Raw genomic sequence first — 56,785 nt, 5'->3', positions numbered from 1 at the left:
GAATGGGGATGGGGGTTCCGGCCGGGCGGGGCCAGTGCGCTCGCCGCCCTCCGGTTGACTGTTCAACGAGAACGCATGCACCACGCACTCGTGAAGCGCCGGCAGTCCGCCTGACGCGCGGTCACAATGATGGAACACGGCCGAACGTACTGCAAAATCGGTCGCCCGCAGACGGGTTCGGATGGCCGGAAACAGCGGCGATTCAGCGGTGTTGCAGCTCACACCCGGACACCGTTCGCCACCGCGAACAGCACCGCCCCGGACGCAGGGCCGGGAAACGGGCCGGACGGAGATTGGCCGGAGCACCCCGCATGGTGACCACGGGTAACAGCTGCCTACTGGCCAGCTCGCAGCCCCGTCCGGCGTCCGCGAAGCGCGTGCGCCCCTTACCAAGTTGACAACTTCCACGGCGTTGTGTGGACCAACCACGCATGGTGTGTGAACGTTGCACAAGGACAGCGGATCTCATCAGGAAGTCACCGGGAACTCGTCAACGAGCATTTCCCTGCGGAGTGTCGGCAGCTCCGCGAACGCCTGCACGCACCGTGCCCGGCCTTCTGCGAAAGCATCCACCCGCCGACTTCCACCGCTCCGTCATGCATCCGCACTCGCCCGGACGAACGGAATTGAGACGCATGCGTATTAACGAATCAGTAGCCCTCGTCGGCATCGGCTGCCGCTTCCCCGGCGGTATCGACTCCCCCGAATCCTTCTGGGACTTCCTGGCCGGCGGCAAGGTATCCGTGGAATCCACGCCGGAGGACCGGTGGCGCGCCTACACAAAGATTGGCCCGGAGTTCACCGAAGCGTTGCGCAGGGCCGAACGCCCGGGCAACTTCATCGGGGACGTCGACGGATTCGACGCCGAGTTCTTCGGCATCGCGCCGCGCGAGGTCGAGCTGATGGACCCCCAGCAGCGGCTGGTGCTGGAGGTCGCCTGGGAGGCGCTGGAGCACGCCGGCATGGCGCCCCGCTCGGTGGCCGGCTCCGACGCCGGTGTCTACATCGGCACCTGCTCGGACGACTACGGGCGCCGGCTGCTGGAGGACCTGCCGCGGATCGAGCCCTGGACCGGCATCGGCGCCCAGCTGACCGGCATCGCCAACCGCGTCTCGCACGTGCTGGACCTGCACGGGCCGAGCTTCGTCCTGGACTCGGCCTGCTCCGCCTCCCTGGTGGCCGTGCACCTGGCCTGCCAGTCCCTGCTGGCGGGCGAGACCTCGCTCGCGCTGGCGGGCGGCGTGAACATCATCCTCTCCCCCGCCTACACCCTCACCCTCGAAGCGGCCGGCGCGCTCTCCCCCGACGGGCGCAGCAAGCCGTTCGACGCGGAGGGCGACGGCTACGGCCGGGCCGAGGGCTGCGGGGTGCTGGTCCTCAAGCGGCTGTCGGACGCGCAGCGCGACGGCGACCGCGTGCTGGCCGTGATCAAGGGCTCGGCCGTCGCGCAGGACGGCCGTACCAGCGGCATCATGGCCCCGAACCCCGAGGCGCAGCGCGATCTGCTCCGGCTGGCCTGGGAGCGGGCCGCGGGCCTGGACCCGGCGACGGCCGGCTACATCGAGGCGCACGGCACCGGCACCCGGCTCGGCGACCCGGTCGAGGCCTCGGGGCTGCACGCGGTCTTCGGCGCGGGCCGCGCCGCCGACAAACCGTGCTGGATAGGTTCGGTGAAGTCCAACATCGGGCACGCCGAGCCCGCCTCGGGCGTCGCGGGCATCATCAAGGCGACGCTGATGCTGCAGCGCGCCGAGATGGCGGCCACGGTCCTCACCAGCGAACCCAGCCCGGACATCCCCTGGGACGAGTGGGGGCTGCGGCTGGTGACCGAGCACCAGGTCTGGCCCAAGGGCGACACCCCGCGGCGCGCGGGCGTCTCGGGGTACGGCTACGGCGGCACGATCGGCCACGTCGTCCTGGAGGAGGCGCCCGAGCCGGCCGAGGAGACCGGGGAGGAGCCCCTGCCCAGCGCGCCGCGGCTCTTCCCGCTGTCCTACCGCTCGCGGGCGGGCGTCGCCGAGTACGCGTGCCGGCTCGCCGACTGGCTGGAGCGGCACCCCGACACCCCCCTGTCCTCGGTCGGCCACACGCTGGCCACCCGCCGCTCCCACCTCGACCACCGGGTCACGGTCGTGGCGGACGGCCGGGCGGAGCTGGTGGCCGCCCTGCGGGCCGTCGCCGCCGAGGAGGCGGAGGAACAGGAACTGGACAACGTCGCCGAGGGCACCGTCCGCCCCGGCTCGGGCGACGGGACGGTGTGGGTCTTCTCCGGCCACGGCTCGCACTGGTCCGGAATGGCCCGCGAACTCCTCGCCAACAACGCGGTGTTCGCGGAGGTCATCGACCGCCTGGAGCCGGTGTTCCGCACCGAGCTGGGCTTCTCGCCGCGGCAGGCCGTCGTCTCCGGGGACTTCGAGGCCGTCGACCGGGCCCAGTCGATGATCTTCGCGGTGCAGGTCGCGCTCGCCGAGGTGTGGCGCTCCTACGGCCACCGGCCGGCCGCCGTCATCGGCCACTCCGTGGGCGAGATCGCCGCGGCCGTCGTCGCCGGGGCGCTGTCCCTGGAGGACGGCGCCCGGCTCAGCGGGCGCAGGTCCTCGCTGCTGCGCCGCGTCGCCGGCAAGGGCGCCATGGCCATGGCGGGCCTGCCGTTCGAGGAGGTGGCCGCCCGCCTCGAAGGGAACGCCGCGGTCTGCGCCGCGATCGCCTCCTCCCCGGCCTCGGCCGTGGTCTCGGGCGACGCGGAGGCCGTCGCCGCGCTCGTGCGGGACTGGGGGGCGGACGGCGTGCCCGTCCGCAGCGTCAACTCCGACGTCGCCTTCCACAGCGCCCACATGGACCCGCTGACGGAGGGCCTGCGCGAGGCCCTCGCGGAGCTGCGGCCGCGCACCCCGCAGGTGCCCCTCTACAGCACGGCGCTCGACGACCCGCGGGCGCAGGTGCGCCACGACGCCCGCTACTGGGTGGCCAACCTGCGCAACCCCGTCCGCCTCGCCCAGGCCGTCGCCGCCGCCGTCGAGGACGGCCACCGCCGCTTCCTGGAGGTCTCGCCCCACCCGGTCGTCTCCCACTCGATCGGCGAGACCCTGGCCCACCTGGACGTGACGGGCGGCCACGTCGCCCACACCCTGCGCCGCAACCAGCCCGAGCTGCGCACGCTGCTGCTGAACCTGGCCTCGCTGCACAGCCACGGCGCCGAGGTCGACTGGAGCGCGCAGTACCCGTCGGGCCGGATCGCGGAGCTGCCCCCGATCGCCTGGCAGCACCGCCGCTACTGGACCGACGCCGTGCTGCCCGCGGGCGCCGTCGTCGCCCACGGGCACGACGTCACCGGGCACACGCTGCTGGGCCCGCCGGTCGACGTCGCGGCCTCGACGCCGCTGCGCATCTGGAACACCTATCTGGACGACGCCGTCAGGCCGTTCCCCGGCGGGCACGCGCTGCACGGCACCTCGATCGTGCCGGCCTCCTCGATCATCCACACCTTCCTGGAGGCCGCGCCCGGGCAGGGCGGCAGCAAGGCGCTGTTCGACGTCTCGCTGAAGTTCCCGGTCGCGCTGGCGATCCCGCGCGAGGTACAGGTCGTGCAGGAGGGGCTGACGCTGCGGCTGAGCACGCGGCCGGCGGGCCCGTCCGGCACCTCCGGCCCCGGCAACTGGCTGACCCACACCACCTCGTCCACCATGGCCGCGGACGCCCCGCCGTTCCCGGCCGGCATGCTCTCCGTGACGCCACCCCGGGACCTGACGGCGGCGGACCCGTCGGTCGTGATCGGGCGCCTGGACGCGATCGGCGTGGAGGGCATCGCCTGGCCGTGGACGGTCGAGGAGCTGCTGACCGGCGACGGCGTCATCCGCGCCCGGGTGCACGCGCCCGCCGTGCCCGGCGACCAGGTCACGTGGGCGCCGCTGCTGGACGCGGCCCTCGGCATCGTCCCGGTCATCTACGGCGGCCCGCCCACCGTGCGGATGCCCGCCCACATCCGCGAGGTCCGCGTGGTGGGCGAGGCCCCCGAGACCGGCTGGGTCGACATCCGGCTCGTGGACCCGGCGACGGACACCGTCGACATCGTCATCAGCGACGAGCAGGGGCAGTTGCGCGCGTGGCTGCCGGGCACCCGCTTCGGGGCGCTGCACGAGAACGGGGCGGCGGCGGACGACGACGCGACGACGCCGGGCCGGGAGGCGCAGGCCGCGGACGGCGCGGCGGCGTCCGCCGAGGACGACCCGGCACGCTGGCGGGAGCTGCCGGCGGACGTGCTCGCCGCCCGCGTCGGCGAGGAGATCATCGGCCGGCTCGCGCGGGAGATGAAGATGCCGGCCGGCGAGCTGGACCCGGAGCGGCCGCTGACCGACCTCGGGCTCGACTCGGTGATGTCGATGCGGGTCTGCGCCCAGCTGGAGAAGCTGCTCGGCGTGCGGCTGCCGGTGACGGTGCTGTGGAACTACCCGACGGCGAAGGGACTGGCGGGCTACGTCACCTCCGTCCTCGCCCCGCGGGTCGAGCCGGCGGGCGCCCCCGTCGCGTAGCGGCCCGGCGCAGGACGGACCGCACAGGCGGCTCGTGCCCGGCCCGGCCGGGCCGGGCACGAGCCGCCGTGCGGATCGGCAGCCCTGGCGGCGGACGGCTAGACCAGCGGGGTAAGGAACCGTTCCGGCTGACAGGCCTCGCAGGGGTGGGCGTTGCGCGCGAGGAGCTCTTCGCGGGCCTGCGGGGTGGACATGGTCCTCTCGCCCCCCTTCGGTACCCAGCATCCGGCGTGATGCAGCTCGTGCATGTTCCTGCCGGACCCTCGGTGGGTGGTGACCGGCCACACGGCGTGCTCCATGTCGGCCCGGTACGGCGGCCGGCCGTCCCCCGCGCGGTGTCCGCCGGAGGCGGGTGGGTCCTCCTCCAAGTACTCGTCGTCGGTGAGGAGTTGCAGGACCACGGCGCGGACCCAGTCGCGCGGGTCCATCCCCGACTCCTGCGCGGCCGCCGTGATGAGGGCGAGTTCGTCGTCGCTGAAGAGCTGCTCCATGCCGCGCGACGGTAGCAGCGCGGGGGGCGCCGCGGGGGGTGGTTGCGCAGGTCGCGGTACCGGTGCGCGGAGTACCCCCGCGGTGCCCGGCAGCGGTTCCCGGTGACCGGCAGATTCGCCCGAAGGGGTGACGCCGGGGGGTGGCCCGGTCGGCCGGTGACCCACCGTGACGGGCGGGCGGCACCCTCCCCTAGGCTCCGGGAGGCGCCCCCATCGGGACAAAAGACAGAACCGGACGAGCTGTTTCCGGGTGGAAGGAGTCCGGCTGAAGATCCCGAAGCGTCCGGATCGCACGGCAGAACTGACGTGCCAAAAGCTTCGGGCTTCCAAACGAACAGACCGGATGGTTCGGTACCGCCGTCAAATGATCTCGGTACCCGTACCGGTACGGACCGTGCTGTCCGCGCTGCCCTCCGCACCCATGCTGTGACTGCGCCCTGGGGTTCGGGGCGTGCTCGTTCTACGGGAGGAAGCAGTGCCCAAAACACTCAATGGGGAGGACACCCCGTTGCACGGGGCGTCGGTGGAACCGCCGGAGGGGTCCGTGGGCATCAGAGCCCGCGTCGAGATCCCCGTGCAGCGGGCCGACGGGGCCTGGACGCCCGGCCAGATGGTGACGTTCACCGGGCTCGGCGACGGGCTCGAGCACGTCGCGGTGCAGTTCGGGCCGATCGCGGACGTCCCGCTGGTCCGGCTGCACTCCGAGTGCCTGACCGGCGACGTCTTCGGCTCCGCGCGGTGCGACTGCGGCCCTCAGCTGACCGAGTCGATGCAGCTGCTCGCCGCCTCCGGCGGCGTCCTGCTCTACCTTCGCCAGGAGGGCCGGGGCATCGGGCTGTACAACAAGCTCGACGCCTACCGCCTGCAGGACCAGGGCCTGGACACGTTCGCCGCCAACCGCGAGCTGAACTTCTCGGACGACCTGCGGGACTACCGCTCGGCCGCCCAGATGCTGCAGGCCCTCGGGGTGACGCGGATCAGGCTGCACACCAACAACCCCGACAAGGCCGCGCAGCTCGCCTCGTACGGGATCGAGGTCGTCGAACAGGTCCGTACCGGAATCTTCCGTAACGAGAACAACGACCACTACCTGCGCGCCAAGGCCGAGTACGGCGGCCACTCGATCGAACTCGTGGAAGGAACAGCGTGATCCAGCACCGGGGACCCATCAGCGGCATCGCGGCCTGGCAGGACGCCTACGTCGCCACCGCCGGCTACGACAACCAGGTCATCTGCTGGGACCAGCGGACCGGAACGGCCATCGCCCGCTCCTTCCACGACCACCTGGCCAACCAGTGCTCGTTCTCGCCGGACGGACGCCACCTGGTGACCTCCTCCAGCGACTACACCGCCCGCCTGTGGACGGTGCCGGACCTGCGCCTGGTCGCGGTCCTGGCCGACCAGGAGGACGACGTGGAGATGTCCGTCTTCCACCCGTCCAAGGAGCTCATAGCCACCGCCTCCCGCGACCACCGGGTGCGCGTCTACGACTTCACGGGCAAGCTCGTCGCCCGCTTCACCGGCCACACCGCCGACGTCATCTCGGTGGAGTGGGCCCGCGACAGCGACGAGCTCATCTCCTCCAGCGACGACGGCACCATCAAGCGCTGGTCCCTGGAGACCGGCGGGCTGATCGCCGACCTCGACATGGACGGCATCGAGACCGACACCATCGCCATCTCCTCCGGCGGCACCATCTTCGCGGGCAACGACGAGGGCCAGATCATCGTCGTCGGCCCCACCGAGCGCACCGTCCTGCCGGCCCACGAGGCGGGCATCAAGCGCCTGGTCCTGGACGACGCCCGCAACCTGCTGGTCAGCCTCAGCTACGACCGCACCATGCAGCTGTGGGACGTCGCCTCGGGCGTCCCCGAGCGGCGCGACACCACCGCCCTGCCCGACGACGTCTGGCCCCGCTCCTGCGCCTTCGCCGGCGGCTCCCGGCTGGTCTTCGCGACCTTCGGCGCCGGCTACCGCGGCTACGACTACGAGGGCAAGGCCTGGGACGCCGCCGAGGTGCCGCCCACCCAGGGCGTCAACGCCGTGCTGCCCACCGCCTCCGGCACGCTGACCATCGGCGACGCGGGCATCGTGCACCGCGGCGACACCGGCGTCGTGCACCACGAGGGCGAGGTCGTGGCCCGCACCGGCAGCCTGTGCAACTTCCTCACCCCGCTCGGCGGCCTGGTGCTCTCCGGCGGCCAGCTCGGCAAGGTCTTCGACGCCCTGACCGGCCGTGAGCTCCACCAGCACCGCTCGCCGCTCAACTGCGGCGCGGCCTTCGAGCGCGACGGCGCCTCCTACGCGGTCGTCGGCGCCTACACCGGCGAGGGCCTGCTGCTGCGCCTGACGGGCGCCGGCGAGGCCGAGCACGTCGAGGACCTGCCGCTGCACACCAACGCCGTCAAGGGCGTCGCGGTCTCCGGCGACTTCATCTTCTCCGTGGCCGCCGACGCCTCCGCGACCTGGTACCGCATCTCCGACCTCACCAAGGTCGCCACGATCGAGGACGCGCACGACCGGATCGCCAATGGCTGCGCGGGCCTGGGCGACGGCTGGTTCGCCAGCGTCAGCCGCGACCTGAAGCTGCGCATCTGGGACCCGCAGCAGCGCGCCGAGGTCCTCGACACCCCGCACACCCACTCGATCAAGTGCGTCGCCGCATCCGGCGACGGCCGCGTGGTCGCCGCCGGCGCCTACAACGGCCGCATCGCGCTCTACGACCGCACCGCCGGCGAGTGGACCACCGTCGTCCGCCCGACCACCGCGGGCATCTCGTCCCTCACCTGGGACGCCGAGCGCAAGGCCTTCGCCGCGTCCTCCTACGACGGCCAGGTGTACTACACGCCCGGCGTCTAGCACGGGCAACCCGCACCGGTCGCGGGGGAGGCGAGGACTGCTCGCCCGCCTCCCCCGCGACCGCCCCATGTCCGGACCCTCCTCAGCACAAGCACCACCCAGCACCAGAACACGACAGGACCGTGCACCGATGGGCGCAAGCCACTCCATAGCCGACCGGTATACGGTCGAACGCACCGAAGCCGCACCGCTCGACGAGGCCCTCTACGCCGCCGTCCTGCACAGCGACTTCCGCGACCACTACGCCGGCGGCCGCGACGTCTGGACCGGTGAGGAGGCCATGCGTCAGGCGCCGCGCCTGCTCATGCACGCCCTCCGCACCCGGGCCGGCACCGGCGCCTGCGCCCACGTGCTCGACATCGGCGCCGGCCGCGGCCGCGACGCCGGGCTCCTGCTCACCGCCGGACACCGGGTCACCGGCATCGACCTCGTCGCCTCCCCCGAGTGGGAGGCCCTCATCCGCCGCCACCCCGGCCGCGCCCGCTTCCTTGCCACCGCCGCCCTCGACCTGCCCGGCACCGCGCAGTACGACGCGGTGCTGGACAACGGATGCTTCCACCACCAGCACCCCGGCACGTACGGCACCTACCTGCGCCGCGTCCACGAACTGCTGCGCCCCGGCGGCCTCCTCACGCTCTCCGTCTTCCACGCGGCGGACGGCAGGGGCGGCCTCTACGCCAACGAGGGCAGCCGCCTCTACCGCGAGTTCACCGAGGCCGAGCTGACCGCGCTGGCCGCCTGCCACGGGTTCGTCCTCGTGGCGACGCGCCAGGTGCCCCGCGCCGTCCGGGGCCTCACCTATCTGGTGAGCACGTTCCGCCGCGCCGGGGACCGCACGCGCCCGAACGGAAGCCCCCTCCGACCGTCCACGGGAGACCAGTCATGACCAGCAGCACGCCGCCGGTCGTCCTCGCCAACCCCAACACCCTGACCGACCGGGCCGCGATGGGCCTGCCCGACGCCTTCGTGTCACGCGGCCCGCAGTACCTCCTGGCCGGCCACCGCGACCTGCTCGCCGCGGAGCCGGAGGTCCTCGTCGCGATCGCGCAGGACCCCGCCGAGCCGTTCGCCCGCCGCCGAGCCGCCGGCACCGTCCTCGGCCTCGTCGGCGATCCGCGGATCCGCCCCGAGGACCCGCCGATGGCCGCCGTGCCGGCCGCCCGGGTCCGCCTCGGCCTGGAGCCCGGCGAGGTCGGCACGGTCACCGCCCGCTGGCGCCACGCCGGGGTCGAGGAGGAGTGGATCGCCAAGGAGTCCCCCGTCCACGAGGCGGACCTCGCGGCCTTCCGCATCGCCCTGTACCCCGTCACCAACGCCGAGTACCGCCTGTTCCTGGAGGACACCGGCCGCACCGAGCTGCCGACGACCTGGCGCTTCGGCGTCTACCCGGAGCAGCTCGCCAACCACCCCGTGTGGACGGTGACCCCCGAGGCCGCCGACGCCTACGCGGCCTGGCTCGCGGCCCGCACCGGGCGCGCCTTCCGGCTGCCGACCGAGGCCGAGTGGGAGTACGCCGCCTCCGGCGGGGACGGCCGCGACTTCCCCTGGGGCGACGACTTCCGGCCCGGGGCCGCCAACACCGTCGAGGAGGGCCCCCTGGCGACCACGCCGATCGGCATCTTCCCCGCGGGCCGCTCGCCGTTCGGCGTGCACGACCTCGCGGGCAACGTCGAGGAGTACGTGGCCGACGACTACGCCGCCTACCCCGGCGGGCAGGAGATCGCCGACGACCTCGCCGTGACCCAGGGCGCCTACCGGATCGCCCGCGGCGGCAGCTTCACCCGCTTCGGCGACCTCGCCCGCGTCCGGCGACGGCACGGCTGGTACAAGCGCGAGATCTACGCCATGGGCTTCCGCCTCGCGGAGACGCCGTGACGGCCCCGGACGGCGCCACGCCCGCCGAACTGGCGGCGATGCGGCGGGCGCTCGCGCTCGCGGTGACCGCGCTGGGCCGCACCAGCCCCAACCCGGTCGTCGGCTGCGTCCTGCTGGACGCGGACGGCGCCACCGTGGCGGAGGGCTACCACCGCGGCGCCGGCCACATGCATGCCGAGGTCGAGGCGCTGGCCGCGGCCGGGCACCGGGCGCGGGACGCGACGGCCGTGGTCACCCTGGAGCCCTGCGCGCACCAGGGCCGTACGGGGCCCTGCGCGGACGCGCTGCTCGCGGCCGGGGTCACCCGCGTGGTGTACGCGGTGCCGGATCCCGTCCCCGGCCACGCGGGCGGCGCCGAGCGGCTGCGCGCCGCCGGGGCCGAGGTCGTCGGCGGCGTCCTGCGCGAGGAGGCGGAGCGGGCCAACGAGCTGTGGCTGACCGCCACCCGGCTCGGCCGGCCGTGCGTGACCTGGAAGTTCGGCGGGAGCCTCGACGGCCGTTCGGCGGCGCCCGACGGCACCTCGCGCTGGATCACCGGCCACGAGGCCCGCGCCGACGCGCACACGCTGCGGGCGACGCACGACGCGGTGCTCGTCGGCTCGGGGACGCTGCGGGCGGACGACCCGCACCTCGGGCTGCGGCACGGCGTGGAGGGCAAGCCGCCGCTGCGCGTGGTGCTGGACCGCACCGGCGGCATCCGCCCGGACGCCCGCGTCCTGGACGACGCCGCGCCCACCCTCGTGGTCGTCGGCGAGTCGGCGGCCCCGCCCGTACTCCCCCACGGCCACGCGGTGCTGACCCTCCCCGAGCCCGGCGGGCGTCTGGACCTCACGGCGCTGGTGAAGGCGCTGTACGAGCGGGGGCTGCGCTCCGTGCTGCTGGAGGGCGGCGCCCGGCTGGCCGCGGAGTTCGCGGCGCAGGGCCTGCTCGACCGCGTCGTGGCGTACGTCGCCCCGGTGCTGATCGGCGGTGAGGGGCGCACGGTGCTCGACGGGTTCGGCGCGGGCACCCTGAGCGAGGCGCTGCGCCTGCGGCTGGACGAGGTGACCCGGCTGGGCGACGACGTCCGGATGGTGCTGCGCGCCCGCCCCCTGTCCGGCGGCCCGGAGCCGGAGGAGGTGTCGTGACCCCGCGGGTCGCGGTCGTCTATCACAGCCGGCGCGGCACCATGCGGTCCCTGGCCGAGGCCGCGGCCGCCGGGGCGCAGGCGTACGGCGCCCAGGTGCGGCTGCTGCGCATCGCCGACGACGGGGCCGGCCCCGCGTGGCCGGAGGAGGAGGCCGGGCCGGAGGACGTGCTGTGGGCCGACGGCCTGGTGCTGGCCTCCCCCACGTACTTCGGCAACGTCTCCGCGCCGTTCAAGCGGTTCCTGGACGGCACGACGAAGCTGTGGTGGGACGGGCTGCTGAACGACCGGGTGGTGACGGGGATGACGGCCTCGACCTGCCTGCACGGCGGCCGCGAGGCCACCTTGCTGACGCTGTATCAGTCGGCGCACCACTGGGGGGCCTGGACCGTCGGCGCCGGGCCGGCCCGCCCCGGCGATCCCGCCGACCCGGCCGACCCTGCCTGTTACGGCGTGGGCGGCAATCCGTACGGGCTGGCGGTCACCGCCCTGCGCGACGGCGGCGTCGCGGAGCACGACCGGGCCGCGGCCTGGGAGCTGGGCCGCCGTCTGGCCGGCGTGGCCGCCCGGGCGCGGTCCGGCGGCCGTCCCGCCCCGGACGCCGCGGCCCCCAGCCGGGTGACGGTCGTCCACTGCGCCGAGGACGAGACGGTCCGGCTGCTGGCGCAGGAGTGCGCGGCCGGCGCCCGGGAGCTCGGTGCCGAGGTGCGGCTGCGCCGGCTGGCGGGGCCGGGCGTGCGGCGGGAGTCGGGGCTGCCCGGCCGCGCGGGCGGCGCCCCGGCGGCGGCCGCCGTCGACACGGCCGACGTGGCGTGGGCGGACTCGGTGGTCTTCGGCACCCCGGTGCGGGCGGGCGCCGTCGCCGCGCCGCTGCTGGGCTTCCTGCAGTCGCTGGAGCCCCCGGCCGGGCCGGGGCCGCTCGCGGGCAAGCCCGCCAGCGGGTTCGTCTCCACCGCCCGGCCGCACGCGGGCAGCGAGTCGGCTCTCCTCTCCCTCCACCACGTGCTGCACCACTGCGGTGCGGTCGTGGTGCCGCCGGGCTACACCGATCCCGTGGTGTTCGAGGCCGGCGGCAATCCGTACGGCACGTCGCACGCCCGGTCGGCGGGGGTCCTGCCGACCGTCCAGGCGCTGGCGGCCGCCCGGCACCAGGGCAGGCGCGCGGCCCTGGCCGGCGACCGGCTGCGCGGCCGGCCCGCCCCTGAGGCCGGTCTCCTCGATACCCCCCTGGAGAAGGAACTCACATGACGGTGCAGCAGTACGACGACATCGGCGAGGCCTACGAGGGCTTCAAGTCGCTGCCCATGGCCCGCTACCCGGAGTCGGACAGCTTCCTGCGGATGCTCGGGGACCTGAGCGGCAAGTCGGTCCTGGACCTGGCGTGCGGGACGGGCTTCTACAGCCGGCAGGCGATGCGGCTCGGGGCCGCGGAGGTCCTCGGCGTCGACGTCTCCGACACGATGGTGGCCGCCGCCTGGTCCATCGAGAAGCGCAACCCCCTGGGGGTGCGCTACCTGGTGGGCGACGGCGCCGACCTGCCCCTGTTCGACCGGCGCTTCGACGTGGCGACCGCCGTCTACCTCCTCAACTACGCCGACGACGCGGCCACGATGGAGTGGATGTGCCGGGGCGTGCACCGCAGCCTGCGGCCGGGCGGGGAGTTCTTCGTCCTCACCCAGGCGCCGGAGTTCCGCTTCGACGGGCCGCCCACGGAGAAGTACGGCTTCCGCTACGAGCCGGTGGGCGAGGGCGAGGTCGGACCGCGGGTGCGGATCACGGCGCTGCTGGACTCCCCCGTCGAGTTCGTGACCAACTACCCGCGGCGCGAGGTGTGCGAGGGCGCGCTGTGGGCGGCGGGCTTCCGGGACGTCACGTGGGTGCCGCTGGAGGTGCCCGAGGACGGCATCAGCGCGTACGGTGCCGAGTTCTGGGAGGACTTCCTCGCCAACCCGCCGCTGGCGATGCTGCGCTGCACGGCCGGCTGACGGCCGGGCCTGCGGCGCGCCGTCACCGGCTGCCCACTGCTCCGACGGCCCCTGACGGCCCCGGCGGCGATCGTCCGCCGCCGGGGCCGTCCTTCGTGCGCGGTCAGAGCAGCCAGGGCCGGAAGTCGTCCGCGGGCGGCAGGCCGGAGGTCTCCCGGGCGGCCGCGGCGGTGCGGTGGACGTGGAACAGCAGCCGGACGGCCGCGCCGGGGTCGCCGAAGGCGACCTGCCCGTCGGGCTCCTCGCGCAGGGCACGGTCGACGCGGGGGACGACGGTGCGCGGGCCGATGATGGTGGCGCCGGCGGAGAAGAGCATCCGCTCGACCTCGCAGTACGGCTCGGGTTCGGCCGCGGGGGCGGTGGAGGTGGTGATGACCGCGACGGGCTTGCCGATGAGCGGAGAGCCTTCGGTGGGCCACGTCAGCCAGTTGAGGAGCGTGCGCAGGGAGGTGGGCGGCGCGGCGGCCGTCTCGGGGGTCGTGATGACGATGCCGTCGGCGAGCGAGGCCATCTGGCGCAGGGCGTCGGCGACGGGGTGCGAGGGGGCGATGATCTCGCTGCCCGCCCGGGCCAGCACGGACGGCGCCGTGCTGACGACGAGCCGGGTGCCGGAGGCACCGGGGGCCGAGAGCGCGCGCAGCAGCGGGTCGCCGTAGGGGTCGTCGTCGGCCGGGGCGCTCAGCCCCAGCAGCAGTACGTTCTCCACGGTCGGACTCCTTCCTTGACGTATGACGTAGGGGGCCTTGGGGTGCGCAGGCCTTGGGGACGGGGGCCCCGGGGGAAGGGCCCCGGAGGTGCGGGGTGAGGTTTCGGGGCCCGGCCGGTCAGCCGGCCGGGGCGGGGCGCAGGCGTCTGGAGAGCGGCACGCCCGCCAGGGCGAGCGCCGCGGTGAGCGCGAAGGTGAACACGAGCCCGGCCCGGGTGGTCGCGCCGTGCTGGTGGGCCGTGGCGACCGCAGCGCCGCCGATGCCGGAGACCAGGCCCGTGGCGAGGGTCTGGGCGAGCTGCAGGGAGCCGCTGACGACGCCCTGCTGGGCGGCCGGGGCCTGTTCGAGGGTGTCGGTCGTGGCGGCGTTGAAGGCGACGCCCATGCCGAAGCCGCCCACGGCCCATCCGGCGACGGCGAGGAGCGGGGGCACGGCCTCGGCGAGGACGGCGGCGGCCATGACGGCGAGGCCGGCGAGGAGGACGGAGAAGCCGAGGGTGACGCTGCCGGTGCGGCCCTGCGCCCGGCCGTCGCGGCGGGCCTGCCAGGCGGAGCCGGCGACCCAGGTGATGGCGCCGGCGGACAGGCCGAGGCCGGCCAGGGAGGCGTTCACGCCGCGCAGTTCCTGCAGGCCGAGCGGGAGGAAGGCCTCGCTGCCGAAGTAGACGCCGCACAGCAGGAAGCGGATGCCGATGCCGGCGCCGGCTCCCGCCCGCAGACGGAGGGTTCCGGCGGGGGTGACCCGGCGCAGGGCGGGCACGGCGACGGCCGCGCCGGCGAGGGCGAGCGGGATCAGCAGGGCGAGGTTCTCCAGGAGCAGCGCCTGGAGGAAGAGTGCGGTGCCCGCGGTGAGGAGGACGCTCGCGGCGAGGGGGCTTTGCCACCAGGGTCCGGCGGGGGCGCCGGCGGAGGTGGCGGAGGGGCGGTCGAGGCGGCGCAGGCCCGGGAGGGTGAGGGCGGCGGCGACGGCGGTCAGCGGCAGCATGAGCAGGAACACGCCGCGCCAGTTGGTGAGGTCGGAGAGGGTGCCGGCGATGACGGGGCCGATGAGCGAGGGGACGGTCCAGGCCGAGGAGAGGAGGGCGAACATGCGCGCCCTGAGGTGTCCGGGGTAGGCAAGCCCGATCACGGTGTAGGCCATGCTCATGACAGCCCCGACGCCGAGGCCCTGGAGCGCGCGGCCGAGCAGGAACAGCGGCCAGGAGACCGCCGCGCCCGCCACCGCGCAGCCGACGGCGAAGACCAGCATCCCGGCGGCCATGGAGCGCGCGGGCCCGCTCCGGTCGGCCGCGCGTCCGGCGGTCACCGTGCCGACGATGTTGGCGAGCATCAGGGCCGACAGGCCCCAGCCGTAGGCGCCGAGTCCGTGCAGGTCGCCCGCGATGACGGGCAGGACCGTGGCCACGCCCAGGGATTCGAAGGCGACCATGCTCACGGACAGGACGACGCCGAGGGTCAGTGCGCGGCGGGCCCCGGAGAAAACGCTCTCCGCCGGAACCTCCCCCGCCGTCGCCTGTGGCGGGGAGCCGTCCGCACCGGGCGGCGCGAGCGGGCCGCCTGCTCCCTCCGCCACCTGGTTCACCTCCTGCGACACGACGACCTCCAGCACAACGTTTCGTTACGTTCCGGGACGGAATCAATTGCAGCTTACCTATACTGGCCGCATGGTGAACACCCCGAACGGCGCGGTGGCCGAAGCGCGGGAGACGCGCGACGGCGGTCAGCAGCGCACAGGAAGGCCACGGGACGGCCGCATCGACGCGGCCGTGCCCGCCGCGGTGATGGAGATCCTCAACGAGTCGGGCTACGGGAACCTGACGCTCGAAGCGGTGGCCGCCCGTGCGGGGACGAGCAAGCCGGCCCTGCGCCGGCGCTGGCAGTCCCGCCAGCACCTGGTCGTGGACGCGCTGGTCACCACGGTGGGCGCCACCCCCACCCCCGACACCGGCTGCACCCACTGCGACCTGATCGCCGGCATCGGCACGCTCAGCCAGGCCTTCGGCACCACGCTGGGGCGGCGCGTGCTGCCCGCCCTCGTGGCCGACCTCGCCGACCACCCCGAGCTGGAGAGCCTGTTCCTGGAGCGCTTCTTCCACACGCGCCGGGCCTCGACGGCCGAGGCGCTGCGCCGCGGCATCCGGCGCGGGGACCTCCGCCCCGACGCCGACATCGACCTGCTGCTCGACATGCTGGCCTCCACCACGTACTACCGGGTGCTCTTCGGGCACCTGCCGGTGACCGCGACGCTCGCGGAGGACGTGGTCGAGGTCGTGCTCAAGGGCGTCGCCACCGAAGCCTGGCGCGGACGCCACAGCCACGGGGTCTTCGACGGCTTCTGACGCGCGCGGGGGGCAGCGGAGGCCGGGCGCCGTGACGGCCCGGCAGGTACGAGGGGAGGGAGAGACTGTTGCTCAGCCGCGACAGCGAAATGACGGCCCTGGACGGGGCCTTGTCCGCCGCGGAGGCGGGCATGGGGGCCAGCCTGCTGCTGGAGGGCGGCATCGGCGCCGGCAAGTCGCACCTGGTGCGCGCCGCGCTGAGGACCGCCCGCAGCAAGGGCTTCGGAACGGTCTCCGCGCGCGCCAGGCCCGGCGAGCGCGACCGCGCCCACGGCGTCCTGCACCAGATCCGCGACCAGCTGACCGGCCTGCCCGGCGCCGCCGGAGAACCCGGGGGCCCGCGGGCGGCTGACGGCGCGGACGGGGCCGAGGAGGCCGCCGCGGTGCACCGGATGATCACGGCCGCCACGGCCGCCGCCCCCCTGCTGGTCGCCATCGACGACCTGCAGTGGACGGACGCCCCGTCGCTGCACTGGCTCGGCTATCTGACGGCCCGCCTGGAGGGCCTGCCCGTCGCCCTGCTGGCCACCCTCGGCACGGACCGCCCCGACCTGACCGGCGAGGCCGCGGGCCGGCAGGGCGCCGAGTCCGCGGCCGGCGTCGCCTCCTTCTTCCACCGCCGCGTGGTGCTGCAGGGCCTCAACGCCGACAGCGTCGGCTATCTGCTGACCTCCTTCCTCGGCGAGCCCGCGGACGACGGCCTCACGCGCGCCTGCCGCACGGCCACCGGAGGCAACCCGCTGCTGCTCCAGGCCCTGCTGCGCGAGCTGCGCCGCACCGGCCTCGGGCCCGGGGACCTCTCCGCCGGCGACGTGGCCCGGCTGGCGCCGGTGGAGGTCGCCGAGACCCTGCTGACCCGGCTCGGCGGCTGCTCCCCCGAGGTCGGCGCCGTCCTCGACGCCGTCTCGATCGTCGCGCCCGGCGCGAGCGGCCCGCTCGTCTCCCGGCTCGTCGGCATCGGCGCCGGCGAGGCGGCCGACGCCCTCTACCGGCTGGTGCGCCGGGGCATCCTGACGGAGGGCCACGACGGCATCGGCTTCGCCCAGCCCGTGGTCATGGCCTCCTTCCGGGCCCGGATGCCGCCCAGCGAGCGGGCGCGCCTGCACGCCGAGGCGGCCAAGGCCCTCTACGCGGGCAGCGCCCCCCGCGAGCGCATCACCGCGCACCTGCTGCCCGGCGCCCCCGTGGGCGAGCGCTGGGCGCTGCGGCTGCTCGTGGACGCGGCCGACGCCGCCCTCGCGGGCGGCGCCCTCGCCGAGGCCCGGGTCTGCCTGGAGCGCGGCCTCGCCGAGTGCGGGCCGGAGGAGGAGCCGGGGCTGTTGCGCCGGCTCGGCCACATCGAGCTGGCCGACGGCCCCGAGCCCGCGGTCGCCCGGCTGCGCCGCACCGTCGACCTGATCCAGGGCGACACCGGGCACCGCGCCATGGCCCTGCTCGACCTGGCCCAGGCCGCCGCCATGACCGGCGACGTGCCCGAAGCGCTGCGGATCGTGGAACAGGAGGCGGGCGAACTCGACCGCTCGGGCGCCCCCAAGGAGCTGCGGGCGGGCTTCCGCGCCGTACGCGGCCTGCTCGAACTCCTCGAAGGCCGCGGGATGCACCAGCCGCCGCCCTCGACGTCCTCCCCCGCGCAGCTCAGCGAAGTCGCCCGGAGCCCGTGGGTGCGCCGGGCCGAGGCCGCGCTGGCCGCCGTGAGCGCCCTGTGGAGCGGCACGCAGCGGGCCGAGGCGCTCCAGCAGGCCCGCCTGGCGCTCGGCGAGCCGGCCGCCACCGTCAACGACCACGCCCTGATGCGGCTGGGCCTCGTCCTCGTCATGGCCCGTTCGGGTGCCGAGGAGGAGGCCCTGGAGAACTGCGCGGCCCTGCTGAGCGCGGCGACCGCGGAGGGTTCGCGCACCGTGGCGGCGCTCGCCCGGACCGTGCTCGCCGAATGCACCTACCGCGCGGGCCGGCTGACGGAGTGCCTGGACGCGGCGCACGAGGTGCTGGAGCGAGGCCCGGAGCCCGCCGAGCACGAGTGGCTGGGCTCCGCCATGGCCCGCGGCTGGCTGGGCAGCGCCCTGTACGAGTCCGGGGACCTGGACCAGGCGCAGCGGGTCCTGCTGGAGCCCGGCCTGGAGGGCGCGGTGCCCGCGGTCACGCTGCCGGGCCTGCTCTTCCACCGCGGGCGGCTGCAGGTCGCGCTGGGACGGGTCGGTCCCGGGCTGGCGGACCTGGAGGAGTGCGGGCGGCTGCTGCTGCACCGGGGCTGGACCAACCCGTCCCTGTGGCCCTGGCGTTCCGAGGCGGCCCTGGCGCACGCCCGGCTGGGCAACGAGGAGGCGGCCCGGCAGCTCGCCGGCGAGGAGCTGGCCCTCGCGCGGGCCTTCGGCGCGCCCCACGCGGTGGGTGTCGCCCTGCGCGCGGCGGGGCTGCTGGCTCCCGGCGAGGAGCGGGCGGCGCTGCTCACCGAGTCCGTCCAGCTGCTGCGGGAGGCGGGTGCCGCGCTGGACGAGGCGCGGGCGCTGCGCGACCTGGGCCGCGAGCTGATGCGCACCCGCAAGGCGCGCCAGGCCCGCGAGCACCTGCGGGCCGCGGCCGCGCTGGCCGAGAAGTGCGCGGCGCGCGTCCTGGTGCAGGAGCTGCGCCAGGACATGGTCGAGGCGGGGGCGCGCCCGCGCCGCGACACCGAGATCGGCCCGGCCTCGCTCACCCCCGCCGAGCGCCGGACCGCGCTGCTCGCGGCGGAGGGGCTCACCAACAAGGAGATAGCCGGGCGGCTGTACGTGACCCGGCGCACGGTGGAGATGCACCTGAGCCGGGTCTACCGGAAGCTGTCGATCTCCGACCGCCGTGCCCTGCGGCTGGTGACGGGCGATCAGCGGCCGCCGTCGCCCTCCGGCCCGCACCCGCAGCACGAGGCGGCGGAGTCCTGCGCGTGACGGCGGCTCACGGGCGTACGGCCACCGCGTCGACCTCGAAGAGCATCCCCGGCAGGGCGAGCCCGGCGACGCCGAGCAGGGTCTGGGCCGGGGGCTTGTCGCCCCAGATCCGGCCTATGACCGCGACCAGGGCTTCCAGCCTGGCCTGGTCGTTGCCGACGATGTAGGTGCCGAGGCGGGCGACGTGGCTGTAGTCGAGGCCCGCGGCGGCCAGGGCGGTGCCCAGGTGGGCGAAGGAGAGCTCGACCTGCTCGGCGAAGTCGCCGGAGGCCACGTGGCCGTCGGCGTCGGAGGCGTACTGCCCGGCGACGAACACGAGGTCCGGCGACGGCGCGTCGGCGACGTGGCTGTAGCCGAAGCCCGTGGGGTCGTGCAGGGCGGCGGGGTTGACGATGGTGTGGGACATGGTCGCTCTTCCTCGGTGCACTCGTGCGGGTCCGTGTACGGATCTGCGTACGCGTCTGCGTACGGGTCGGTGGTGGAGCCGGTGGTCAGGCGCGTGCTTCCGCGAACCAGCGGCGGGTGCGTCCGGGCACCTCGGGGACGTCCCGTTCCACGTTCTTCATGACGTCGGCGAGGGTCTGCGCGGCGAGCTCCCTGCGCCAGGCGAGCTCGGCCCGGCGCATGGCCTGGTCGATCAGGCACCGGCTGCCGTCGGCGGCCGGCTCGCCCAGCGGGCCCTGTTCGCGGATCTCGGTGCAGCGGAAGGCCGGTTCGGGCCCCTCGATCGCCGTCACCACGTCCATCAGGGTGATGTCCTCGGGCGCCCGGGCCAGCCGGAAGCCGCCGCGGGGGCCGGGCAGGGAGGAGACGATGCCCTCGCGGGCCAGCGCCTGCATCTGCTTGTTGAGGTACGCCGTGGGCAGGTCGTAGAAGGCCGCCAGGCGGGCGGCCGGCACCGCCTGCTCCCCGCCGGTCCAGGCCAGGTTGAGGCAACAGTGCAAGGCCCACTCGACGCCACCGCTCATCTTCATGACCTGGACACTACATAACCAGGATATCCAGTGTCCAGGATTAGGAGCGGGAGGAGCCGCCGGCTGCGGTGGACGGCGGCTCCTCCCCGGCTCAGCGGCCTTCGCCGGGCGGCGTGCCGCAGCTCGGGCCGCCCTGCCCGCCGATTTGCACCGAGCTGAAGAAGTCCTGGTAGGCGGGGAAGAAATTGCCCTTGCCGGTCGGGCCGGCGGAGGTGACGGCCGTACAGCCGCTGTAGTTCCTGTCGGACCAGAGGTGGATGGTCGAGGCGGTCCGGTTCCAGTCCGACTTGGCCCGGTCGTCCATGCCGAGCGCCGCGAGATCCGGCGCGTTCGCCCTGATTCTGATCATGTCGCCGGTGCCGTCGAGGCCCGAGAACATGCAGTAGTAGCCGTCGGGGCACCGGTCGTACCCGTCGGCCGCATGAGCCGTGGAGACGGGCAGCACGGCGGCGGCCGCAGCCACCACCGGCGCGAGAAGGGCACGCATCACATTCCTCATCCGCCCGACGCTAGAGGGAATCGACCGCGCCGGGGAGACCCCGCGGGATCGGCACGTCTGTTCCCCGTACGCCGACCGGATGCACCCCGCCCCCGGCCCGTTTGAAGCGGGCTCCAACCGGAACATAACTCTCCGTCAGAACCAGTGGAGAGGGTCCTTCGTGAGATGTCGCCGGGCGTGCCGCCGGGCCGCGGGAGTGGCGGTCGCTCTGGTGCTGCTGACCGGCGGGAGTCCGGCCGCGCCCGCCCCGCAACGCCTCCGGTGGGGGCCGTGCCCGGCGCAGGTCGCGGCGCCCGCCCGCAGCGGACTGCAGTGCGCCACGGTCCGGGTGCCGCTGGACTACGCGGCTCCGGACGGCCGCAGCATCACCATCGGCGTCTCCCGGCTCGCGGCCACCGGGCCCGGCCCCCGGCGCGGCGTGCTGCTGCTCAACCCGGGCGGCCCCGGCGGCCCGGGGACGCCCATGCCGCTGTGGTTCGCGGCGCACGTGCCCGCGTCCGTACGGGCCGGATACGACCTCATCGGCTTCGACACGCGCGGCCTGTTCACCAGCACCCCGGTCTCCTGCAGGCTGAGCGCCGCGCAGCTGCGGCACGCGCCCGTGTCCATGCCCCTCCCCCACCGGCCGTTCGCCGCCACCGCCGAGCTGCACCGCGGCATCGCGCAGTCGTGCGCCCGGCACGCCGGTGACCTGCTGCCGACGATGTACACGGCCAACACCGCCCGGGACATGGACCGCATCCGGCGCGCGCTCGGCGAGGAGCGCATCTCGTACTACGGCGTGTCCTACGGCGCCCACCTCGGCGCCGCGTACGCCACCGCCTTCCCCGGCCGCACCGACCGGGTGGTCCTGGACAGCGCGCCCGACGCCCGGGCGGGCTGGTGGAAGGCCCTGCGCGCGTTCGGGCCGGGAAGCCAGCAGCGCTTCCCCGACCTCACCGCGTACATGGCCGAGCGGGACGCCGCCTACCGCCTGGGCGCGACGGCCGACGAGGTGTCCGAGACGTACGCCCGGCTGCTCGCGGAGACCGCCGCCCGTCCGAAGGACGTCGGCCACTACGCCGTGGACGACAACGTGCTGCGCCAGATCACCCTGCAGGCCCTGTTCTCGGACGCCTCCTTCCCGCAACTGGCGGACGTGTGGCGGTTCCTCGCCCGCGCGCCCGGTGCGCCCGACGAGGCCGGGGCGGAGAAGGCCCTGGTCCCGCTGCAGGCGGCCGTCCCCCTGGAGCCGCGGACCCAGCAGCTGGTCCTGCCGACCACGCTGGCCGTCCTGTGCCAGGACACCCCGTGGCCGCGCTCGGTGGACACCTACCGGCGGGCGCAGCAGCACGACGCCTGGCGCTATCCCGTCGCCGGGGCGATGACCGGGAACATCTGGCCGTGCGCCTTCTGGCCGTACCGCCCCCAGGAGCCTCCCGTGCGCATCGGCGGCCGCGGCCCGCGCAACATCCTCATGCTGCAGAACCGCCGTGACCCCGCCACGCCGTACGCGGGGGCGCGGGCCGTGCGGAAGGCCCTGGGCAGGCGCGCGGTCATGGTGGACGCCGCCCAGGGCGGGCACGGCGTCTACGGGTTCACGGCCGACCCGTGCACCGCCGACGCGGCGACGGCCTGGCTGACCCGGGGCACGCTGCCGCGCACCGACCTGTCCTGCCCCGCGCGGGGCACGGCCCGCTGACGTGACCGCCGGGCCTCAGCCCGGGCCGCCCCCGCGCTCCACCGAGGCGGCGAACCGCTCGTCGTAGGCCCCGGCCAGGTCCCGCAGCGCCTGCGGGCAGTCGCCGTTGTAGGAGGGGCCGTGCATCAGGCCCAGCGTCTGCGGCTCCAGCCCGGCGAGGCGGCGCATGGCCGGGGCGGTGGCGGCCGTCAGGCAGGTCGCCCCGAAGACGTCCTCGGCGGCGACGGCCGGTCCGACGATCTCCTCTTCCGTGAGGGCGGGCGCGTCGCCGATGCGGGTGAAGAGGTCGCCGCAGAACAGGGTCCGCGTGGTCTCCTCGAAGAGCAGCCCGGCGTCCCAGCCGTGCGGCACGTGCGGGGTCTCCAGCCGCCGGACCCGCTTCCCGCCGAGGTCGATCACCTCGCCGTCGCTCAGCGGCACCGGCGGGCGGTCGGCCAGGTCGTTCACGGACACCAGGCAGCCCATGGCCCCGTGCGCCGCGCGGGCCCGCGGCGCGGCGGCGAGCCAGGAGTTGAGCGAGCCGCACTCGTCGGCCTCGACGTGCCCGAAGGTGATCCAGCGGAGGTTCTCCACCGGCAGCACCCGGGCCACGGCCTGCGACACGAGCGGGAAGAGCGACCGCAGCCCGCAGTGGAACAGCAGCGGCTCCTCGGCGTCGACGAGGAACTGGTTGAACATGAAGTCCGCGTCTTCGACGTACGTCGACAGCCGGTAGATATCCGGCGCGATCTCCGTGACCCGGGTCTCCATGGGCACCGCCTCTCTCCCCCCGGCTTCGCGGGTACGGCGCCAGTCTGGCGCGGCCCGGGCTGTTGTCTCGGTACCGGCACCCAAATGCTCCGGGGCGTGTTACGGGGTGCTCCGTGATCCATCTGCCGCGTGCCGAACGGAATCGTGGAGTCCTGAACGTCCGGATGAAGGAGACGCGCCCCATGACCGACGCCGCCGACGGCCGCGCAGCGCACCCCGCCCACGACGATCTGCAGTACGACCGGATCGGCGGGGACTACGAGCTCTCCAAGCTGCTCCCGCTGACGCGGTTCGTGGAACGGCCCAGCGTGCTGGACCTGCTGGCCGACGTGCGGGGCAGGAGCGTCCTCGACCTCGCCTGCGGCACGGGCGTCTACAGCCGGCACGCCCGCCGGCTGGGCGCGCGGCGCGTGCTGGGCGTGGACATCTCCCCGAAGATGGTCGAGGTCGGCCGGGCCGCGGAGGAGCGCGAGGCGCTGGGCGTCGAGTACGCGGTCGGCGACGGAACCGAGCTGCCGCGGCTGGGCGACTTCGACGTGCTGCTGGCGGCGTACCTGTTCAACTACGCCGACTCCCCGGAGACGATGGGGCTCATGGCCCGGTCGTGCGCGCGCAACCTGCGCGAGGGCGGCGAATTGCGGGCCCTCGTCGCACACCCGGACTACGACTTCGCCCGGCCCCTGCCGCAGAGGTACGGCTTCTCCTTCGAGCAGGCGGAGGACCCGGCGCACGACGGCCGGATCCGGGTCACGGCGCACACGCGGCCGCCGGTCAGCTTCACCGCCTACCTGCCGTCCGGGCGGGTGTACGAGGAGGCCTTCACGGCCGCCGGGTTCCGTGACTGCGCGTGGAGCCCGGTGCGGCTGGCCACCGAAGGCGTCCTGGAGTTCGGGCCGGAGTACTGGGACGACTTCACGGCCAACCCGCCGTGGGTGCTCTTCCGCTGCGTCAAGGGCGCCGGGGACAGCCGCGGGTGAGCACGGAGACCAGGGCACGGCCTCCCATGGACTTCCTGCTGCCCGAGCGCCTGGACGACGCGCTGGAGGCCATGGCCGCCCGCGCGGGCACGGTCCCCGTGGCGGGAGGCACCGACGTGATGGTGCGCCTGAGCACGGGCCGCGAGCGCCCCGCGGCCGCCGTCGACCTCACCCGCATCGCCGCGCTGGCCCGCTGGGAGCGGTCGGCCGGCGAGGTCCGGCTGGGCGCCGCGGTGCCCTACACCCGGATCGTCGACGAACTGGCCGCACCGCTGCCCGGACTCGCGGCGGCGGCCCGCACCGTGGGCTCCCGCCAGATCCGCAACCGCGGCACCGTGGGCGGCGCCCTCGGCACCGCCTCCCCCACCGGCGACGTCCACCCCATGCTGCTGGCGTGCGGCGCGGAGGTGGAGCTGGTGTCCGTGCGCGGCGCCCGCCGGGTGCCGGTACGGGACTTCTACACCGGCCCCGGCCGCACGGTCCGCGCGCCGGACGAGCTGATCCGCGCGGTGCGGATACCGGAGGCGGAGGGCCCGCAGACCTACGCCAAGGCCGGGCGGCGCGGCGCCGTGGTGATGGCGACCTGCTCGTTCGCCGTGGCGCTGTGGCCCTCCCGCGCACGGGTGGGCACCGGCATCGGCTCGGCGGGTCCGGTGCCCCTGCCGGCCCTGGAGGCCGAGCGGTTCGTCGCCGGCGAGCTCGCAGAGCGGCGGTTGTGGCAGACGCGAGGGCCGCTCCCGGAGGCCGTGCTCAAGCGCTTCGGCGAGCTGGCCGCGGCGGCGACCGCACCGGCCGACGACGTGCGCGGCTCGTCCGCCTACCGCCGGCACGCGGTGGCCGTGCTGGCACGCCGCGCCCTCGGCTGGGTGTGGGACGACCACCGCGCGGACCGGCGGACGGAGAGGGAGTCATGCGCCTGACCTTGACGGTGAACGGCGAGCGGCACGAGGTCGAGGACGTGGCCGGAACGGAGAGCCTGCTGTACGTCCTGCGGCAGCGCCTCGGCCTGCACGGCGCGAAGAACGCCTGCGAACAGGGCCAGTGCGGCTCGTGCTCGGTCCACCTGGACGGGGTGCTGGTGTGCGCGTGCCTGGTGCCTGCGCCCCAGGCCCACGGCCGGAGCGTGGGAACGGTCGAGGGCATGGACGGCGAGGACGGGCCGCACCCGGTGCAGGAGGCCTTCCTCGCCTGCGGCGCCGTGCAGTGCGGCTTCTGCACGCCCGGCATGCTCAAGGCCACCGAGGACCTGCTGCGCCGCTGCCCCGACCCCGGCGAGGCCGAGATCAAGGACGCCCTCGCGGGGAACCTGTGCCGCTGCACCGGCTACCGGCACATCCTCGAGGCCGTCCGCCTGGCCGCCGACCGCACGCGAGCCCTGGAGCCCCGCCCGTGACCCCGTACGCCACGCACACCCGCCGCGCTCCCGGGACGGTCGGCGACAGCGCGCCGCGCCCCGACGGGCCGCTGAAGGTCCGGGGCGCCTTCGCGTACTCCTCCGACCTGGAGGCGGAGGGCATGCTGTGGGGCACGACGCTGCGCAGCCCCCACCCGCACGCCCGGATCCTGTCCGTCGACACCTCCGCCGCGCTGGCGCTGCCCGGCGTCCGCGCGGTGCTGACCCACCGCGACGTGCCCGGCCGCAACCTGCACGGCTCGATGGTCGTCGACCAGCCGGTGCTCGCCGTGGACACCGTGCGCTACGAGGGCGAGCCGGTCGCCGTCGTGGCCGCCGAGGACCCGGCGACGGCCCGCCGCGCCGCGGAGCTGGTGCACGTCGCCTACGAGGTGCTGCCGCCGGTCACCGACGCCGAGGCGGCCGTCTCCCCCGACTCCCCCGCCGTGCACCCGGGCGGCAACCTCCTGCGGCACGTCCCCCTGCGCCGCGGCCGCGCCGCGCGCGGCGAGCCGCTCACCGCCGACGTGGTGGTGCGCGGCGTCTACGAGGTCGGCATGCAGGACCAGGCGTTCCTGGGGCCCGAGTCCGGCCTGGCCGTGCCCGACCCGGACGGCGGGGTGTCCCTGCACGTCGCCACGCAGTGGCTGCACGTCGACCACGACCAGGTCGTCGAGGCCCTGGGCCTGCCGCGCGAGAAGGTGCGGCTGTACCTGGCGGGCGTGGGCGGGGCGTTCGGCGCGCGCGAGGACCTGTCGATGCACGCGCACGCCTGCCTGCTGGCGCTGCGCACCGGCCGCCCGGTGAAGATGTGCTACACGCGCGGCGAGTCCTTCGTCGGCCACGTGCACCGCCACCCGGCGAAGATGGCCTACGAGCACGGCGCCACGCGCGACGGCAGGCTCGTCTACGTCAAGGCGTCGATCGTCCTCGACGGCGGCGCGTACTCCTCCAGCTCCCCCGCCGTGGCCGGCACCGTCGCCACCTGCTCCCTCGGCCCGTACGAGGTGCCGGACGCCGAGGTGGACGTGCGCGTCGTCTACACCAACAACCCGCCGTGCGGGGCGATGCGCGGCTTCGGCGCCGTGCAGACCTGCTTCGGCTACGAGTCGCAGATGGACCGGCTCGCCCGCGAACTGGGCATGGACCCGGTGGAGCTGCGGATCCGCAACGCGGTCGCCGAGGGATCGGCGGTGGCCAACGGACAGGTCCTGGACCACCCGGCGCCGGTCGCCGAGCTCCTGCGCCGGGTGCGCGAGCGGCCGATGCCCGGTCCGTCGCTGCCGGAGGGCGGCCACCTGGCCGGCACCACCTCGCGCGGCGAGTCGGTCGTGCGCGGCGTGGGCTACGCCGTCGGCTTCAAGAACGTCGGCTTCGTGGAGGGCTTCGACGACTACTCCACGGCCCGGGTCCGGCTGGAGGCCGGCGGCGGGCAGGTGCGGGCGGTGGTCACCAGCGCGGCGGCCGAGGTCGGCCAGGGCGTGGTGACGGTGCAGGCCCAGATCGCCCGCACCGAACTCGGCGTCGAGCAGGTGGCGGTGGAGTTCGGGGACAGCGCCTTCGGCTCGGCCGGCCCCTCGTCGTCCTCCCGCCAGACGTACGTCACCGGCGGCGCGGTCAAGGCGGCGGCCGAGGCGGTGCGGGCCCGCGTCCTGGAGCGCGCGGACCGGCTGCTGGGCCGGCCCGGCACCGCCACGGGCCTGTCCGGCGAAGCGGTGACCGGCGCCGGCGGGGAGGTGCTGTGCAAGCTGGCCGACGTGCTGGGCGACGAGGTCGTCGAGGAGACCGTGGAGTGGCACCACCGGCCGACGTTCCCGCTGGACCCGCGCACGGGACAGGGCGACTCGGTCTTCCAGTTCGCCTTCGCCGCCCACCGGGCGGTGGTGGACGTGGACGTCGAGCTCGGCCTCGTGCGGACGGTCGAGATCGCCACCGCGCAGGACGTCGGCAAGGCCGTCAACCCGCAGGCCCTGCTGGGCCAGATCCACGGCGGCACGGTGCAGGGCCTGGGGCTCGCGCTGATGGAGGAGATCCGGGTCGAGGGCGGCCTGATGCAGAACCCCTCGTTCACCGACTACCTCATCCCGACCGTCCACGACGTGCCGCCGATGCACGTGGACGTGCTCGAACTGGCCGACCCGCACGCCCCCTACGGCGTGCGCGGCGTGGGCGAGCCGCCGAACATCTCCAGCCCCGCCGCCGTGGCGGCGGCCGTGCGGGACGCCACCGGCCTGGCCCTGCCGCGCATCCCGCTGCGCCCGGAGGACGTGGCGGGGCTGACGGCCGCGGACGACGCCGGGGGGCGGTGAGCACGGTGCTGGGCATCGCTCCGGTGCTGCACCGCTGGTACGCGGCGGGCACCCCGTTCGGGCTGGCCACGGTGGTCGGGGTGCGCGGCAGCGCGCCCCGGCAGCCGGGCGCCGCGCTCGCCGTCGGCCCCGGCGGCCGGGTGGTGGGCAGTGTGTCGGGGGGCTGCGTCGAGGCGGAGGTCTACGAACTGGCCCGCCGGGCCGCCCTGGGGGACGGTCCGTGCCTGGCGGAGTACGGCGTCGAGGACGAGGACGCCTTCGCCGCCGGGCTGACGTGCGGCGGCACGCTGCAGGTGCTGGTGCGCCGCGTGGTGCCGGAGCGGGAGCCGCAGTGGGACACGGTCCTGGCGGCCCTGGAGGCGCCCGGCGGGCCGGGCGGACCGCTCGCCCACGTCACGTGCGTGGGCGGCACGCCGCAGCCGGGCGCCTGGCTGGCCGTGGGGCCCGCGGGGGTCTCCGGCTCGCTGGGCGACGCGGCGCTCGACCGGGCGGCGGCCGCGGAGGCCTCGCGGATGCTGGACCGCGGCCGCACCGGGCAGGCCGAGGTGCGGGCGGGCTCCGCCGCCGCCCGCGTGTTCGTGCACTCCTTCCTCTCCCGGCCCCGGATGCTGGTCTTCGGTGCGGTGGAGTTCGCCCGCGCCCTCGCCCGGATGGGCAGGTTCCTCGGCTACCACGTGACCGTGTGCGACGCCCGGCCTGCCTTCACCACCCCCGAGCGGTTCCCCGACGCCGACGAGGTGGTCCGGGAGTGGCCGCACCGCTATCTCGCCGGGGCCGCCTGGGACGGGCGCACGGTCATCTGCGTCCTGACCCACGAGGAGCGCTTCGACGTCCCGCTGCTGCGGGCCGCGCTGCGGCTGCCGGTCGCCTACGTCGGCGCGATGGGCTCGCGGCGCACGCACGAGGACCGGCTGCGGCGGCTGCGGGAGGCGGGCGCCGGGGAGGAGGAGCTGGCCCGGCTGCGCTCCCCGATCGGGCTGGACCTCGGCGGGTCCACGCCCGAGGAGGCCGCCGTGTCCATCGCCGCCGAGCTGATCGCGGTCCGGCACGGCGGGACGGGCCTGCCGCTGCGGGACGCGCGCGGCCCGATCCACCGGCCCTCCGGCCCGCCCGCGGCCCCGGCCGCCCCCACCGCCCTCCCCGAGCCGGTCACGGCCGGGGCCCCGCCCACCGGAGGAGACCCCTCATGACCCGAGAGCGCACCGCTGCGCAGTACGACGTGATCGGAGCCCGCTGGGAGGACGCGCGGTCGCTGCCCACGGTCCACCCGGAGCGCGCGAGCTTCCTGGCCCTGCTCGGCGACGTGACCGGGCTGGACGTCCTCGACCTGGCGTGCGGGGACGGCTTCTACACCCGCCAGGCGAAGATGCTGGGCGCGCAGCGGGTGGTGGGCGCGGACGTCTCGGAGGAGATGGTCGCGGCCGCGCGGGCGGTCGAGGAGCGGGCGCCGCTGGGCACCCGGTACGTGGCCGCGGACGCCGCGGACCTGCCGGACCTCGGCCGCTTCGACGTGGTGACCGCGGCCTACCTCCTCAACTACGCGCGGGAGGAGGCGGCGCTCACGGCCATGTGCCGCGGCGCGTTCGAACGGCTGCCGCGGGGAGGGCGGTTCATCGGGGTGACGCAGAACCCGCGCTTCTCCTTCGAGGGGCCGCTGCCCGATGCGTACGGCTTCGCCTTCGACCCCCTGGAGACCTCGGCCTTCGGCACCCGGATCCGGGTGACCGCGGCGCTGGAGCCGCCGATCACCTTCGAGACGTGCCTGATCCGGCCGGAGGTGTACGAGGCGGCGTTCGCGGCGGCGGGGTTCGCGAAGGTGTCGTGGGTGCCGCTGCACGTGCCGCAGGCGGCGCTCGAGCGCTTCGGGGCCCCGTACTGGGAGGGGTTCCTGGCCAATCCGCCCATCGTCATGTTCGAGGCGGTCCGCTGAGGGCGCGCCGCCGGCCCCGGTGCCCGCGCGGGCACCGGGGCGGGGCGGGCGGTCAGCCGGCGGCTGCCAGCCGGGGCGGCTGAATGGCCGTCAGGAGTTCGTGGAGCCGGTCGAGCCCGTCGGGGCGGACCGAGTAGCAGATCTGGGTGCCGCGGCGGCGGGTGACCACGAGGCCGGCCTCGCGCAGCACCTTCAGGTGCTGGCTGATGGTCGGCTGGGTGACCTCGAAGAGCTCGGTGAAGTCACAGGCGCACGTCTCGGGTTCGGCCGCCAGCGCGCGCATGATGCCGAGCCGCACGGGGTGTCCGAGCGCCCGGAGCATGGCGACGTCCGTCTTGTCCTCCGCAGTGTCTCTCACGTTTGACAGGCTATCAAACAGCGCCTATATAGTGGATCTCCTAAATAGCAAATTGCCTATGTACCGCTGGTTCGGAGGTCCGATGACCGACAAGACCGAGGCGCCCGCCGCCGACCCCGCCGGGGGCGGCGTCCTCTCGCCGCAATACCGCGCGCTGTCCTTAGGGCTCATCACGTCCGTCACCCTGGTGGCCTTCCTCTGGCTGGGTGTCGCGACCGTCCTGCCCGAGGCCGCCGAGGACCTGGACGGGGTCCACCTCTTCGGCTGGGCCTTCACCGCCTTCATGCTCGCCAACCTCTTCGGCACCATCGCCGCCGGACAGGGCGCCGACAAGGCCGGGCCCACCCGCCCGTACGTGCAGGCCTTCATCGTCTTCGTCATCGGCTGCGTGGTCGCCGCGGTCGCCACCAACTGGTGGATCCTGCTGGCGGGCCGCATCCTGCAGGGCCTGGGCGTCGGCGGCGTGCTGGCCCTGGCCTACCTGATCGTCGGCCTCGCCTACCCCGACGCGCTGCGCGCCCGGATGCTCGCGCTGGTGGCCTCGGCGTGGACCCTGCCCGCCCTGCTCGGCCCGGCCATCGCGGGTGCGATCGCCAGTGCCTCCAACTGGCGGGTGGTCTTCCTCATCCTCGTGCCGCTGGTGCCCGTCGCCGCGCTGCTCACCCTGCCGGCGATGCGCAAGCTCAAGCCCACCGGCGACGGCACGCCGGGCGAGAACCGGCTGCCGCTGACGGTGCTGCTGGTGCTCGGCGTCGGCGCGCTGCTGGCCGGTCTGGAGAACCGCAACATCGCCGTGCTGGTGCCGCTGGTCGTGGTCGGCGTCGCGATCACCCTGCCCGTGCTGCACAAGCTGCTCCCGGCGGGCACGCTCACCGTCCGCCGCGGCATGCCCGCCGGCATGATCGTGCGCGGTCTGGTCAGCGCCGCCTACTACGGCGGCGAGTCCTTCTTCCCGCTCAGCATGACCCGCGTCCTCGGCCTCAGCACGCTCGGCTCCGGCCTCGCGCTGTCCGCGGGCGCCCTCACCTGGGTCAGCGGCGCCTGGCTCCAGGCCAAGCTGGACACCCGCAGCGGCGGCAAGGGCCGGCACGCCCGCGTCGTCCTCGGCTTCGTCCTCCTCGTGGCCGGTGACGCGCTGATCGCCCTGGCGGTCGGCACCGACCTCAAGAGCGTCCCGCTCGCGATCATCGGCTGGGCCGTCGCCGGCCTCGGCATGGGCTTCGTCTACCCGGCCGTCACCACGATCGTCCTGTCGCTGGCCCCCAAGGGCAAGGAGGGCTCGGCGAGTTCCAGCCTGCAGCTGTGCGAGACCCTGTCCGTGGCCGTGATGACCGGCCTCGGCACGGCCATCACCGCGTACGGCTCCTCGCACGACTGGAACGACAGCCGCGGACTCGGCATCATCTACGTCATCGCCGCGGTGTGCGCGTTCCTCGGCATCGCCGCGGGACTGCGCACCGCCGTCCGCAAGTTCGCCGGCGACGGCGGTGCCGGGGAGGACGCGCCCGCGGCCGCCGCACCGCTGCAGGAATCGGAGCGAACGGCCTGATTCCGCCCCGGCGGGGACCCGGTTCGGTACGCGGCCCGGAAAAGCTTCGGTCGCTGTACCGGGCCGGTCCGTGCTGTGCGGGGCCGCCCCGGCCGTGATGCTGGAGTGACCGGGGCGAACGACGCGCCGGTCGTGCATCTCCATGGGAGGCAGCCGTGCCCGAAGTGCTGAACCGTGATGTGCTGAACGGCGGGGCATGGGACCCGTCCCCGGCGGGACACCGGGGCGGGGCCCGCGTCCGTTCCCGGGTCGAGATCCCGCTCCACCTGTCCGACGGCTCCTGGCAGACCGCGCACGTCATCACCTTCGACGGGCTCTCCGACGGCCTGGAGCACATCGCGGTGTCCTACAGCCCCGACCCCGGCGTCCCGCTGGTCCGCGTCCACTCCGAGTGCCTGACCGGCGACGTCCTCGGCTCGGGCCGCTGCGACTGCGGTCCGCAGCTGGACGAGTCGCTGCAGCGGGTGGCGGCGGACGGCGGCATCCTGATCTACCTGCGCCAGGAGAGCCGGGGCGGCACGGACCTCAGCCTCTACGACAAGCTCGACGCGTACAGCGTCCAGGACCGCGGCACCGGCCGCGCCGTAACGGGCCACGGCCTGCGCCTGGCGGACGACGCCCGCGACTACCACGCGGCCGCCCAGATGCTCCGGGCCCTGGGCGTCTCCCGGGTCAGGCTGCTGACCAGCAACCCCGACAAGGTGCGGCAGCTGAGCTGGTACGGCATCGCCGTCGAGGAGCGGCTGGACTTCGCCGGCCAGCGCGGCGCGTGAGCCGCCGCACCCGGCCGGCGTCGCGCGGCCGCACCGGCCGCCTCAGACGGCCGCCCTGTCGCGCGCACCGCTGCGGACGTCCGGCCAGGCCCGCTCCACGGAGTGCTCGGAGCCTGCCGAGCCGCTCTCCGGGAGCTCCGCGAAATACTCCGCCAGGCCGGAACGGCCCGTCACCGCCAGCTTGCGGTAGACGCGGCTCAGGTGCAGCTCGACGGTGCGCTGGGTGACGAAGAGCTTCCCCGCGATCTCGCGGTTGGTGAACTTGGCGACCGCCATGAGCGCGACGCGGCGCTCGGTCGGGGTGAGGGCGTCGATGCCCACCTCGGTCGGCCGCCGCGGCCGGGCCCCGGCCACCAGCAGCTCCTGACGGGCCGTCTGGGCCAGCACGGCGGCCCCGCACTGCTCGGCCAGCGACTGCGCGCGCCGCAGGTGCTCGCGCGCCTCGCCGAGCCGGCTGGACTTGCGCATCAGGATGCCGAGGTCGGTGAGCACCCGCGCCAGATCCAGCCGGGCCGAGGACTCCTCCAGCACCTCGACGGCCTCCCGCAGCGCCTCCTCGCCGCCCAGGCCCTTGGCCAGCAGCCCCGACGCCCGCAGGGCCCGGCCGGTCGCCCGGCGGCCGCCCCACTGGCGGGCGCGGGCGAGCTCCTCCTCGACGAGGACGAGCGCGGTGTCGCGCTCGCCGAGCGCCGCGTGCACGAGCGCCGCCTCGGAACGCCAGGACAGCACCGCGGGGTTGAGCTGGCCGGCGTCGGCCAGCCTGCGGCCGCACTCCAGCAGGTCGGCCAGCCCCGCCTGCGCGTGGCCGCAGGCGACGCGCAGGCGGCCGCGGTGGAAGAGCAGGGCCGCGAACCCGGCGCCCTCGGGCACCTCGCCGTCCAGGGCGAAGTCGCTCAGGGCCCGGTTGGCCTCGCGCAGTTCGCCGGTCTCCAGCAGCGCGGCGACGACCGCCGCCACGGCTTGGCCGGTGCGGCTCCAGTGCCCGGAGGGCGAGGTCCCGGCGGGCTCCAGGGCGCTGCGGGCGTCCTCCAGGCAGCCGGGTATGTCACCGGTGCGGTAGCGCACTTCGGCGCGCATGCTGTGGGCGATGGTCAGCAGGGTGCGCGAACCCTCGGCCCGCGCGCGGTCCAGCAGCGCCTGGCACTCGGACAGGGCCAGGTCGAGCTCGTCGGCGCGGGCGAGCACCTGCAGGGGCACGGTGCGGGTCGCGATGCGCCAGTCGAGGCTGGTGTGCTCCTCCTGCAGGGCCTGCCGGGCCTGGTGGACGGCCCGGTCGCGCTCCTCGCCGCGGCGCGAGGAGCGCAGGGCGGCCAGGCTCAGCCGGGTGTGGCGCTCGCCCGGGGTGGCGCCGGCCTCCAGCGGGAGCAGGTCGCCCACCCCGGCGCAGTCCGCCTCGACGGTCGCGTCGACGGCGTGGTTCAGCTCGCGCAGCAGGCAGCGCTCGGCCCGCAGGACGGCCGCGGAGGGCTCTTCCGCGCTGCGGGCCTCCGCCACGCCTTCCAGGAGGACGCGCTCGGCCTCCTCGGGCCGGCCCAGGAGCTGCAGGGCGTGGGCGATGCACAGCCGGATGTCGGCGCGCCCGGCGGCGTCGGGCTGGAGGGAGAGCGCGCGCCGCAGGTGTCCGACCGCGGCGGCCGGGTCGGCGGCGAGCTCGATCTGGCCGAGGGCGCGCAGCAGCTTGGCCCGGCACAGGCCCTCGCACTCCTCCAGGCCGCGGTGGAGATAGGCCCGGGCCCGGTCCGGTTCGCCGCGCTGGATCACCTCTCCGGCGGCCGTGCACAGCACGGAGCAGGTCCAGTGCAGGCCGAGGGTGCTGCGGACGCGCAGCAGCTGGGTGGCGACGCGCTCGGCGGGGGCGCCCGCATCGTGGAGGAGCTGGGCCGCGCGGGCGTGCAGGGCGTCGCGGCGGCTGGGCGGGATGCGGGCCAGGACCGCGGCGCGCAGGACCGGGCGGGCGAAGCCGACGACCGTGTCCTGCCCGGTGAGGGCGCCGGCGCGGACGAGGGCGTCGACGATGTCGGCCGCGCCCAGGGCGTCCAGCCCGAGCAGCCGGGCGATCATGGCGGTGGTGGCGGAGCCGTCGAGGACCGCGGTGGCCTGGAGCACGGCGGCGGCGCCGGGGTAGGCGCGGTCGTAGCGCGGCAGCAGGGTGTCGGCGACCTCGACCGGGGCGAGCTCCCCGATGCGGCGCGCGGCGTCGGCGTCGGGCCGCAGGCCGTGCAGGCGCATGACGCGGAAGAGGGCTTCGAGGAGGTAGGGGCTGCCGCCGGTGGCGGTGCGGCACGCGGCGACGAAGCGGGGGTCGGGCGCGGCGTCGGCGGCGTCCGGGACGGTGAAGGTGTCGGCGGCGATGCGGGCGGTGTCCTCGGTGGTGAGGTCCCGTAAGAGGACCCGGTGGCGGAAGGAGGAGAGCACCTCCGCCAGCACCGGGTCGCCGGGGGTCTCGCCGAGGGCGACGGTGGCGACGAGGGCGACCGGGGTGTTCTCCAGCCGGGCCATCAGGTAGCCGAGGCAGCGCAGGGACGCGGTGTCGGCCCACTGGAGGTCGTCGATGGCCAGCATCAGCGGGGTGCCCGTGGACAGCAGCCGGGCGAGCGGGTGGACCGCGCCGGAGCCGGGCGCTGCGTGCGGGGCGTACGGCGCGGGGCAGTTCAGGTGGGCCTCCCAGGGCGCGGGGGCCTGGCCCCCGGGGCCCTCCTGCCCCGCGCCCGCGCTGTCCAGGATGCTCCGGGCCCCGGCCATGAGCTGCTGCGCGATGCTGTACTCGACGTCCTGCTCGGAGGCGCGGGCCCGTGCCGAGAGCAGGTGGAGGCCGTGCTCGCCGGCCTGGTCCATGGCCTGGCGCAGGAGTCTGGTGCGCCCCATGCCGGCCGTGCCTTCGATGAGGATGCTCTGGCCCCGGCCGTCACCGGCGGCTTTCAGGATGTCGTGCACGCGCGTGCCCTCCCCGTAAGGCGGCGGGGCCGTCCCGGAGCTGCATGCCACTCCCCCGGGTCCCCCGTGTGACGGCCCGGTCTTTGCTGCCGTGATGCCGTGGGTAGTGATGTGTCTCAGGAGGCCGGACCGTGAAGAGAATGAAGACGTTAACTCGTATGAACAAGTTGACCAATAGTTGGTTCACCGTAGCTTATGGCGACACAAGAAGTGACCCTAACTTGAGAGTTGGGGCATTTCAACCGCATGCCGAAGCCACGGGCGCCGCGCGGTACGCAGCGCCCGTGGCTCGGCAGAGCACGGCTCTCGTGGGGGGTCGGGGGTGGGGCCCCGGCAGGCGCTAGGCGCGCCTGGTGCCCTGTTCCAGCTCGCGGAGCTGGCGGATCATGTCGGCGGCCATCCGCTTCCCCTCCGGGGAGAGTGCCGCGAGGTCGCCGCGCAGGTAGACCGCGCTCACCCCGGCCTCGGCCATGGCCTGGTCCAGCTCGCGGCCGGCCAGCACCTCCTCGTCGATCATCCGGCGGGCCACGTCGTCCTCGGTGAAGTAGGAGACGGGGACGTCGAAGTACGTGGCCAGCGCGCGCAGGTGCCGCAGCGTCGGGTTCGTGCGCTCCCCGCGGTGCAGCTGCCACAGATATACGCTGGAGAAGGTCTCGCCGGACTGGGCGGCTATCTCCGCCGCCAGCTTCTTGTAGGACGGCTTCCCGTTCTCGCTGGGCCCGGCACGCATCTTGAGCAGGTGGTCGAGCTTCTGCGCCACCGTCAGCCGGCGCCGGCCCGGACCGTCCCTCTCTTCACTCATCGTCTGCCAACCCCCCTCTGCACGGCATCAGTTTAGGCACGACGGGCCTGGTCCTGCGCCTCCGGGCCCTGCCGCGCCCCGCCCCGGGCCGCTTCGCCGAGCCGTCGTCTGCGCTCCTGTTCCTTGCGCGCGAGCGCCATCATCTCCTGCGCCGCTTCGGAAGGCTCGAAGTCCTCGTCGTCCTCGTCGTCGTGGACCATCCCCTGCTCGCGCAGCTGCCGGTCGTGCACCTTGACGGGCGGCTGGGGGTCGTGGTCGGAGGGGCGCGGCCCCTCGGGGCCGTCCGGCCCGACGCGCACCAGGCGCTCGATGCGCACCACGCGGAAGCGCCGGCCGGCCGCCTCCGCCTCCGGGCCGCACTCGGCGTCGAGCCGGTCCGCCGCCCGCGCGTACTCCTCGCGCTCCTTCTCGTCCAGCCGCAGCAGCACCGGGGCCATGACCCGCAGGTCCATCGCCAGGGCGTCGCGCGCCGCCTGGGGCGTGGGGCAGCCGGTGGTCACGGGCTCCCACTGCCCGCCGGACCACTCCGCGATCATGTACGCGGCGGGCAGCAGCACGCCGCCCGGGTGCGTGGCGGCGGCCCGCAGGGAGTCGGCCCGCACGTCGGGGGGCACGGTGCCGGGGCCCTGGACCAGCGACAGCAGTTCGGCCTTGAGGATGCCCTCGGACATGCCCGTGGCCGTGAGGGTGTCGAGGACCATGCCCTCGACGGGGTCGGGCACCTCGTGGGACCTGCCGGGCGCGGCCGGGCCGGGGTCGGAGGGGCGCGGGGGCTCGGGCCCGTCGGGGCCGGTCCGGACGAACTGCTCCGCGCGCACGACCCGGTGGCGGCTGCCGAGCACCGTCATCTCGTCGAGGGGTTCCCAGTCCAGCCGGTCGGCGGCCGCGCAGTACTCCTGCGCCGCGGCGCCGTCGCCGGACTCCTCCGCGTCGCGGGCGGCCCGGCGGAAGAGGGCGGCCATGGTGTCCCGGGAGTCCTGGGGCGCGCGGTCGCCGATGTGGGTCAGCACCTGCCAGCCGCCCTCCTCCCGCTCGCGCACGACGCCGAAGACCGGGCCGCCGCCCCCGAGGATCTCGGGGTACGCCTCGCGTGCCCGCCACGCCTCCTCGTCCGCCAGGGCGGCGACCGGGGCGTCGGGCGCAGCCATCCTGATCTGCCGGTACCCCGGCACTCGCTCGCTGTGATCGGACATGTACTCAGCATGTCGCGCAAGGCCGCTCCCGCGCAGGAAAATGCCTTTCCCGCCGGATGCTTTCCCGGTATGGGCCGTCGGGGTACGGGGCCACGTGCCCTGCCCGCAGCGGGCCGGCGGGGCGTGCCGCTCACCCGTTTCCGCCGCGCAGCAGCCGGGCCGCCACGCCGAGGTCCGAGACCAGGCCCGCGTACGCGTCGGCGCGGGCCCGGTCGTCCGCGCGCAGCACGGCCGAGGGGTGGATGGTCGCCACGAGCGTGCCCTCGCCCGCCCCGTCGCCCTCGCCGTCGAGTGACGGCAGCGGCAGGGGGACGCCGCGCTGCTGCGTCACGCGGAAGGAAGAGCCGAGCAGGGACTTGCCGGCGGTCGCGCCGAGGGCGACGACCACCTCCGGGCCGATCAGCCGCAGTTCGGAGGCGAGCCAGGGGCGGCAGGCGCTGATCTCGTGGAGGTTGGGCGCCTTGTGGATGCGGCGCTTGCCCCGGGCCTGCCGCTCGAACTTGAAGTGCTTGACGGCGTTGGTGACGTACGCCTCCGCCGGGTCGATGCCGGCCTCCGCGAGCGCCCGGGTCAGCACGCCTCCGGCCGGGCCGACGAAGGGCTCCCCCTTGCGGTCCTCCTGGTCGCCCGGCTGCTCGCCGACGAGCACCACCCGGGCGGAGGCCCCGCCGGAACCGAAGACCGTCTGGGTGGCCTCGCGGAACAGCGGGCAGCCCCGGCAGCCGGCCGCGGCGTCCCGCAGGCCCTCCAGGTCGGCTCCGCCGGGTACGAAGGGCCCTGCGTCGTAGTCCTCCGGAGCGGGCATCAGTCGCCGGACGCCTTGCGGAACTCGGTCATGAAGGCCGCGCAGAACGCCTTGAGGTCGGCCGGCTTGCGGCTCGTGATCAGGGTGGCGGGGGCGCAGGTGCAGACCTTGACCTCCTCGTCCACCCAGGTGCCGCCCGCGTTGCGGATGTCGGTGCGCAGGCTCGGCCAGGACGTGAGGGTGCGGCCGCGCAGGACGCCGGCCTCGACCAGGGTCCAGGGGGCGTGGCAGATCGCCGCCACCGGCTTGCCCGCGTCGAAGAAGTCCTTGACGAAGGAGACGGCCCGCTCGTCCGTGCGCAGGAAGTCGGGGTTGGCGACGCCGCCCGGCAGGACGAGCCCGTCGAAGTCCCCGGCCCGCGCCGTGGCCACGTCCTCGTCGACGGCGAAGGTGTCGGCCTTGTCGAGGTGGTGGTAGGCCTGGATGCGGCCGGTCTTCGTCGACACCAGCCGCGGCGCGCCGGCGGCTTCCAGCACGGCCCGCCAGGGCTCCGTCAGCTCGACCTGCTCGACACCCTCCGGTGCCGCCAGGAATGCGATCCGCATGGTCATGGAGCGTCCCTTCCGTCGTTTCGCCGGTCCGGTCCGTCAGTCCGGCAGCTGCGGCAGCACCTTGCTGCGGTAGAAATCGAAGAAGCCCCGCTGGTCGGGCCCGATCTGGTTGACGAAGACGGTGTCGAACCCGGCGTCGGCATAGGCCGTGATCGCGGCCAGGTGCGCGTCCACGTCGTCCCCGCAGGTGACTGCGTCGGCGACGCGCTCCACCGGAACCAGCTCGTTTGCCTGTTCGAAGTGCCGGGGGGTCGGCAGGATCTGGGACAGCTCCCCGGGGAGCTGCTCGTTGGCCCACAGGCGGTGCGCGGTGCGCACGGCCTCCTCGCGGTCGGTGCCCCAGCACACTTTCAGCCCGCCGGACACGGGCTTGGCGCCGCCCCCGCTGCGCCGGAAGCGGTCGACAGCCTCCGCGTCGGGGGCCATCGTGATGAAGCCGTCGCCGATGCGCCCGGCCAGCTCGGTCGCGGTCGGCCCGAACGCCGAGACGTCGATGGGCACGGGTTCGTCGGGCACGGTGTACAGCCGGGCGTTCTCCACGGTGTAGTGCTTGCCGTGGTGGCTGACCTCGCCGCCCTCGAAGAGGAGCCGCATCACCTGGACGGCCTCCTGCAGCATCTCCAGCCGGATCGCCGCCTGCGGCCAGGCGCCGCCGAGGATGTGCTCGTTGAGCGCCTCCCCGCTGCCCACGCCGAGCCGGAAGCCCCCGCCGAGCTGGACGGCGGCCGTGGCCGCCGCCTGGGCCGTGACGGCCGGGTGCAGGCGCATGATCGGGCAGGTGACGGCCGTCCGGACGGGCAGGGAGGTGGCCTGCGAGAGCGCGCCGATGACCGACCAGACGAAGGGGCTCTGGCCCTGCTCCGCGTTCCACGGGTGGAAGTGGTCGGAGATCCACAGGGAGGTGAAGCCGGCCTGCTCGGCCATCCGCGCCTGTTCGACCAGGTCGGCGGGGCCGTGTTCCTCGGTGGACAGGAAGTAGCCGTATTCCGTCATCGGTGGTGTCCTCCTGGAGGGCGGGGCTTCGGACCCCTGGGTAACCACAACGGGCGGCGGGGAAACACCCGGGTCTCAGTCCCGGCGCCGCCGCAGGACCGTCCGGACGGCGGCGGCCGTGCCGAGCAGCGCCGCGGCCGGGAGCAGGAGGGGGTGGCGGGCGAGGGCGGCCTGCGGGGAGCGCGCGTGGGACTCGGCGTCGAAGACGCCGTGCGCGCCGTAGTCGCCCCCGCCGGTGTCGTCCACCGGCTCCCACAGGTTGTGCGGCCGGTCCGCCCGCACCTGCTCGTCGGTCTGCTGCGCGTCGATGCCGGTACGGGCCAGGTAGCGGTCCAGCAGGCCGGGGGCCATCTTGTCGGCGAGGATCGTCGCGACGGTCGAGGCGCCGACGTAGTACTGCTTGCGCCGCGGGTGCCCGGCCGCGTGGAGGACGGCGCGGGCGGCAACCTCGGGCTGGTAGACGGGCGCCACGGGCCGGGGGTGGTTCGGCAGCCGGGACAGGACCCAGGAGAACTGGGGCGTGTTGACCGCCGGCATCTGCACGACGGTCACGTGCACGTGGCTGTGCCGGGCGAGCAGCTCGGTCCGTACGGCCGAGGTGAAGCCGTTGACGGCGTGCTTGGCGCCGCAGTAGGCGGACTGCAGGGGCACGGAGCGGTGGCCGAGCGCCGAGCCGACTTGGACGATGGTGCCCGCGTCGCGCGGCAGCATCCGGCGCAGCGCGGCCCGGGTGCCGTGGACGCAGCCCAGGTAGGTGACGGCCGTGACGCGCTCGTACTCGTCCGGCTCGATGCGGGTGAACGGGGCGAAGACGGAGACGAAGGCCGCGTTGACCCACACGTCGATCGGGCCGAACGCTTCCTCCGCCGCGGCCGCCGCGGCCTCCACCTGGGCGTGGTCGGCCACGTCCGTGGGCAGCACCAGGGGCTTCCCGCCCAGCTCGGCGACCTCGGCCGCGGCGGCCGCCAGCCCGCCGTCGCCCCGGGCCAGCAGCGCCACCCGTGCGCCCCGGCGGGCGAACATGCGGGCCGTCGCGCGGCCGATCCCGGCGCTGGCACCGGTGATGACGACGGTCTGGCTCATGGGGCTCCCTTCCCTGGGGCGGGCGGTCACCGGAGTCACCCGACCCGGTACGGTTCGGCGCGGCCGGCGAGCAGCACCAGGCCGTGCCCGGGCGTGCCCTCCGCCCCGGGGCGGACGCTTCCCCCGCCCGGGTCGAGGGCTCCGGCGAAGAACAGCGACTCGATCCTGGTGTGGTCGTGGAACCACTCCAGGTGGCGCAGGTTGGGCACGGCGGCCGCGGCGTGCGCGTGGACGTGCGGCGCGCAGTGCCCGGAGATCTGCAGGCCGGCGGCCTCGGCGAGCGCGGCGGCCCGCAGCCAGACGGTGATGCCTCCGCAGCGGGTGGCGTCGGCCTGCAGGCAGTCCACGGCACCGGCGGCGAGCATCGCGCCGAAGTAGGGGAGGGTGTAGCCGTACTCGCCGGCGGCCACGTCGGGGGCGACCGCGTCGCGGATCCCGGCGAGGCCGGCCAGGTCGTCGGAGGAGACGGGCTCCTCGAACCACAGGACGCCGTGGGCGTCGAGGTGCCGGGCCGCGCGCACCGCCTGCTTGCGGGTGTAGGCGCCGTTGGCGTCCACGTAGAGCTCGGCGCCGTCGCCGATGCTGCGGCGGGCCCGGGCGACGCGGTGGCGGTCGCGGTCCTCCGCCCCGCCCCGGTCCTCACCGATCTTGATCTTGACGCGGGGGATGCCGAGCTCCTCGGTCCAGCCGCGCAGCTGACGGTCCTGACGGTCGTCGTCGTACGTGGTGAAGCCGCCGCTGCCGTAGACGGGCACCTCGGCGCGGCTCGCCCCGAGCAGCCGCACCAGGGACAGGCCGAGCAGCCGGGCCTTGAGGTCCCACAGCGCGATGTCGACGGCCGAGAGGGCACCGGCGACCAGGCCGGGCCGGCCGGTGTTGCGCACCGCGCGGCTCATCGCCTCGTTGGCCGCCGGCACGTCGAAGGCGCAGCGGCCGGTGACGGCGTCCGCGAGCTGACCGGTGATCACGTCCGCAGCGGCGGGGGCCCCGTAGGTCCAGCCGAGGCCGGTGGTGTCGCCGGACCGGACGGTCGCCAGGACCAGGGTGGTCGCGTCCCAGGCGAGCGTGCCGTCGGCCTCGGGGGCGTCCGTGGGGACGGTGTAGACGGCGGTCGCGATGTCCTCGACGACCGGGTCGCCCGTGCCCGGGCGGGTCACCGGCGGGCTCCCGCGGGCGAACGGAGGCCGCCGCGCGCCCCGGCGGCCAGCCGCCCGGCGGCGCGGTCGACGAGCGCCATGATGGTCAGGGCGGGGTTGGCGCCGCCCTGGGTGGGGAGCACGCTGCCGTCGGTGACGAGCAGGTTGGGCACGGCGAACGTGCGCAGGTCGGCGTCGACGACACCGCTCTCGGGGCCCGCGGCCATCCGGCAGCCGCCGACGAGGTGCGCGTACCGGTTGATCGTGATCACCTCGGTGGCGCCGGCCGCGCGCAGGACGTCCTCCATGACCGTCCGCGCCGCCCGGATGAGCATGCGGTCGTTGTCGCACTGGCTGTAGGAGAAGTGGGCGACGGGCAGCCCGTAGCGGTCCTTCTCCTGCGAGAGCGTCACGCGGTTGTCCGGCAGGGGCAGCAGTTCGCACAGCGCGCCCAGGGTCGCCCAGTGGACGTAGTCGCGCATGTACGTGCGCAGGTCCTCGCCCCAGTGCCCCTGGGCGGCCACGTGCTCCGCCCAGACGATGGGCAGCGGGGAGACGGTCTGCAGGGAGAAGCCGCGCTTGTAGGGCTTGGCGGGGTCGGTCTCGTAGAAGTCCTCGGAGGACACCTCGGGGGGCGGCGCCTTGTAGGCGCGCACCTCCTCGGCGAAGCGGCCGGAGGTCTGCGGCGCGCCCTGCACCATCACGTACCGGCCGACCAGGTCGAAGTCGTTGCACAGCCCGTCGGGAAAGCGGCGGCACGCGGAGTTCAGCAGCAGCCGGGGCGTCTCGATGGAGTAGCCGGCGACGGCGACCGCCCGGGCGCGCTGCAGCCGTTCCCTGCCCTTGTGCACGTACCGCACGCCCGTGGCCAGGCGGCCCTGCGCGTCCAGCTCGATGCCGGTCACCATGGACTGGGCGCGGATCTCCGCGCCGTGGGCCAGCGCGTCCGGCACGTGCGTGATCAGCGTGGAGGCCTTGGCGTTGACCTTGCAGCCCTGCAGGCAGAAGCCGCGGTAGACGCAGTGCGGGCGGTTGCCGAAACGGCCGTTGGCGATGGCGACCGGGCCCACCCGCGCCTCGATGCCCAGGGCGGCGGCCCCGCGCAGGAAGACCTCGCCGTTGCCGCCGACCGGGTGCGGCGCGTGCGGGTAGGCGTGCGGGTCGCCCCACGGCCAGTACTGGCCGGCGACGGGCAGCTCCTGCTCGATCCGCTCGTACGGGCCGCGCAGCTCCTCGTAGCCCAGCGGCCAGTCCGCGCCGACGCCGTCGTCGGTGAACGCCGAGAAGTCCGAGGGGTGGAAGCGCGGGGCGTAGCCGGCGAAGTGCGTGGTCGAGCCCCCCACGCCGCGGCCGGAGTTGTTGGCGCCCAGCGGCACCGGGTCGTCCCCGGAGACGACGCGCGGCTCCGTCCAGTACAGGTGGTGCGACCCGGCCTCGTCGCTGACCCAGTCGGTGTCGGGGTTCCAGAACGGACCGGCCTCCAGGCAGACCACCGACCAGCCGTGACGGGCCATGCGCTGGGTGAGGGTGGCGCCGCCGGCGCCGCAGCCGATGACGACGAGGTCCACCTCGTCGTCGTCGCCGAAGCGGCGCATGCCGTCGATCAGGGCGGGGTCGAAGCGGGTGTCCCCGCGGGGGAGGAGCCAGGCGGAGGCGTTGCGGGCACGGAGGCGGCCCGTGGGGGCCGTGGTCAGGCGCAGCGTGTCGAGTGCGGCCCGGGCCACGGCGGCGGGGCCGCGACGGGGTCCCGTTGCGGATTCGGGTGCGCCCACCCTCCCCCAGCTACCGCTGGGGGGACCCCCAGCCCCAGCGGAACGATGGCCCACGACCTGAGCGGAATTCGTCACCGGGTCCACCGGGTGCCGGTCCGGGGCTTCCCACCGCTCGCGCAAGCCCAGCCCGAGCCGTGCGTACCCCCGCGGGTACGCCGGCCCCCCGAAGCCGATCTCGTTCCAGGCCCAGGGGTGGGAGTAGAAGGCGGTGGCGGTGTAGCGCGTCCACAGGCCCCACACGTGGCCGGCGGGCATCCCGTGCCAGCGTGCGGAGCCGGTGTCGCGCACGGCCTGGACGAGCGCGGCCTGCCGTTCGCGGGTCAGGCCGGCGAAGGGGGCGCCGTACCGGGCGCGGGCGTCGTCGTCGAGGGCCGCGAGCGAGCACCGCCAGGCCTCGTCGTCCTCGGGCATGTCGGCGAACCGCCAGCCGTCGGTCTCCAGTTCGGCGAGCCGTGCGTCGATCATCTGCAGCACGGGCACCCTGGGGTCGTCCCACTGTGCCAGGAGGTGGTCGAAGAGCGGCCCGGCGACGGCCTCCTCGGCGAGGGTGAAGAACCGCAGGTCCGGCTGGACGGCCGTGCGGGAGAGGACGACGCCGGAGGTCGCGGCGTCCCACGTGCCGGCCTGGGCGAGGACGTCGTGCCCCGCGAACCCGGTGTCGTGCCGCCCGGGCGTCGTCACCGTCACCGCTCCCTGCGCAGCAGGGCGGCGAGCAGGCCCATGCCGCCGACCATCGTGACCAGCAGCGGCGCGAACAGGGGCGGGCCCAGCTCGACGTTGTACCGGGCCATCGACCAGCCGCCGGGCTTCTGGGCGATGCCGCGCACGTGCAGGTAGGTGCCCTGCAGGCCGTTGGCGGCGATGGCCGCCGAGGCCAGCGGCAGGGCGGTCTTGGCCATCCGCTCGCTGGCGAACCCGGCGACGCCCGCGGCCGCGCCGACGGGCCCGAGCAGGACCGGCCACCACATGACGCGGTTGCCGAAGCTCGCGCGGTCGTGCTCCAGGTAGATCTCGGCCGCCGTGACGAGGGAGCCCGCCGCCGTCAGCAGGGACAGGGTGCGTTCGAACCTGCCGTGGCGGACGTTGCGCACCATGCGGTCCAGGACGTACGGCGCCGGGCGCGCCGGCCGGGCCCGCGCCTTCCGCGGCAGCGGGCTCATCCGCCGTCACCCTCCCCGTGCCCGCGGCGCTTGTGGCCGCCGGGCAGCATCTCCTGGATCTTCGCCTTGAACCCCTGGCGGACCACGGCGGCGCGGTCGCTGTCGCCCTTGAGGACGGCCGCGGCGGCGGCCTCGATCTGGTCGAGGGTCGCGTGGGGCGGGATCGGCGGTACGGCCGGGTCGGTGCGGAAGTCGATGACGAAGGGCCGGTCGGCGGCGAGGGCGCGCTCCCAGGCGGGGACGACCCCGTCCGGTTCCTCCACGCGGACGCCGTCGAGCCCGATCGAGCGGGCGAAGTCCGCGTAGGGCACGTCGGGGATGGCCTGCGAGGGCAGGAACTGCGGGGCGCCCTCCATGGCGCGCATCTCCCACGTGACCTGGTTGAGGTCCTGGTTGTTGAGGACGGCCACGACGAGGCGCGGGTCCTGCCACTCCTTGTAGTACTTGGCGGCGGTGATCAGCTCGGCCATCCCGTTCATCTGCATGGCCCCGTCGCCCACCAGGGCGATGGCCGGCCGGCCGGGGTGGGCGAACTTGGCGCCGATGGCGTAGGGGACGCCGGGTCCCATGGTGGCGAGCGTGCCGGACAGCGAGCCGCGCATCGTGCCGCGGATGCGCAGGTGGCGCGCGTACCAGTTCGCCGCGGAGCCCGAGTCGGCGGTCAGCACCGCGTTGTCGGGCAGCAGCGGGTCGAGGGCGTGGAAGACGTACTCCGGGTTGACGGGGTCGGCGGAGACGGCGGCGCGCCGCTCCATGACCTCCCACCAGCGGGCGGTGTTCTTCTCGATGCCGTTCCGCCAGGCGCCGTGCTCCTTGGGCTTGAGCCGGGGCAGCAGCCGTGTCAGGGTCTCCCGCGCGTCGCCCACGAGGTTGATCTCGAAGGGGTAGCGCAGCCCCACCATGAAGGGGTCGACGTCGATCTGGACCGCCCGCGCCTGCCCGAACTCCGGCAGGAACTGGGTGTAGGGGAAGCTCGACCCGATGACGACCAGCGTGTCGCAGTCGCGCATCAGCTCGTACGAGGGGCGGGTGCCCAGCAGCCCGATGGCGCCGGTCACGTAGGGCAGGTCGTCTGGGAGCACGTCCTTGCCGAGCAGGGCCTTGGCGACCCCGGCGCCGAGCACGTCGGCGAGCTGCTCGACCTCCGCCCGCGCGGCGCGGGCTCCCTGGCCGACGAGGACGGCCACCTTCCGGCCGTCGTTGATCAGCTCCGCCGCGCGGGTGATCTCCGTGTCCGCGGGGACCGGCGCGTACGGCGCCACGCCCAGGCTGGAGGGCACCATCTTGAACGCGTGCTGCGGCGGCGAGTAGTCGAGCTCCTGCACGTCGGCGGGGATGATGAGCGCCGTGACCGTCCGCCGGGTGTACGCGGTGCGCATCGCCCGGTCGAGGACGTTGGGCAGCTGCTCGGGGACGGTCACCATCTCGCAGAAGTCGGAGGCGACGTCCTTGAACAGGCTGAGCAGGTCCACCTCCTGCTGGTAGGAGCCGCCCATCGCGCTGCGGTTGGTCTGGCCCACGATCGCCACGACCGGCACGTGGTCGAGCTTGGCGTCGTAGAGGCCGTTGAGCAGGTGGATGGCGCCCGGCCCGGAGGTCGCGGCGCACACCCCCACCTTGCCGGAGAACTTGGCGTAGCCCACGGCCTCGAAGGCGGACATCTCCTCGTGCCGCGACTGGATGAACCGCGGGTCGTCGCCCGCCCGGCCCCATGCGGCCAGCAGGCCGTTGATGCCGTCCCCCGCGTAGGCGAACACCCGGTCGACGTCCCATTCCCGCAGACGCTGCAGGAGGTGGTCGGACACCTTCGTGGACATGGGACTCCCTTCGCCCGGGGTGCGCGGTCGTCGCGGGACGGGTACGGGTCCCGCCACAGTGCTACGGGTGACCGGTCACGGGCGGGGGAAACACGGGGAGGAGCGAATCCCTCGTACGGATGTGTGGGGTCATTCCTTCGGTCTGTAGCGGCGCAGCACCCAGCCGGGCAGCCCGAACCAGCACAGCACCAGCCACACCACGACCGCCGCCACCAGCCAGGGGACCGCGCTGTTGTGCAGGGCGATCCGCAGGATCAGCGTCATCGCCGAGGTGACCGTGCACAACAGCAGCACGATTCCCGTCATCGTCAGCCGGGCGGCCCAGATGACCGTCTGCGGCTTGATGCGGCGGCCGCTGACGATGCGGTGGAGGGAGACCGGGCCGACCAGGGCGCCGGTGGTGGCGGCGCCGAGCAGCACCGTGATCACGTAGATCGTCCGGTCGGTGCCGCCGAGGTCGGCGAACCGCGGGGTGAAGACCACCGTGAGCAGGAAACCGAAGAGGATCTGCACGCCCGTCTGGGTGACCCGCACCTCCTGCAGGAGTTCGGCCCAGCGCCGGTCCGCGCGCTCCTCGGGCGTCTCGTGGCGCCCTCCGGGACCGGGCGAGGCCCCGGAGGGCCCGGACCGGCCGGGGCCTTGATCCTGCGGTCCGCTCGCTGCTGCCATGCCGTCCTCCGCGTCGCCCCCGGCCCGGTGTACCCCTGCGCGCGCCGGGCATGCGCCCGTCGCCATACCTCGCGGGGGTGCGGGTACACGCGGTGCGACACGCCCCCGGCGACGTCCCGCGGATCGCGGGGCCCACGGGCCGATACTGGGGCATTCCCGCGGAAAGCGGAGGTGAGCGGATGCTGAACGGCATCGTCCGGGCCGCGGCGGAGATCCTTGCGTGGTGGGCCGGCCTCACGGCGGTGTGGACCCTCCTCATCAGCCGGGCCGACACGCTGGAGATCGCCGTCGGGGCGGCCGCGGCCCTGGTGTCGGCATTGGCCGCCCGCGGCGCCCGCCGGGCCGCGGACCGGTGAACTGGTGGCTGGCGGCCGCCTGCGCACTCGTCGCCGGCGGCCTGGGCCCCTGCCTGTGGGGGTCGGCGCGCGGCACGGCCGGGCAGCGCGTGGTCGCCCAGAACCTGGCGACGCTCCTGCTGTGCCTCGTCTTTCTCCTGCTGGCCCAGGGGTACGGGCGGCCCTCCTACGTGGACCTCGCCCTGGTCGTGGCCGTGCTGGGGCCCGCCGGAACCCTGGTCTTCACCCGGCTGCTCGGCGACGAGATCGGCGAGCGGCCGCCCGGCCTGCGCCTGCTCACCCCCGCCGTCCTGGTCGCCACCCCGGCGACCGTCGTCCCCCTGTGCGTCGCGACCGGCCCCGGCCGCGCCCTGGGCAAGCTGGTGCTCATCGGCCTGCTGCTGATCGCCGGAGGGGTCGTCACCTCGGTGGCGGTGCGCCATGGCTGACGCGCTCGTCGCCGTCGTGCTGCTGCTGGTCGCGGCCGCGGCCACCGTCGCGGTGCTGCAGCGCGACCCGGCCCGGCAGGCCGTCGTGCTCTCCCTGCTCGGTCTCGCGCTCGCCGCGCTGTTCACCGTCCTGCAGGCCCCCGACGTCGGTCTCGCACAGCTCGCCGTGGGCTCGGCCGTCACCCCCCTGATGATCCTGCTGACGGTCCGCAAGATCCGGCGCGACGGGCGGCGCGAGTGACGCGCCGCCTGCGGCTGTGGGTGCTGACCGCCGGCCTGCTCGCCACGGCCGCGCTGTACGCAGCCGCCTGCACGGGCCTGCCCGGCTTCGGCGGCTCCCGGCACCCCTACGGCGAGCGGGCGGTGCGCACCGCACTGCAGCAGCACACCGCGAACACCGTCTCCTCCGTCAACTTCGACCAGCGCGCCCTCGACACGCTCGGCGAGGAGACCGTCCTGTTCGCCTGTGTCCTCGGCACCGTCGTCCTGCTGCGGCAGACCCGCGGCGAGAAGCGCGTCCCGCCCGAGCCCGCCGGCGTGCCGGCCGCGCTGCGCCGCTACGGCCTCCTCGTGCTGCCCGTCACCCTGCTCATCGGCCTCTACGTCATCGCGCACGGGCAGCTCAGCCCCGGGGGCGGCTTCCAGGGCGGCGTGGTCGTCGCCACGTCCCTGCACCTGCTGTACATCGCCGTCGACTACAAGGCGCTGGAGCGCGTCCGGCCGCTGGGGCTGTTCGAGCTGGCCGACGGCACCGGGGAGGCCGCCTACGTCCTGCTCGGCGCGGCCGGGCTGATCGCCGGCTCGGCCTACCTCGCCAACACCCTGCCGCTGGGCACCTTCAACACCCTCTCCTCGGGCGGCACGGTGCCGCTGCTGAACGCCGCGGTCGGGGTGGAGGTCACCTCGGCCGTCGTGGTGCTGCTGGCGCACTTCCTCAGCCAGGCGCTGGAGATCGAGGGCGAGAGCGAGGGCGAGGACGGCGACGCGAAGGACGGAGGACGCACAGCATGAGCCTGCTGCCCTACCTGACCGCCGGCTGGATCTTCCTCGTCGGCGTCCACGGCATCGCCACCAGCCGCAATCTGGTCCACGCCGTCGGGTGCCTGGCCGTCACCCAGTCCTCCACCTACGTACTGCTGCTGGCCGTCGGCTACCGCAAGGGCGCCACCGCGCCCGTCTTCTCCGACCTGCCGGCCGACGCGCCCGTCGTCGACCCGGTCGTCCAGGCCCTCGCCCTCACCGACGTCGTCGTGGGGGCGACCGTGACCGCCCTGCTGCTCGCCCTCGTCGTCCAGACCGCCAAGCGGCACGGCACCGTCGACCCGGACGAGCTGTCCGAGCTGAAGGGCTGAGCCGCGGTGGACCGGCTGCTCCCGCTGATCGTCGTGGTGCCGCTGCTGGGAGCGGCCGTGCTGGTGGCGGCGGGGCGTCACGTGCCCCGGATGGTGGCGGAGGCGGTGGCGGGCCTGGCCGCCGCGGCCTCCGCCGGGCTCGCCGTCGCCGCGCTCGCCGGCCCCCCGGGGGTCTCCTGGGTCGGCGCCTGGCGGCCGCAGGACGGCCACAGCGTCGGGATCGTGCTCGTCGGCGACCGCATCGGGCTGGGCCTGGCCGCACTCACCTCGCTGCTCGTCGTCTCCGTGCTCGCCTACTCCTGGCGCTACTTCGACGAGCCGCCGCACGGCCACGGCGGCGCCTTCCCCGCCCTGGTGCTGCTCTTCCAGGGCGGCATGTGCGGCTTCGCGCTGACCGGGGACCTCTTCGACGCGTTCGTCTTCTTCGAGCTGATGGGCGTCGTCGGGTACGCCCTGACCGGCTACCGCGTGGAGGAGGCCCGGCCCGTGCAGGGGGCGCTGGTCTTCGGCTTCGTCAACTCCCTCGGCGGGTACGCGACCCTGCTCGGCATCGGCCTGCTGTACGCGCGCACGGGCGAGCTGGGCATGGCGCAGGTCGGCCGGGAGCTGGACGAGGCGGCCGGCGCGGCCGGGCACGGCGCGGACGCCCTGGTCGTCGCCGCGTTCGTGCTGGTGCTGACGGGACTTCTGGTCAAGGCCGCGGCCGTGCCGTTCCACTTCTGGCTGCCGGACGCGCACGCCGTGGCGCCGACGCCGGTGTGCATGCTGCTGTCCGGCGTCATGGTGGAGATGGGCGGCTACGGCGCCGCGCGCGTCTGGACGACCGTCTTCGCCGGGCCCGGCGGCGTCCCGGCGGCCGGAGCCCGGCGCACCCTCCTGGTCCTGGGGGTGGCGAGCGCGCTCGTCGGTGCGCTGATGTGCTGGCAGCAGCGGCACGTCAAGCGGCTGCTGGCCTTCTCCACGGTGGCGCACACCGGGCTGTTCCTCGTCGGCATCGCCCTGCTGACCCCGCACGGGGTCGCCGGCACCGCGCTCTACGTCCTCGGGCACGCCGGGGCGAAGGCCGCGCTGTTCGCGTGCACCGGCATCCTGCTCGACCGCCACGGCAGCGTCGACGAGTGCGAGCTGCACGGCAAGGCCCGCGACACCCCCTTCACCGGCCTGCTCTTCGCCGCCGGCGGGCTCGCGCTGGCCGGGCTGCCGCCGTTCGGCACGAGCCTGGGCAAGGCGCTCGTGGAGGAGCAGTCCCCCTGGCTGCCCGCCCTGTTCGTGCTCGTCTCGGCGGTGACCGGCGGGGCGGTGCTGCGGGTGGCCGCGCGTGTCTTCCTCGGGGCGGGGCAGGCGGGACGTGAGGACGACGAGGGGCCGGAGACCGCCGGCGGGGAGGAGGAGCCCGAGACCGGCCGCCGCGTGCGCCGCCCTCCCGTGCCCATGGTGACGGTGGCGGCGCTGCTGCTGGCCGGGTCGCTCGCCGTCGGCACGGTGCCCACGCTCACCGGCGCCGTCACCGCCGCGGCGGAGGCCTTCACGGACCACGCCGGCTACGCGGCGGCGGTGCTCGACGGCGGCCCCGCCGGGCGGCCGGAGGGCCCGTACGACTGGTGGACGTGGACCGGTGCGGGTCTGGGCCTGCTGTCGGCCGCGCTCGCCGTCGCCCTCGCCGCCCGGTCCGTGGGCCTGTCCTCGCGGGCCGTGCCCTGGAGCGCGCCGCTGCGGCGGCTGCACTCCGGGCACGTCGGCGACTACGTGGCCTGGACGGTGGCCGGCATCGGGCTGGTCTCGCTGCTGGCCCTGTGGTGACCCCGGCGTCCCGCCCAGGCCGACCGGTTGCAGGTGTCCGGGGCCACGGGCAGGGTGGGAAATCTATACACACCACAACAAGGATGGACATCATGCCCCGAGGTTCGAGCCCCAAGCGTGAGCGGCAGTACGAGCACATCAAGGAGAGCGCCGAGCAGCGCGGGGAGGGCACCAAGCGCGCCAAGGAGATCGCCGCGCGCACCGTCAACAAGGAGCGGGCCCGGTCCGGGGAGTCGAAGACGGCGAGCAAGTCCTCGATCCAGGACATGTCCTCCTCGAAGCGGGGCGGGCAGCGCTCCCACAGCGGCGCCGAGGGACCCACCTACGACCAGCTGTACGCCGAGGCCCAGCGCCGCAACATCCACGGCCGGTCGAACATGAACAAGGCCGAGCTCAAGCGGAAGCTGGGGCGCTGATCCCCGTAGGGCGCCGCCCTACGGGGTCTTGTACAGCGGCCCGGGCCCCGGGGAGCCGCCGGGCGCCTGGATGATGGGCACCGGCTTGTTGTGCGGCCAGCCGTCGGAGGCGTCGTCGAAGCTGAGGTCCCCGCTCGCGGCGGGGACCACGGCGGCGTCGTGGAGGTTGGTGAGCTGGTTGTAGACGTCCTGCACGCTCGGTGCCTCCCGGCCGGTCTGGCCGGTGACCATGCGCAGCGCCCACACGGCCGTCAGCACGGAGTCGTGGTGCATGACGGCGTAGCCGTCGGTGAGCTCCTTGTCGGGGAACTTCAGGTCGCGGAAGCTCTGGTGGAAGGACTTGAAGCCGCTCGGCGCCTCGATCCCCTTGATCCACTGCTCCGTGCTGGTCGCCGACGCCTGCATGATGGTGATCTTGCTGTCCTTCAGCAGCCCCATCACGTCGTTCGCCTGCTGCACGGCCCCCTGCGAGCCCGCGAGGATCGTGATGGGCTTGTCGTGCCCGCACTGGCTGCGCGAGGACAGCGACCGCACGAGGTCGGAGAGGTCGCGGCCGCGCCCCGCGTAGAAGACCAGCTCGGACTTGGTCAGGCAGATGTTGTTGAAGGCGTTGAAGAAGAGGCTGGGCACGCCGTCGGTGCGGGGGCCCGTGGTGCCCACGAAGGAGACGCGGCGCTTGTCGATGTAGTCGGCGAAGACCTCGTCGTACGCCTTGCGCATGGTCCGTACGTAGTTGTCGTCCCGGCTGTCGAAGACCAGGTAGCCGCGGCGCTGTTCGGCGGGCAGCCGGTCCAGGCGCTGGCGCAGCGCCTTGGCGTAGTCGGTGTTGGACGGGGAGACCTTGAACAGGCGCTCCGAGTTGACGTTCGTCGCGGTCAGCACGGCGCCGATCGCCGGGATCTTCCGCTTGGCGAGCTCGTCGGCCGCGCTCTGCGTCTCGGGCACGCTGACGCCCATGCCGGCGACGGCCACCAGCGGGTGGGCCCCGCCGGTCATGTCCGCCAGCCGTTCGACGGCGAGCCGCCAGTGGAGCTGGTTCCTGCCCTCGCTGGCGAGGACCAGCTGGATCTGCGGGGTCCGCCCGTGGACGCCGGTGGCGTTCACCGCGGACAGGGACGGGCAGGCGTTGGCCCGGCACTGCGCGGTGTAGGCGCCTTCGAGACTGCTCTTGATCTCCTCGATGGGCAGCACGCTGCTGTCGCTCGCGGTCATCGGGGTCAGCAGGCCGACCTTGACGTAGGGGACGGGGGTCCTGCCGGCGCCGGGCTTCTCCCACTGGTCGCGCACGCGCCGGTTCTCCGCGGCTATCTTCTCGGTGACCTCCTTGAGCTCGGGGGCGAAGGCGTAGGCCGTCTCGTCGACGACGCCGACGCACTCGCGGTCCCTGCCGGAGCCGGCCCACACCAGGCCCGGCTGGTCGCCGGCGCAGCGGTCCTCCCCCTCGTCCGTGCCCAGCAGCCAGAAGGCGCCGCCGGCCAGGAGGGCGAGGACGAGGACCAGCGCGGCCATCCCCGGCCACCCCTTCCACCAGGGAGGCAGCGCGTCGAGTCGTCCAGGGGTCACGGGCATGATGCGGGCTCCTTGCGGACGGCGGTGGTCGCGCGCTGCCGGGGCGCGCTCAGATGTACTTCGCGGCCTCGTGCCTGAGCCCCACCCTGCGGGGGTCGGAGTGCATGGCCAGGCTCTGGAACATCGAGCCGATGGTGTCGTTGAGTTCGGGGCGCGCGGCGGGCAGCCGGTTGCGCGCGTCGCCCGCCAGCCACAGGGCGGCCACCAGCATGGTCAGGGCCCGGCGCTCGGCGAAGGAGCGCGGGGCCAGCTCCTCGGCGACCCGGTCCACCCGCAGCGTGGCCGTCCGCTCGGGCAGGACCGGCGTGCGCAGCGGCGCGGCCGTGACCGCGTACAGCTCGTAGAGCCAGGCGTCGGTGTCGGGCAGTTCCGTCAGGCTGCGGGCGAGGTGGTCGACGACGTCGTCGAGCTGGCCGAGGGCGAGCGCGTGGTAGCGCACGTCCAGCGGGTGGCCGTAGAGCATGTGCCAGACCTGCAGCTGCTCGTGGGTCTCGTCCCAGCGGGAGCGGCTGCGGGCCAGCTCCTGCAGGAGCAGCAGGCGCAGCCACGGGTGCAGGACCGGCCTGCCGGACAGCGGGCGCGGGTGGGAGTTCTCCAGGTAGCCGGAGCCCCGGCCGCCGCGTGCGCCGGCGTCCTGGGGGACGGGGTCGACGAGCCACAGCCGGGTGCCCGTCTCGCGGGCGAGGCTGTTGCGCGTGCGCAGGGTGAAGGACTCGAGCAGGTCGGCGTCCCAGGCGGCGTCGAACTCGCGGGCGGCGGAGCACACCACGAGCGCGGCGCGCTGCTCCTCGTTCATGCCGTCCAGGAGGTCGCGCAGGATGACGCGGTCGAGCGGCTCGGCCTCGGACCGGTCGTCGGCGGCGGGGACGGGGGTGGCGAGGATCCCGCGCAGCAGGGCCTCGCCGTCCCCGCGGCCGGGTATGCGCGCCGCCGCCTCCAGCAGCCGTCCGGCGCTCCATGCGTGACCGCGCGTCAGCCGGTGGGCCAGCGGCGGGGCCTCGGGCAGGCGGTCGGCGATCCCGGCCCCGAGCTGGGAGACCTCGGCCGCGGTCAGGTCACGCAGCTGGACGCAGTACCAGTGCCAGGAGGCGTCGGGCGGCGGGTCGGGGACGGAGCGCTCCCAGTCGGCGTAGGAGGCCTGCTCGGGCGAGCGGATCCACACCCCGGCCGGTCCGCGGGCGAAGGGGCCGGGGATGCGTCCGGTGTCGGAGGCGGTGGCGACGGCCAGCAGGGGGTCGGGCGCGCCGCTCTCGTCGCGCAGCCGCACGAGCAGGTCGAGGAAGTCCCGGCCGCCTTCGGCGTCGACGTTGTCCAGCAGGACCGCGCAGTTGCGGTCGCGGCGGCGGCGTGCGTACTCGCCGCGCAGGTCGGCGAGGAACGCCTCGCACAGCCGCCGGTCCACGGCGGCCCGGTCGACGTCGGTCCCGCTCTTGCTCAGCTGGTTGAGGGCGACGAGCTCGTCCACCGGGGTGTGCGGGCCCGCGTACCAGGAGAAGCCGGTGCGCCGGGCGATGCTGAGCGGGAGCCGCGGCGGGCGGCGGATCAGCCCGGCCAGCAGTCCGATGCCGGGGATCTGCAGGAGGTTGAGGTCCTGCAGGAGGCCTGCGACGTCGGCGGCCCGGTCGGCCGCGCCGGTGCTCTCGCGGGCTTCGTGCAGGGCGCGGCGCAGCTGGTGTCCGGCCCGGCGGGAGTCGTTGGCGTCCAGCGAGAGCCCGGGGTCGACGACGAGCAGGCCGAGGGTGAGGCGGGGGAAGAGCAGGGCGGGCTGGCGGGCGAAGCGGTGCGAGAGCCCGTAGGCGAGGCGGCCCGCGACCTCGTGCGGCCGGCGCGGCCCGGCGGAGGCGAAGTCGTAGAAGGCGTGGGGCCGGTGGGAGCCGAGGTAGCCGAGCCAGGCCAGCGCCGCGGTGCGCCCGCTGCCGCGGGTGCCGACGAGCACCAGCACGGGCAGCCCGCGCCCGCCCCGCCCCGCACGGCCGTCCTGGACCATGGTGCGGCATTCCTGGTAGAGCGCCTCGATGCCCTCGATCCCCAAGGGCCGTCTCACAGGCTCCGGCACGTCATCAGCCCCCCTCGAGCCGGCGCGTGTCACCGCCGACCGTGCTGAAAATGCTGCCACGCGGGTGCGGTTCGCGGGAGCGTTCGGCCGCAACTGATAGAGCGGCGGCCGGCGGAGGGGACCGGCGGCCGGCGCCCCCGGGCGGGGGCGCCGGACCGTCAGCTCCGTGCGCTGGTCTTCACCGTGTCCTCGACCGCGGCCGCGGGGGCCTCGGCGGCGGCCCGGCGCCGGCGGGCGAGCGGGTAGCCCAGGCCCAGCAGGACGAACCAGACGGCGATGACGTAGAGGGCCACGCGGGTGTCGGAGTCCCAGGCGACCAGGACCGTCACGAAGGCGAAGGCCGCGAGCGCGATCCAGTTCGTGTACGGGGCGCCGGGCATGCGGTAGGAGGAGGCGACGGCCCGGCCCTCCGCCACGGCCCGGCGGTAGCGCAGGTGCGTCACGAGGATGATGCTCCACACCGTGATGGCGCCGCCGGTGGAGACCGCCGTGATGTAGGCGAACGCGTGCTCGGGGTCGATGGCGTTGACGAGCACGCCCAGGGCCATGACCAGCGCCGAGATGACGACCGCGGTGGCGGGCACGCCGCGCTTGCTGAGCCGGCCGAGGGCCGCGGGTCCGTGACCGTTGAGGCCCGCGGTGCGCAGCATGCGCGCCGTGGCGTACAGCCCGCCGGCGTTGCACGAGGACAGCGCCGAGGTGAGGACGACGAAGTTGACGATGCCGGCCGCCGCCGGGATGCCGATCTTGGTGAAGGCGGCGACGAACGGGCTCGTCCCGGGCTGGAACTCCTGCCAGCTCACGACCGACAGGATGACGAAGAGCGCGCCGAGGTAGAACAGGCCGAAGCGCAGCGGAAGGCTGTTGATGGCGCGCGGGATGTTCTTCTCCGGGTCCTTGGTCTCGCCCGCGGTCACGCCGACCAGCTCGACGCCGAGGTAGGCGAAGAGGACGATCTGCAGGGTCATCAGGGAGTTCCACACGCCGTGCGGGGCCACTCCGCCGTCGGCCCACAGGTGGCTGACCGACGCGGTGTCACCGGCGTCTCCGAAGCCGATGATGAGCACGCCCAGGCCGATGAGGATCATGCCGATGATGGCCGTGACCTTGATGATCGCGAACCAGAACTCCAGTTCGCCGAAGATCTTCACCGAGATCAGGTTGGCGCAGGCGAGCACCACGAGGGAGATCAGCGCCGTCTTCCACTGGGCGAAGCCGGGCGCCCAGTAGTTGACGTACTGCCCGGCCGCGGTGATCTCGGCCATGCCGGTGGTCACCCACATGATCCAGTACGTCCAGGCGGTGGCGTACCCCCAGAACGGGCCGAGGAAGCGGTGGGCGTAGTCGGCGAAGCTGCCGGAGACCGGGTTGTGGGTGAGCAGCTCGCCCAGGGCCCGCATGACGAAGAAGAGCACGACGCCGGCGGCGGCGTACCAGATGATGAGGCTCGGGCCGGCCTGCGATATCGCGGTGCCGGCGCCGAGGAAGAGGCCGGTGCCGATGGTGCCGCCGATGGCGATCATCTGCATCTGCCGGGAGCCCAGGGTGCGTTTGTACCCCTCGGTGCCGGCGCCCGGGTCCCCCGTGGTTCGCGAGCTCACAGTTCTGAGGTCCTCTCTTGCCGCGACGTGTCCGCGGCGCGGTGGCCGCCGGACCGTCCTGTCGGTGAACGATCTGTCAGTACAAGATCCCTCAGGAGCGCCGTGGAGACCAGCATGTCCACCGGCTTGTTCTAGAAGCAGCCCTCGCGTTTGCGGTCCTCCATGGCGGCTTCGGAGAGTCTGTCGTCGGCTCTGGTGGCGCCGCGTTCGGTGAGGCGGGAGGCGGTGATCTCGGTGATGACCTCCTCGATGGTGGCGGCGTGGGAGT

General features: G+C 74.7%; 49 protein-coding genes and 1 pseudogene. 26 read left to right on the top strand and 24 right to left on the bottom strand.

Annotated elements, in window-relative coordinates:
• The first annotated feature begins 635 nt into the window (after positions 1–635).
• A complete protein-coding gene (locus ACFPP6_RS18835) occupies positions 636–4,529 on the top strand; it encodes a type I polyketide synthase (protein ID WP_382043436.1) in 3,894 nt (1,297 codons plus the stop codon).
• Between the two features lie 98 nt (positions 4,530–4,627).
• On the opposite strand, the gene ACFPP6_RS18830 is transcribed toward ACFPP6_RS18835, so the two are convergent.
• On the bottom strand, positions 4,628–5,020 hold the full coding sequence (locus ACFPP6_RS18830) for a DUF6233 domain-containing protein (protein ID WP_382043433.1): 393 nt from the start codon (positions 5,018–5,020) through the stop codon (positions 4,628–4,630).
• A 610-nt stretch (positions 5,021–5,630) separates the two neighbouring features.
• Here ACFPP6_RS18830 and ACFPP6_RS18825 point away from each other — a divergent pair.
• From ACFPP6_RS18825 to ACFPP6_RS18795, 7 genes are all read left to right on the top strand, one after another.
• Positions 5,631–6,170 (top strand): GTP cyclohydrolase II, encoded by a 540-nt coding sequence (locus ACFPP6_RS18825; protein WP_106679329.1) that lies wholly within the window; start codon positions 5,631–5,633, stop codon positions 6,168–6,170.
• A complete protein-coding gene (locus ACFPP6_RS18820; protein WP_382043430.1) occupies positions 6,167–7,879 on the top strand; it encodes a WD40 repeat domain-containing protein in 1,713 nt (570 codons plus the stop codon). Before ACFPP6_RS18825 ends, ACFPP6_RS18820 begins: the two co-directional genes overlap by 4 nt.
• Positions 7,880–8,009: 130 nt before the next feature.
• Complete coding sequence (locus ACFPP6_RS18815) at positions 8,010–8,765, top strand: SAM-dependent methyltransferase (protein ID WP_382043427.1); 756 nt, start codon at positions 8,010–8,012, stop codon at positions 8,763–8,765.
• Positions 8,762–9,754 (top strand): formylglycine-generating enzyme family protein, encoded by a 993-nt coding sequence (locus ACFPP6_RS18810; protein WP_382043424.1) that lies wholly within the window; start codon positions 8,762–8,764, stop codon positions 9,752–9,754. Before ACFPP6_RS18815 ends, ACFPP6_RS18810 begins: the two co-directional genes overlap by 4 nt.
• Complete coding sequence (gene ribD, locus ACFPP6_RS18805) at positions 9,751–10,881, top strand: bifunctional diaminohydroxyphosphoribosylaminopyrimidine deaminase/5-amino-6-(5-phosphoribosylamino)uracil reductase RibD (RefSeq protein ID WP_382043422.1); 1,131 nt, start codon at positions 9,751–9,753, stop codon at positions 10,879–10,881. Before ACFPP6_RS18810 ends, ribD begins: the two co-directional genes overlap by 4 nt.
• Positions 10,878–12,128, top strand: coding sequence for a flavodoxin family protein (locus ACFPP6_RS18800; RefSeq protein WP_382043419.1), 1,251 nt, complete (start codon positions 10,878–10,880; stop codon positions 12,126–12,128). Before ribD ends, ACFPP6_RS18800 begins: the two co-directional genes overlap by 4 nt.
• Positions 12,125–12,865 (top strand): class I SAM-dependent methyltransferase, encoded by a 741-nt coding sequence (locus tag ACFPP6_RS18795; protein ID WP_382043416.1) that lies wholly within the window; start codon positions 12,125–12,127, stop codon positions 12,863–12,865. Before ACFPP6_RS18800 ends, ACFPP6_RS18795 begins: the two co-directional genes overlap by 4 nt.
• Positions 12,866–12,968: 103 nt before the next feature.
• Here ACFPP6_RS18795 and ACFPP6_RS18790 read toward each other — a convergent pair whose 3' ends face one another.
• Together ACFPP6_RS18790 and ACFPP6_RS18785 are read right to left on the bottom strand one after the other, a co-directional pair.
• Positions 12,969–13,571 (bottom strand): NAD(P)H-dependent oxidoreductase, encoded by a 603-nt coding sequence (locus tag ACFPP6_RS18790; protein ID WP_382043412.1) that lies wholly within the window; start codon positions 13,569–13,571, stop codon positions 12,969–12,971.
• Positions 13,572–13,689: 118 nt separating this feature from the next.
• Positions 13,690–15,165 carry an MFS transporter gene (locus tag ACFPP6_RS18785; protein ID WP_382043410.1) on the bottom strand — a complete coding sequence of 492 codons (1,476 nt, stop codon included), beginning with the start codon at positions 15,163–15,165 and terminating at the stop codon, positions 13,690–13,692.
• Between the two features lie 70 nt (positions 15,166–15,235).
• On the opposite strand from ACFPP6_RS18785, the gene ACFPP6_RS18780 reads away from it, so the two are divergent.
• On the top strand, positions 15,236–15,910 hold the full coding sequence (locus ACFPP6_RS18780) for a TetR/AcrR family transcriptional regulator (protein ID WP_382043408.1): 675 nt from the start codon (positions 15,236–15,238) through the stop codon (positions 15,908–15,910).
• Between the two features lie 68 nt (positions 15,911–15,978).
• On the top strand, positions 15,979–18,831 hold the full coding sequence (locus ACFPP6_RS18775; RefSeq protein WP_382043405.1) for a helix-turn-helix transcriptional regulator: 2,853 nt from the start codon (positions 15,979–15,981) through the stop codon (positions 18,829–18,831).
• 7 nt (positions 18,832–18,838) lie between these two features.
• Here the strand turns inward: ACFPP6_RS18775 and ACFPP6_RS18770 are convergent, their stop codons facing one another.
• The 3 genes from ACFPP6_RS18770 to ACFPP6_RS18760 form a co-directional block, all read right to left on the bottom strand.
• Positions 18,839–19,237 carry a RidA family protein gene (locus ACFPP6_RS18770; protein ID WP_382043402.1) on the bottom strand — a complete coding sequence of 133 codons (399 nt, stop codon included), beginning with the start codon at positions 19,235–19,237 and terminating at the stop codon, positions 18,839–18,841.
• An 85-nt stretch (positions 19,238–19,322) separates the two neighbouring features.
• Positions 19,323–19,805 carry an RrF2 family transcriptional regulator gene (locus ACFPP6_RS18765; RefSeq protein WP_382043399.1) on the bottom strand — a complete coding sequence of 161 codons (483 nt, stop codon included), beginning with the start codon at positions 19,803–19,805 and terminating at the stop codon, positions 19,323–19,325.
• 91 nt (positions 19,806–19,896) lie between these two features.
• Positions 19,897–20,292: a peptidase inhibitor family I36 protein gene (locus tag ACFPP6_RS18760; protein WP_382043396.1), complete on the bottom strand. Its 396-nt coding sequence runs from the start codon at positions 20,290–20,292 to the stop codon at positions 19,897–19,899.
• Between the two features lie 172 nt (positions 20,293–20,464).
• Between ACFPP6_RS18760 and ACFPP6_RS18755 the strand changes: the two genes are divergently transcribed.
• On the top strand, positions 20,465–21,985 hold the full coding sequence (locus ACFPP6_RS18755) for an alpha/beta hydrolase (protein ID WP_382043393.1): 1,521 nt from the start codon (positions 20,465–20,467) through the stop codon (positions 21,983–21,985).
• 15 nt (positions 21,986–22,000) lie between these two features.
• On the opposite strand, the gene ACFPP6_RS18750 is transcribed toward ACFPP6_RS18755, so the two are convergent.
• The gene (locus ACFPP6_RS18750; RefSeq protein ID WP_382044003.1) at positions 22,001–22,735 is read right to left on the bottom strand and encodes an oxygen-binding di-iron domain-containing protein; all 735 of its coding nucleotides are present in this window, start codon (positions 22,733–22,735) and stop codon (positions 22,001–22,003) included.
• Positions 22,736–22,917: 182 nt separating this feature from the next.
• Here ACFPP6_RS18750 and ACFPP6_RS18745 point away from each other — a divergent pair, with 182 nt between their 5' ends.
• The 6 genes from ACFPP6_RS18745 to ACFPP6_RS18720 are packed head-to-tail and all read left to right on the top strand — an operon-like array spanning position 22,918 to position 29,344.
• On the top strand, positions 22,918–23,712 hold the full coding sequence (locus ACFPP6_RS18745; protein WP_382043391.1) for a class I SAM-dependent methyltransferase: 795 nt from the start codon (positions 22,918–22,920) through the stop codon (positions 23,710–23,712).
• Between the two features lie 26 nt (positions 23,713–23,738).
• The gene (locus ACFPP6_RS18740; RefSeq protein ID WP_382044000.1) at positions 23,739–24,632 is read left to right on the top strand and encodes an FAD binding domain-containing protein; all 894 of its coding nucleotides are present in this window, start codon (positions 23,739–23,741) and stop codon (positions 24,630–24,632) included.
• A complete protein-coding gene (locus tag ACFPP6_RS18735; RefSeq protein WP_382043388.1) occupies positions 24,623–25,105 on the top strand; it encodes a (2Fe-2S)-binding protein in 483 nt (160 codons plus the stop codon). Before ACFPP6_RS18740 ends, ACFPP6_RS18735 begins: the two co-directional genes overlap by 10 nt.
• The gene (pucD, locus tag ACFPP6_RS18730; protein ID WP_382043385.1) at positions 25,102–27,414 is read left to right on the top strand and encodes a xanthine dehydrogenase subunit D; all 2,313 of its coding nucleotides are present in this window, start codon (positions 25,102–25,104) and stop codon (positions 27,412–27,414) included. The genes ACFPP6_RS18735 and pucD overlap by 4 nt, the downstream gene beginning before the upstream one ends.
• A 5-nt stretch (positions 27,415–27,419) precedes the next feature.
• On the top strand, positions 27,420–28,604 hold the full coding sequence (locus ACFPP6_RS18725; RefSeq protein ID WP_382043997.1) for an XdhC family protein: 1,185 nt from the start codon (positions 27,420–27,422) through the stop codon (positions 28,602–28,604).
• Positions 28,601–29,344: a class I SAM-dependent methyltransferase gene (locus tag ACFPP6_RS18720; RefSeq protein ID WP_382043382.1), complete on the top strand. Its 744-nt coding sequence runs from the start codon at positions 28,601–28,603 to the stop codon at positions 29,342–29,344. Before ACFPP6_RS18725 ends, ACFPP6_RS18720 begins: the two co-directional genes overlap by 4 nt.
• A gap of 52 nt (positions 29,345–29,396) precedes the next feature.
• On the opposite strand, the gene ACFPP6_RS18715 is transcribed toward ACFPP6_RS18720, so the two are convergent.
• Entirely contained in the window at positions 29,397–29,702 is a 306-nt protein-coding gene (locus ACFPP6_RS18715; protein ID WP_229899435.1) for an ArsR/SmtB family transcription factor, read from the bottom strand.
• An 82-nt stretch (positions 29,703–29,784) separates the two neighbouring features.
• On the opposite strand from ACFPP6_RS18715, the gene ACFPP6_RS18710 reads away from it, so the two are divergent.
• A complete protein-coding gene (locus ACFPP6_RS18710) occupies positions 29,785–31,251 on the top strand; it encodes an MFS transporter (RefSeq protein WP_382043379.1) in 1,467 nt (488 codons plus the stop codon).
• Positions 31,252–31,406: 155 nt separating this feature from the next.
• Positions 31,407–32,024 (top strand): GTP cyclohydrolase II RibA, encoded by a 618-nt coding sequence (gene ribA / locus ACFPP6_RS18705; protein ID WP_382043376.1) that lies wholly within the window; start codon positions 31,407–31,409, stop codon positions 32,022–32,024.
• 42 nt (positions 32,025–32,066) lie between these two features.
• Here the strand turns inward: ribA and ACFPP6_RS18700 are convergent, their stop codons facing one another.
• The 12 genes from ACFPP6_RS18700 to ACFPP6_RS18645 all read right to left on the bottom strand — a co-directional run bounded on the left by ACFPP6_RS18700 (position 32,067) and on the right by ACFPP6_RS18645 (position 46,939).
• Positions 32,067–34,958, bottom strand: a complete 2,892-nt coding sequence (locus tag ACFPP6_RS18700) for a helix-turn-helix transcriptional regulator (protein WP_382043373.1) — start codon at positions 34,956–34,958, stop codon at positions 32,067–32,069.
• Positions 34,959–35,298: 340 nt separating this feature from the next.
• Positions 35,299–35,760, bottom strand: coding sequence for a hypothetical protein (locus ACFPP6_RS18695; RefSeq protein ID WP_058043244.1), 462 nt, complete (start codon positions 35,758–35,760; stop codon positions 35,299–35,301).
• A 32-nt stretch (positions 35,761–35,792) separates the two neighbouring features.
• Entirely contained in the window at positions 35,793–36,953 is a 1,161-nt protein-coding gene (locus tag ACFPP6_RS18690; protein WP_382043370.1) for a DUF5954 family protein, read from the bottom strand.
• A gap of 130 nt (positions 36,954–37,083) precedes the next feature.
• On the bottom strand, positions 37,084–37,758 hold the full coding sequence (locus ACFPP6_RS18685; protein ID WP_382043367.1) for a UdgX family uracil-DNA binding protein: 675 nt from the start codon (positions 37,756–37,758) through the stop codon (positions 37,084–37,086).
• Entirely contained in the window at positions 37,758–38,303 is a 546-nt protein-coding gene (locus ACFPP6_RS18680) for a type 1 glutamine amidotransferase domain-containing protein (RefSeq protein WP_382043994.1), read from the bottom strand. Before ACFPP6_RS18680 ends, ACFPP6_RS18685 begins: the two co-directional genes overlap by 1 nt.
• A gap of 42 nt (positions 38,304–38,345) precedes the next feature.
• Positions 38,346–39,302, bottom strand: a complete 957-nt coding sequence (locus tag ACFPP6_RS18675; protein WP_382043364.1) for a TIGR03557 family F420-dependent LLM class oxidoreductase — start codon at positions 39,300–39,302, stop codon at positions 38,346–38,348.
• 75 nt (positions 39,303–39,377) lie between these two features.
• A complete protein-coding gene (locus ACFPP6_RS18670; RefSeq protein WP_382043362.1) occupies positions 39,378–40,385 on the bottom strand; it encodes an SDR family oxidoreductase in 1,008 nt (335 codons plus the stop codon).
• 35 nt (positions 40,386–40,420) lie between these two features.
• Complete coding sequence (locus ACFPP6_RS18665) at positions 40,421–41,542, bottom strand: enolase C-terminal domain-like protein (RefSeq protein WP_382043359.1); 1,122 nt, start codon at positions 41,540–41,542, stop codon at positions 40,421–40,423.
• Positions 41,539–43,974, bottom strand: coding sequence for a GMC family oxidoreductase (locus tag ACFPP6_RS18660; protein ID WP_382043356.1), 2,436 nt, complete (start codon positions 43,972–43,974; stop codon positions 41,539–41,541). Before ACFPP6_RS18660 ends, ACFPP6_RS18665 begins: the two co-directional genes overlap by 4 nt.
• A 2-nt stretch (positions 43,975–43,976) precedes the next feature.
• A complete protein-coding gene (locus ACFPP6_RS18655) occupies positions 43,977–44,453 on the bottom strand; it encodes a hypothetical protein (RefSeq protein WP_382043353.1) in 477 nt (158 codons plus the stop codon).
• Complete coding sequence (locus ACFPP6_RS18650) at positions 44,450–46,270, bottom strand: thiamine pyrophosphate-requiring protein (RefSeq protein WP_382043350.1); 1,821 nt, start codon at positions 46,268–46,270, stop codon at positions 44,450–44,452. Before ACFPP6_RS18650 ends, ACFPP6_RS18655 begins: the two co-directional genes overlap by 4 nt.
• A gap of 129 nt (positions 46,271–46,399) precedes the next feature.
• Positions 46,400–46,939, bottom strand: a complete 540-nt coding sequence (locus ACFPP6_RS18645; RefSeq protein ID WP_382043347.1) for a DUF6328 family protein — start codon at positions 46,937–46,939, stop codon at positions 46,400–46,402.
• A 179-nt stretch (positions 46,940–47,118) separates the two neighbouring features.
• On the opposite strand from ACFPP6_RS18645, the gene ACFPP6_RS18640 reads away from it, so the two are divergent.
• From ACFPP6_RS18640 to ACFPP6_RS18610, 7 genes are all read left to right on the top strand, one after another.
• Positions 47,119–47,295 (top strand): hypothetical protein, encoded by a 177-nt coding sequence (locus ACFPP6_RS18640; protein ID WP_382043345.1) that lies wholly within the window; start codon positions 47,119–47,121, stop codon positions 47,293–47,295.
• On the top strand, positions 47,292–47,723 hold the full coding sequence (locus ACFPP6_RS18635; RefSeq protein ID WP_382043343.1) for an MrpF/PhaF family protein: 432 nt from the start codon (positions 47,292–47,294) through the stop codon (positions 47,721–47,723). The genes ACFPP6_RS18640 and ACFPP6_RS18635 overlap by 4 nt, the downstream gene beginning before the upstream one ends.
• Complete coding sequence (locus ACFPP6_RS18630) at positions 47,716–47,964, top strand: Na(+)/H(+) antiporter subunit B (RefSeq protein WP_382043340.1); 249 nt, start codon at positions 47,716–47,718, stop codon at positions 47,962–47,964. Before ACFPP6_RS18635 ends, ACFPP6_RS18630 begins: the two co-directional genes overlap by 8 nt.
• Complete coding sequence (locus ACFPP6_RS18625; RefSeq protein WP_382043337.1) at positions 47,961–48,734, top strand: MnhB domain-containing protein; 774 nt, start codon at positions 47,961–47,963, stop codon at positions 48,732–48,734. Before ACFPP6_RS18630 ends, ACFPP6_RS18625 begins: the two co-directional genes overlap by 4 nt.
• Positions 48,731–49,075, top strand: a complete 345-nt coding sequence (locus ACFPP6_RS18620) for a sodium:proton antiporter (protein WP_382043334.1) — start codon at positions 48,731–48,733, stop codon at positions 49,073–49,075. Before ACFPP6_RS18625 ends, ACFPP6_RS18620 begins: the two co-directional genes overlap by 4 nt.
• A gap of 6 nt (positions 49,076–49,081) precedes the next feature.
• Positions 49,082–50,875, top strand: a complete 1,794-nt coding sequence (locus tag ACFPP6_RS18615; RefSeq protein ID WP_382043333.1) for a complex I subunit 5 family protein — start codon at positions 49,082–49,084, stop codon at positions 50,873–50,875.
• 92 nt (positions 50,876–50,967) lie between these two features.
• On the top strand, positions 50,968–51,291 hold the full coding sequence (locus ACFPP6_RS18610) for a plasmid stabilization protein (protein ID WP_382043331.1): 324 nt from the start codon (positions 50,968–50,970) through the stop codon (positions 51,289–51,291).
• A gap of 18 nt (positions 51,292–51,309) precedes the next feature.
• On the opposite strand, the gene ACFPP6_RS18605 is transcribed toward ACFPP6_RS18610, so the two are convergent.
• The 4 genes and pseudogenes from ACFPP6_RS18605 to ACFPP6_RS18590 all read right to left on the bottom strand — a co-directional run.
• Positions 51,310–52,860: an ABC transporter substrate-binding protein gene (locus ACFPP6_RS18605; protein WP_382043329.1), complete on the bottom strand. Its 1,551-nt coding sequence runs from the start codon at positions 52,858–52,860 to the stop codon at positions 51,310–51,312.
• Positions 52,861–52,909: 49 nt separating this feature from the next.
• Positions 52,910–54,904: a hypothetical protein gene (locus ACFPP6_RS18600; RefSeq protein ID WP_382043326.1), complete on the bottom strand. Its 1,995-nt coding sequence runs from the start codon at positions 54,902–54,904 to the stop codon at positions 52,910–52,912.
• A gap of 170 nt (positions 54,905–55,074) precedes the next feature.
• On the bottom strand, positions 55,075–56,445 hold the full coding sequence (locus ACFPP6_RS18595; protein ID WP_417801681.1) for an amino acid permease: 1,371 nt from the start codon (positions 56,443–56,445) through the stop codon (positions 55,075–55,077).
• A 203-nt stretch (positions 56,446–56,648) separates the two neighbouring features.
• Positions 56,649–56,785 (bottom strand): annotated as a pseudogene (locus tag ACFPP6_RS18590) (sulfate adenylyltransferase subunit CysD); the annotation flags it as partial.

Origin of the sequence: Streptomyces aureoversilis (assembly GCF_042657885.1) — a bacterium.
In the GTDB taxonomy this organism is placed as follows: Bacteria; Actinomycetota; Actinomycetes; order Streptomycetales; family Streptomycetaceae; genus Streptomyces; species Streptomyces aureoversilis.
This window is presented reverse-complemented; position numbering and strand designations above follow the sequence as displayed.

Coding starts and splice junctions, on each gene's coding strand:
- ACFPP6_RS18835 (WP_382043436.1), top strand. CDS start 636: ATGCGTATTAACGAATCAGTAGCCCTCGTCGGCATCGGCTGCCGCTTC.
- ACFPP6_RS18830 (WP_382043433.1), bottom strand. CDS start 5,020: ATGGAGCAGCTCTTCAGCGACGACGAACTCGCCCTCATCACGGCGGCC.
- ACFPP6_RS18825 (WP_106679329.1), top strand. CDS start 5,631: ATGGTGACGTTCACCGGGCTCGGCGACGGGCTCGAGCACGTCGCGGTG.
- ACFPP6_RS18815 (WP_382043427.1), top strand. CDS start 8,010: ATGGGCGCAAGCCACTCCATAGCCGACCGGTATACGGTCGAACGCACC.
- ACFPP6_RS18810 (WP_382043424.1), top strand. CDS start 8,762: ATGACCAGCAGCACGCCGCCGGTCGTCCTCGCCAACCCCAACACCCTG.
- ACFPP6_RS18795 (WP_382043416.1), top strand. CDS start 12,125: ATGACGGTGCAGCAGTACGACGACATCGGCGAGGCCTACGAGGGCTTC.
- ACFPP6_RS18780 (WP_382043408.1), top strand. CDS start 15,236: ATGGTGAACACCCCGAACGGCGCGGTGGCCGAAGCGCGGGAGACGCGC.
- ACFPP6_RS18770 (WP_382043402.1), bottom strand. CDS start 19,237: ATGTCCCACACCATCGTCAACCCCGCCGCCCTGCACGACCCCACGGGC.
- ACFPP6_RS18765 (WP_382043399.1), bottom strand. CDS start 19,805: ATGAAGATGAGCGGTGGCGTCGAGTGGGCCTTGCACTGTTGCCTCAAC.
- ACFPP6_RS18760 (WP_382043396.1), bottom strand. CDS start 20,292: ATGCGTGCCCTTCTCGCGCCGGTGGTGGCTGCGGCCGCCGCCGTGCTG.
- ACFPP6_RS18750 (WP_382044003.1), bottom strand. CDS start 22,735: ATGGAGACCCGGGTCACGGAGATCGCGCCGGATATCTACCGGCTGTCG.
- ACFPP6_RS18745 (WP_382043391.1), top strand. CDS start 22,918: ATGACCGACGCCGCCGACGGCCGCGCAGCGCACCCCGCCCACGACGAT.
- ACFPP6_RS18740 (WP_382044000.1), top strand. CDS start 23,739: ATGGACTTCCTGCTGCCCGAGCGCCTGGACGACGCGCTGGAGGCCATG.
- ACFPP6_RS18735 (WP_382043388.1), top strand. CDS start 24,623: ATGCGCCTGACCTTGACGGTGAACGGCGAGCGGCACGAGGTCGAGGAC.
- ACFPP6_RS18720 (WP_382043382.1), top strand. CDS start 28,601: ATGACCCGAGAGCGCACCGCTGCGCAGTACGACGTGATCGGAGCCCGC.
- ACFPP6_RS18710 (WP_382043379.1), top strand. CDS start 29,785: ATGACCGACAAGACCGAGGCGCCCGCCGCCGACCCCGCCGGGGGCGGC.
- ACFPP6_RS18695 (WP_058043244.1), bottom strand. CDS start 35,760: ATGAGTGAAGAGAGGGACGGTCCGGGCCGGCGCCGGCTGACGGTGGCG.
- ACFPP6_RS18690 (WP_382043370.1), bottom strand. CDS start 36,953: ATGTCCGATCACAGCGAGCGAGTGCCGGGGTACCGGCAGATCAGGATG.
- ACFPP6_RS18685 (WP_382043367.1), bottom strand. CDS start 37,758: ATGCCCGCTCCGGAGGACTACGACGCAGGGCCCTTCGTACCCGGCGGA.
- ACFPP6_RS18680 (WP_382043994.1), bottom strand. CDS start 38,303: ATGCGGATCGCATTCCTGGCGGCACCGGAGGGTGTCGAGCAGGTCGAG.
- ACFPP6_RS18675 (WP_382043364.1), bottom strand. CDS start 39,302: ATGACGGAATACGGCTACTTCCTGTCCACCGAGGAACACGGCCCCGCC.
- ACFPP6_RS18670 (WP_382043362.1), bottom strand. CDS start 40,385: ATGAGCCAGACCGTCGTCATCACCGGTGCCAGCGCCGGGATCGGCCGC.
- ACFPP6_RS18655 (WP_382043353.1), bottom strand. CDS start 44,453: ATGAGCCCGCTGCCGCGGAAGGCGCGGGCCCGGCCGGCGCGCCCGGCG.
- ACFPP6_RS18650 (WP_382043350.1), bottom strand. CDS start 46,270: ATGTCCACGAAGGTGTCCGACCACCTCCTGCAGCGTCTGCGGGAATGG.
- ACFPP6_RS18645 (WP_382043347.1), bottom strand. CDS start 46,939: ATGGCAGCAGCGAGCGGACCGCAGGATCAAGGCCCCGGCCGGTCCGGG.
- ACFPP6_RS18640 (WP_382043345.1), top strand. CDS start 47,119: ATGCTGAACGGCATCGTCCGGGCCGCGGCGGAGATCCTTGCGTGGTGG.
- ACFPP6_RS18630 (WP_382043340.1), top strand. CDS start 47,716: ATGGCTGACGCGCTCGTCGCCGTCGTGCTGCTGCTGGTCGCGGCCGCG.
- ACFPP6_RS18620 (WP_382043334.1), top strand. CDS start 48,731: ATGAGCCTGCTGCCCTACCTGACCGCCGGCTGGATCTTCCTCGTCGGC.
- ACFPP6_RS18610 (WP_382043331.1), top strand. CDS start 50,968: ATGCCCCGAGGTTCGAGCCCCAAGCGTGAGCGGCAGTACGAGCACATC.
- ACFPP6_RS18605 (WP_382043329.1), bottom strand. CDS start 52,860: ATGCCCGTGACCCCTGGACGACTCGACGCGCTGCCTCCCTGGTGGAAG.
- ACFPP6_RS18595 (WP_417801681.1), bottom strand. CDS start 56,445: ATGCAGATGATCGCCATCGGCGGCACCATCGGCACCGGCCTCTTCCTC.